The sequence below is a fragment of the Candidatus Hydrogenedens sp. genome (assembly GCA_035378955.1).
In the GTDB taxonomy this organism is placed as follows: domain Bacteria; phylum Hydrogenedentota; class Hydrogenedentia; order Hydrogenedentales; family Hydrogenedentaceae; genus Hydrogenedens.
In genome coordinates, this window is record DAOSUS010000006.1 from 1 (window position 1) to 57,671 (window position 57,671).

At 37.8% G+C, this 57,671-nt stretch carries 42 protein-coding genes and 1 tRNA gene (1 of these 43 running past the window's edge); 27 read left to right on the forward strand and 16 right to left on the reverse strand.

Features of this window, described 5'->3' with window-relative positions; genetic code table 11:
* Nucleotides 1-105 precede the first annotated feature (105 nt).
* From dnaJ to hrcA, 4 genes are all read right to left on the reverse strand, one after another.
* The gene (gene dnaJ, locus PLA12_02335; protein ID HOQ31329.1) at nucleotides 106-1,251 is read right to left on the reverse strand and encodes a molecular chaperone DnaJ; all 1,146 of its coding nucleotides are present in this window, start codon (nucleotides 1,249-1,251) and stop codon (nucleotides 106-108) included.
* A 92-nt stretch (nucleotides 1,252-1,343) separates the two neighbouring features.
* On the reverse strand, nucleotides 1,344-3,245 hold the full coding sequence (dnaK, locus tag PLA12_02340) for a molecular chaperone DnaK (protein HOQ31330.1): 1,902 nt from the start codon (nucleotides 3,243-3,245) through the stop codon (nucleotides 1,344-1,346).
* A gap of 72 nt (nucleotides 3,246-3,317) precedes the next feature.
* The gene (grpE, locus tag PLA12_02345; GenBank protein ID HOQ31331.1) at nucleotides 3,318-3,965 is read right to left on the reverse strand and encodes a nucleotide exchange factor GrpE; all 648 of its coding nucleotides are present in this window, start codon (nucleotides 3,963-3,965) and stop codon (nucleotides 3,318-3,320) included.
* 68 nt (nucleotides 3,966-4,033) lie between these two features.
* Nucleotides 4,034-5,092, reverse strand: a complete 1,059-nt coding sequence (gene hrcA / locus PLA12_02350) for a heat-inducible transcriptional repressor HrcA (protein HOQ31332.1) — start codon at nucleotides 5,090-5,092, stop codon at nucleotides 4,034-4,036.
* A gap of 212 nt (nucleotides 5,093-5,304) precedes the next feature.
* Here hrcA and PLA12_02355 point away from each other — a divergent pair, with 212 nt between their 5' ends.
* Together PLA12_02355 and PLA12_02360 are read left to right on the forward strand one after the other, a co-directional pair.
* Nucleotides 5,305-6,660 carry a Gfo/Idh/MocA family oxidoreductase gene (locus tag PLA12_02355; GenBank protein ID HOQ31333.1) on the forward strand — a complete coding sequence of 452 codons (1,356 nt, stop codon included), beginning with the start codon at nucleotides 5,305-5,307 and terminating at the stop codon, nucleotides 6,658-6,660.
* Between the two features lie 29 nt (nucleotides 6,661-6,689).
* Nucleotides 6,690-7,373, forward strand: a complete 684-nt coding sequence (locus PLA12_02360) for a DUF1080 domain-containing protein (protein ID HOQ31334.1) — start codon at nucleotides 6,690-6,692, stop codon at nucleotides 7,371-7,373.
* Between the two features lie 570 nt (nucleotides 7,374-7,943).
* Here PLA12_02360 and PLA12_02365 read toward each other — a convergent pair.
* Nucleotides 7,944-9,200: an immunoglobulin domain-containing protein gene (locus PLA12_02365; protein ID HOQ31335.1), complete on the reverse strand. Its 1,257-nt coding sequence runs from the start codon at nucleotides 9,198-9,200 to the stop codon at nucleotides 7,944-7,946.
* A 552-nt stretch (nucleotides 9,201-9,752) separates the two neighbouring features.
* On the opposite strand from PLA12_02365, the gene rny reads away from it, so the two are divergent.
* The 9 genes from rny (at nucleotide 9,753) to PLA12_02410 (ending at nucleotide 22,656) form a co-directional block, all read left to right on the forward strand.
* Nucleotides 9,753-11,318 carry a ribonuclease Y gene (gene rny / locus PLA12_02370; protein ID HOQ31336.1) on the forward strand — a complete coding sequence of 522 codons (1,566 nt, stop codon included), beginning with the start codon at nucleotides 9,753-9,755 and terminating at the stop codon, nucleotides 11,316-11,318.
* 39 nt (nucleotides 11,319-11,357) lie between these two features.
* Nucleotides 11,358-12,152 (forward strand): TIGR00282 family metallophosphoesterase, encoded by a 795-nt coding sequence (locus tag PLA12_02375; protein ID HOQ31337.1) that lies wholly within the window; start codon nucleotides 11,358-11,360, stop codon nucleotides 12,150-12,152.
* A 57-nt stretch (nucleotides 12,153-12,209) separates the two neighbouring features.
* Nucleotides 12,210-15,791, forward strand: coding sequence for a chromosome segregation protein SMC (gene smc / locus PLA12_02380; GenBank protein HOQ31338.1), 3,582 nt, complete (start codon nucleotides 12,210-12,212; stop codon nucleotides 15,789-15,791).
* Nucleotides 15,792-15,803: 12 nt separating this feature from the next.
* On the forward strand, nucleotides 15,804-16,940 hold the full coding sequence (locus PLA12_02385) for a glycosyltransferase family 4 protein (protein ID HOQ31339.1): 1,137 nt from the start codon (nucleotides 15,804-15,806) through the stop codon (nucleotides 16,938-16,940).
* A 53-nt stretch (nucleotides 16,941-16,993) separates the two neighbouring features.
* Nucleotides 16,994-18,061 (forward strand): NAD-dependent epimerase/dehydratase family protein, encoded by a 1,068-nt coding sequence (locus tag PLA12_02390; GenBank protein ID HOQ31340.1) that lies wholly within the window; start codon nucleotides 16,994-16,996, stop codon nucleotides 18,059-18,061.
* 262 nt (nucleotides 18,062-18,323) lie between these two features.
* Nucleotides 18,324-18,602 (forward strand): metal-sensitive transcriptional regulator, encoded by a 279-nt coding sequence (locus tag PLA12_02395; GenBank protein HOQ31341.1) that lies wholly within the window; start codon nucleotides 18,324-18,326, stop codon nucleotides 18,600-18,602.
* Nucleotides 18,603-18,635: 33 nt separating this feature from the next.
* Nucleotides 18,636-21,080 (forward strand): FAD-dependent oxidoreductase, encoded by a 2,445-nt coding sequence (locus tag PLA12_02400; protein ID HOQ31342.1) that lies wholly within the window; start codon nucleotides 18,636-18,638, stop codon nucleotides 21,078-21,080.
* A gap of 28 nt (nucleotides 21,081-21,108) precedes the next feature.
* The gene (locus PLA12_02405; protein HOQ31343.1) at nucleotides 21,109-21,876 is read left to right on the forward strand and encodes a DUF1638 domain-containing protein; all 768 of its coding nucleotides are present in this window, start codon (nucleotides 21,109-21,111) and stop codon (nucleotides 21,874-21,876) included.
* Nucleotides 21,877-21,921: 45 nt separating this feature from the next.
* On the forward strand, nucleotides 21,922-22,656 hold the full coding sequence (locus tag PLA12_02410; GenBank protein HOQ31344.1) for a DUF72 domain-containing protein: 735 nt from the start codon (nucleotides 21,922-21,924) through the stop codon (nucleotides 22,654-22,656).
* A gap of 53 nt (nucleotides 22,657-22,709) precedes the next feature.
* Here the strand turns inward: PLA12_02410 and PLA12_02415 are convergent, their stop codons facing one another.
* A complete protein-coding gene (locus PLA12_02415) occupies nucleotides 22,710-23,954 on the reverse strand; it encodes a Gfo/Idh/MocA family oxidoreductase (GenBank protein HOQ31345.1) in 1,245 nt (414 codons plus the stop codon).
* Nucleotides 23,955-23,975: 21 nt separating this feature from the next.
* On the reverse strand, nucleotides 23,976-25,220 hold the full coding sequence (locus PLA12_02420) for a Gfo/Idh/MocA family oxidoreductase (GenBank protein HOQ31346.1): 1,245 nt from the start codon (nucleotides 25,218-25,220) through the stop codon (nucleotides 23,976-23,978).
* Nucleotides 25,221-25,453: 233 nt separating this feature from the next.
* Here PLA12_02420 and PLA12_02425 point away from each other — a divergent pair, with 233 nt between their 5' ends.
* From PLA12_02425 to PLA12_02485, 13 genes are all read left to right on the forward strand, one after another.
* On the forward strand, nucleotides 25,454-26,074 hold the full coding sequence (locus PLA12_02425) for an SIS domain-containing protein (protein ID HOQ31347.1): 621 nt from the start codon (nucleotides 25,454-25,456) through the stop codon (nucleotides 26,072-26,074).
* A gap of 12 nt (nucleotides 26,075-26,086) precedes the next feature.
* Nucleotides 26,087-26,839: an inositol monophosphatase family protein gene (locus PLA12_02430; GenBank protein HOQ31348.1), complete on the forward strand. Its 753-nt coding sequence runs from the start codon at nucleotides 26,087-26,089 to the stop codon at nucleotides 26,837-26,839.
* A complete protein-coding gene (locus PLA12_02435) occupies nucleotides 26,836-27,321 on the forward strand; it encodes a YhcH/YjgK/YiaL family protein (GenBank protein HOQ31349.1) in 486 nt (161 codons plus the stop codon). The genes PLA12_02430 and PLA12_02435 overlap by 4 nt, the downstream gene beginning before the upstream one ends.
* 51 nt (nucleotides 27,322-27,372) lie before the next feature.
* A complete protein-coding gene (locus PLA12_02440; protein HOQ31350.1) occupies nucleotides 27,373-28,305 on the forward strand; it encodes an SDR family oxidoreductase in 933 nt (310 codons plus the stop codon).
* A gap of 26 nt (nucleotides 28,306-28,331) precedes the next feature.
* On the forward strand, nucleotides 28,332-31,502 hold the full coding sequence (locus tag PLA12_02445; protein ID HOQ31351.1) for a PD-(D/E)XK nuclease family protein: 3,171 nt from the start codon (nucleotides 28,332-28,334) through the stop codon (nucleotides 31,500-31,502).
* The gene (locus PLA12_02450; protein ID HOQ31352.1) at nucleotides 31,480-34,875 is read left to right on the forward strand and encodes a UvrD-helicase domain-containing protein; all 3,396 of its coding nucleotides are present in this window, start codon (nucleotides 31,480-31,482) and stop codon (nucleotides 34,873-34,875) included. The genes PLA12_02445 and PLA12_02450 overlap by 23 nt, the downstream gene beginning before the upstream one ends.
* Nucleotides 34,872-35,459: a hypothetical protein gene (locus PLA12_02455; protein ID HOQ31353.1), complete on the forward strand. Its 588-nt coding sequence runs from the start codon at nucleotides 34,872-34,874 to the stop codon at nucleotides 35,457-35,459. The genes PLA12_02450 and PLA12_02455 overlap by 4 nt, the downstream gene beginning before the upstream one ends.
* Before the next feature lie 311 nt (nucleotides 35,460-35,770).
* Entirely contained in the window at nucleotides 35,771-35,956 is a 186-nt protein-coding gene (locus PLA12_02460; protein ID HOQ31354.1) for a hypothetical protein, read from the forward strand.
* 58 nt (nucleotides 35,957-36,014) lie between these two features.
* Complete coding sequence (locus PLA12_02465) at nucleotides 36,015-36,614, forward strand: leucine-rich repeat domain-containing protein (GenBank protein HOQ31355.1); 600 nt, start codon at nucleotides 36,015-36,017, stop codon at nucleotides 36,612-36,614.
* Nucleotides 36,615-36,678: 64 nt separating this feature from the next.
* Nucleotides 36,679-40,500, forward strand: a complete 3,822-nt coding sequence (locus tag PLA12_02470; protein ID HOQ31356.1) for a hypothetical protein — start codon at nucleotides 36,679-36,681, stop codon at nucleotides 40,498-40,500.
* A 39-nt stretch (nucleotides 40,501-40,539) separates the two neighbouring features.
* Entirely contained in the window at nucleotides 40,540-41,400 is an 861-nt protein-coding gene (locus tag PLA12_02475) for a hypothetical protein (protein ID HOQ31357.1), read from the forward strand.
* 15 nt (nucleotides 41,401-41,415) lie between these two features.
* A complete protein-coding gene (locus tag PLA12_02480) occupies nucleotides 41,416-45,054 on the forward strand; it encodes a hypothetical protein (protein ID HOQ31358.1) in 3,639 nt (1,212 codons plus the stop codon).
* 76 nt (nucleotides 45,055-45,130) lie between these two features.
* Nucleotides 45,131-45,352: a hypothetical protein gene (locus tag PLA12_02485; protein HOQ31359.1), complete on the forward strand. Its 222-nt coding sequence runs from the start codon at nucleotides 45,131-45,133 to the stop codon at nucleotides 45,350-45,352.
* 241 nt (nucleotides 45,353-45,593) lie between these two features.
* On the opposite strand, the gene PLA12_02490 is transcribed toward PLA12_02485, so the two are convergent.
* The 4 genes from PLA12_02490 to PLA12_02505 are packed head-to-tail and all read right to left on the reverse strand — an operon-like array spanning nucleotide 45,594 to nucleotide 48,965.
* Complete coding sequence (locus PLA12_02490) at nucleotides 45,594-46,139, reverse strand: hypothetical protein (GenBank protein HOQ31360.1); 546 nt, start codon at nucleotides 46,137-46,139, stop codon at nucleotides 45,594-45,596.
* A 20-nt stretch (nucleotides 46,140-46,159) separates the two neighbouring features.
* On the reverse strand, nucleotides 46,160-47,896 hold the full coding sequence (locus tag PLA12_02495; GenBank protein HOQ31361.1) for a hypothetical protein: 1,737 nt from the start codon (nucleotides 47,894-47,896) through the stop codon (nucleotides 46,160-46,162).
* A gap of 15 nt (nucleotides 47,897-47,911) precedes the next feature.
* The gene (locus PLA12_02500; protein ID HOQ31362.1) at nucleotides 47,912-48,538 is read right to left on the reverse strand and encodes a hypothetical protein; all 627 of its coding nucleotides are present in this window, start codon (nucleotides 48,536-48,538) and stop codon (nucleotides 47,912-47,914) included.
* A complete protein-coding gene (locus tag PLA12_02505) occupies nucleotides 48,525-48,965 on the reverse strand; it encodes a type II secretion system protein (protein HOQ31363.1) in 441 nt (146 codons plus the stop codon). Before PLA12_02505 ends, PLA12_02500 begins: the two co-directional genes overlap by 14 nt.
* 212 nt (nucleotides 48,966-49,177) lie before the next feature.
* Between PLA12_02505 and PLA12_02510 the strand changes: the two genes are divergently transcribed.
* The 3 genes from PLA12_02510 to PLA12_02520 all read left to right on the forward strand — a co-directional run bounded on the left by PLA12_02510 (nucleotide 49,178) and on the right by PLA12_02520 (nucleotide 51,986).
* Nucleotides 49,178-49,972: an HAD-IIA family hydrolase gene (locus PLA12_02510; GenBank protein ID HOQ31364.1), complete on the forward strand. Its 795-nt coding sequence runs from the start codon at nucleotides 49,178-49,180 to the stop codon at nucleotides 49,970-49,972.
* A 347-nt stretch (nucleotides 49,973-50,319) separates the two neighbouring features.
* The gene (locus PLA12_02515; GenBank protein HOQ31365.1) at nucleotides 50,320-51,786 is read left to right on the forward strand and encodes a porin; all 1,467 of its coding nucleotides are present in this window, start codon (nucleotides 50,320-50,322) and stop codon (nucleotides 51,784-51,786) included.
* A gap of 29 nt (nucleotides 51,787-51,815) precedes the next feature.
* Complete coding sequence (locus tag PLA12_02520) at nucleotides 51,816-51,986, forward strand: hypothetical protein (GenBank protein HOQ31366.1); 171 nt, start codon at nucleotides 51,816-51,818, stop codon at nucleotides 51,984-51,986.
* A gap of 248 nt (nucleotides 51,987-52,234) precedes the next feature.
* Here PLA12_02520 and PLA12_02525 read toward each other — a convergent pair.
* The 5 genes from PLA12_02525 to PLA12_02545 form a co-directional block, all read right to left on the reverse strand.
* Nucleotides 52,235-52,313 (reverse strand) — tRNA-Pro (locus tag PLA12_02525).
* A gap of 90 nt (nucleotides 52,314-52,403) precedes the next feature.
* Nucleotides 52,404-52,613, reverse strand: a complete 210-nt coding sequence (locus PLA12_02530) for a hypothetical protein (GenBank protein ID HOQ31367.1) — start codon at nucleotides 52,611-52,613, stop codon at nucleotides 52,404-52,406.
* Between the two features lie 160 nt (nucleotides 52,614-52,773).
* Complete coding sequence (locus PLA12_02535; protein HOQ31368.1) at nucleotides 52,774-54,081, reverse strand: Gfo/Idh/MocA family oxidoreductase; 1,308 nt, start codon at nucleotides 54,079-54,081, stop codon at nucleotides 52,774-52,776.
* Nucleotides 54,082-54,175: 94 nt separating this feature from the next.
* Nucleotides 54,176-56,539, reverse strand: coding sequence for a hypothetical protein (locus PLA12_02540; GenBank protein ID HOQ31369.1), 2,364 nt, complete (start codon nucleotides 56,537-56,539; stop codon nucleotides 54,176-54,178).
* Between the two features lie 50 nt (nucleotides 56,540-56,589).
* Nucleotides 56,590-57,671 carry the 3' portion of a glycosyltransferase family 2 protein gene (locus PLA12_02545; GenBank protein ID HOQ31370.1) on the reverse strand. Its footprint extends 262 nt past the window's final position, so the window shows 1,082 of its 1,344 coding nt (coding positions 263-1,344); the start codon falls outside the window, past its right edge — the gene reads right to left on this strand; its stop codon occupies nucleotides 56,590-56,592.

Here is a 57,671-nt window from a genome sequence, read left to right on the forward strand (position 1 = left end):
TTTGCATTTAATACAAGGTTCACATACAACAAACGCCATTCGCTCCTCCTTCCAAATTTAATAATATAATATGACTTAACTTATAGGATAACGAAACCTGCAGGATTAATCAAATTTTTGTTCTTTTAATTCGCGGAACTTCCAATATTTGGGATAATTTTTAGAATTGGCTAAATCGTCCAATTCTCGAAGCAGGTCTTGCTGGTGTTTGGATAAGCGAACAGGTATCTCAACTACGATTTTATAGTATAGGTCACCCCTACCGCGATTATTCAAATGAGGCATTCCCAATCCTTTTTTTCTTAAAAGGTCACCGGATTGTGTGCCTTCAGGAATAGTAAGGTCAATCATACCATCAATAAGAGTAGGTGCTTTAATCACGGTTCCGGAGATAGCCTGGGATAAGGTTACAGGAACTTCACAATACAAATCACTGCCTTTGCGTTCAAACAAAGGATGTTCTTTTATCTGTAAATGGACATATAAATCACCTGGTGGACCTCCTCCTATTCCTGCTTCACCATCACCTACGGAACGCAAAGTTGTTCCAACATCTACACCCGGTGGAATATTAATTTCCGTTTCCCGTGTGGAAGAAATTCTTCCCTGACCTCCACAATGAATACAGGGGCGTGATATGTATTTCCCCTCTCCCCGACATTGAGGACAGGTTCGTGTAATGCTGAAAAATCCATGGGAAGCCCGTATTTGTCCCGTGCCTCCACATTGGGGACAAACTTCCATTTTTGAACCGGGTTCTGCACCGGTTCCATGGCATTCGCTACATGGTTCTTTGCATGAATAGCGAACTTTTTTCCTGGCTCCTGTGGCGGCTTCTTTTAATGTTATTGTTAATGTAGTTTGAACATCATTACCGCGCTGAGCATTGCTCCGTCGCCCTGTTCGACGGGTGCCGGAGCCAAAAATCATATCAAATAAATCATCAAAGGGCGACTCAAAACCTTCTCCGAAGCCTTCTGTAAACCCACGGAAACCGCCCGTGAAGTTTCCCATATCAAAAGGTTGTCCATCTACTGTGCCGTAACGGTCATATTGTGCCCTTTTCTCGGGATTTTTCAGAATATCATACGCTGCATTGATTTCTTTTAATTTTTCTTCTGCCTCTTTGTCGCCCCCGGTTTTGTCCGGGTGGTATTTATGTGCTAATTTTAAGTAGGCACGACGAATTTCGTCCTGCGAAGCATTCTTCGGGACACCTAATATTTCATATAAATCTTTACCACGAACCATATTATTACTTATCACCTACTACAATTGATAGTGTATTATACAAAATTATACAAAGAGGCAGAAGTCTTGTTTGATAACTGAAAGTCTTCAGGTTATACATCTACAACGCGTTGACCACCTTCCTCATTGGATGAAGTGTTTCCACTGTCAGAGGAAGTCTGTGTTGTTTGTTCTGCAGAAGGACCTTTTGCCTGAGTTGCGGCACGATACATGGCTTCTGACAATTTATGAGTAGTGGAAGTTACCTTATTCATTGCAGATTCAATATCTTCAATACGGTCTCCCGCTAATGCTTTACGCAATTCTTCTAGAGCAGATTCTACATCGGATTTTTCACTGGCAGAAACTTTATCACCGTATTCTTTCAAGAGTTTCTCAGTGCTATACAACAGCGAGTCCGCATTGTTTCGTACTTCTATTTCTTTACGCCGTCTTTTATCCTCTTCTGCATGCTGTTCTGCATCTTTTACCATCTTTTGAATTTCTTCTTCCGTTAGTCCACTGGAACTTTCAATACGAATTTTTTGTTCTTTACCGGTAGCGAGGTCTTTGGCGGAAACATGTAAAATGCCATTGGCATCAATATCAAATGTTACTTCGATTTGTGGGATACCTCGTGGTGCTGGCGGAATACCCACAAGGTCAAAACGACCTAATGTGCGGTTATCCCTTGCCATTTCACGCTCTCCCTGCAGTACATGAATAGTTACAGAAGTTTGGTTATCTGAAGCAGTAGTGAATATTTGCCGTTTGTTTACAGGGATTGTTGTGTTTCGTTCTATTAACTTGGTGCAAACGCCACCTAAAGTTTCGATACCTAATGACAAGGGAGTAACATCCAGCAATAAGATATCTTTTACTTCTCCTGCGAGGACGCCTCCTTGAATGGCGGCACCTACAGCGACTACTTCATCCGGGTTTACACCTCGGTGAGGTTCTTTTCCAAAGAGGTCTTGAACAATGCGTATTACAGCGGGCATGCGTGTCATACCACCGACAAGAATAACCTCGTCAATATCACTTGCTTTTAATCCAGCGTCTTGTAATGCTTGCAAGCAGGGTCCTTTTGTTCTTTGGAGCAAATCATCACAAAGTTGCTCTAATTTTGCCCGTGTCAGGGTATAGTTTAAGTGTTTCGGACCTGAGGCGTCTGCTGAAATAAAGGGCAGGTTAATATCTGTGGTCATTGTAGTGGATAATTCACACTTTGCTTTTTCTGCTGCTTCTTTTAATCTCTGCAACGCCATCGGGTCTTTTCGCAAATCTATACCCTGGTCTTTCAAAAATTCGTTGGCTAACCAGTCTATTATACGCTGGTCAAAATCATCACCACCTAAATGTGTATCTCCGTTTGTACTCAATACTTCGAAACTGTCATCACCGATAGCCAGGATTGAGATATCAAAAGTTCCACCACCTAAATCGTAAACGGCTATTTTCTCATTCTTTTTCTTATTCAATCCGTAAGCCAGAGCTGCTGCTGTGGGCTCGTTAATTATCCTCAATACTTCCAGGCCTGCAATTTTACCAGCATCTTTGGTTGCCTGTCTTTGGGAGTCATTAAAATAGGCGGGGACAGTGATAACAGCCTGGGTAACTTTTGTACCTAAATAGGTTTCTGCTGTTTCCTTCATTTTTTGAAGTATCATCGCAGAAATCTCAGGGGGTTTGTAGGTCTTGCCGTGAATTTCTACCTGACAGTCTCCATTTGGGGCTTCAGTTACCTTATATGGGACACGCTTAATTTCTTCTGTTGCTTCATGATAGCGACGACCCATAAAGCGTTTAATTGAAAATACTGTATTTTGGGGATTGGTAATTGCTTGCCGTTTTGCAATTGCACCTACCAATCGTTCTCCATCCTTTGTGAAGCCGACTACTGAAGGAGTAGTACGGTTTCCTTCTGCATTGGCAATGACTACAGGCTCGCCACCTTCCATCACCGCAACACAGGAATTTGTTGTTCCTAAATCAATTCCTATAACTTTTCTCATAGGTCTTTCAACCTCCTTTTGTAAAATTTTAGTAAAAAATGTTTTATTTTAGAACATTTTTTTTATTTTTTGTCATTGTTGTTTATTTTCTTCATTATTATTGGCTGTTTGTTCTGGCAATTTGCTTACCACAACTTTTGCAGGTCGTAGCACGCGTTTGCCTAACAAATAGCCTTTCTGATATTCCTGGACCACCGTTCCCTCCGATTGTTCGGATTCTATTTGGGCTAATGCCTCATGAACATTCGGGTCGAACGGTTGTCCTATCGTTTCTATAGGTAGCAAACCTCGTGCCATGAGTGTATCTTTCAATTGAGAAAAGACCATACGAATGCCCGAAGCAAAGGCATCCTCTGGGTCTGGTATATGTTGTAAAGCCCTTTCAAAGTTATCTAAAACAGGGAGTAAGTCTTTAATAAGGTGTTCTGTGGCTGTTTCGCGGATTTCTTTGATTTCCCGTGTAGTCCGTTTTCGATAATTGTCATATTCTGCACAAATACGGAGATAACGGTCTTTTAATTCTTCTAATTCTTTTGTTTTTTCTTCGAATAGTTTAGAAATTTCGTCCAAAGAGTTCGATTTTGAAACAGTTTCTTCTTCAACAGGTTCCTCCGATGATGGAGGAACGATAGATGCCCGTCTGATGATTTCAGAATCGGACGCAGTGCTTTCTTTGTCTTGTTCAAATTTTTTCTCTAATTCTGATTTCCCGTTTTCCATATATAAAATCACCACTCCTTTGCTTATAATTATTATTTCAATCTAAATATTTTTTAATTAATAATTACTTAACGCCACAGTCGGGATAACATTTTGCCTACCATTCCCGCTGTGTAATCTACAATGGAAGAGAGCCTTTCATAAGGCATTCGTTTGGGTCCCAGAATGCCAATGAAACCTGCAGGCTCCTCCTGTTCCTCTAACCGATAAGGAGATGCAATAATTCCAAATTCATTAATATTATTCATCATCGTTTCTGAACCGATTAGTACGGTTCTTTTTTGGTTTTCTGAACGAGCTAACGATTCTCTTAACGCTTTTACTAAGGGAGAGGGGTCTTCCATGATACCGATAATACTTCTTACCTTTGTTGACTCCTGAAATTCAGGCTGGTCAAACAAATTATTAGTTCCATCTAAAAACATCTGATTGGCTGGAGGTTCCACCTGTGTCAGAATTTTCAATGCTAATTCAACTAATTTTCTTCGTTCATCGAAGAATTTTCTTAAACTTTCACGAACAACAGGATAAATATTATCTATTGAAACATTCAATAAGGATTCGTTTAAGAATTTATTCAGCGATTCTAAAAGTTGTGTAGACACTGTACTGTCCAGAATAACAGAAGAAGTGTGAACACATCCAAAACTATCTACTATCAAGATAGCCACTTGTCGTTCTAATAGAGGTACTAATTCTACATGACGGATGACTGCGGTACTTTCAGCTGGAAGTTCTGCCAAACCCGCCTGATGACTTGCCAAAGCCAATAAATGGCTTGTCTGGCGAAGAATCTGGTCTGCAGAGTCCATTTTTTTTGTTAATTCCTGTTTGATGTGTTCACGCTCTGCTAATGTTAACTCCTGAACCTTCATCAAGTGTGTAACGTAGTATTTATAACCCATATCTGTAGGAACTCTACCGGAACTTGTATGAACCTGTGTAAGATAACCCATCTCCTCCAAGTCTGCCATTACATTGCGAATTGTTGCCGGGCTCAAATTTAAGCCTAATTTCTTTACAACAGTTCTGGAGCCTACCGGTTCCGCTGTTGTAATGTATATATGCACAACGGCTTCTAAAACAGTTCGTTCTCGTTCATTTAATGGAGGAAATTTTGTATTCATAACAATACACCTTTTAGCACTCACTAAGGTAGAATGCTAATAATAGTTTATCATATATCTTAACGACTGTCAAAATAATTTCGTTGGCAACGCCTAATTTTGACCAGATATAAATATATAAATTGATTTGTTTCTTATAGATTAAAAGTAGTAATTTATTATCATATCTTCTGAAAGATAAACTAATAAAAGGATACGAAAGGATATATATAATGAAAAGGCGTAGTTTTTTAAAATTAGCGGTCGGGGCCCCATTAATTGTTAAATCCTCTGTGATAAGAGCCCAGGGTATTCCTCCTTCAGAACAGGTAATTATTGGTGTTATAGGTATTGGTGGCCGTTCCCATGAACTCATACATACTCTGTTTAATATTCCTGCTGCACGCATTGTTGCTGCATGCGATTGTTTCAAACCAAGAATTGATTCTGCAATGAGCTCAGTAGGAGAGAAGAATGGCTGGCATGCTTATACAAATCCATTAGAGATGTTAGATAAAGAAAAATTGGACGGTGTTGTGGTCTCTACGACTACACATTCGCGTGCTTGGATTTCTGCTCATGCTATGGTGCGAGGTATGGATGTGTATATGGAAAAACCTATGGCGTTGACTGTAGAGGAAGGGCGGACACTTGTAAAAATGGCACGAAAATATAAACGCGTTACACAAGTGGGGACCCAGCAACGGTCTATCCCTTTGAATAACTGGGCAAGTGACCTTGTGAAAAAGGGTGCTATTGGTAAATTAAAGAAAGTCATATCTGCCAATTTTGTAAGTCCGTTACGCTGGAATGAGAATACACAATATCCGGAGTCCCCCTATACAAATGAGCCATGGTGGGATTTATGGACGAATCAGGCTGTCTTTCGGCCCTATCATGAAGATTTACATCGTGGCTGGGCGAAATGGTGGGATTATGATGGAGGAGGGACCTCTTTTGGCGTTACAGGTTGGGGTGCTCATGCGTATGACCAGATTCAAAGAGGATTAGGAACGGATACAACAGGACCTATGGAGATAATACTTGAAGAACCTGTTAAAGAACTTCCTGCGGGCTTGTTTGAAGAGCGTGAAATTAAACCGGAAGAGACAGGGGCTTCTTATTATCCTATGACCAAAGGGATAGTAGGTCCCCGTGCTAAGGTTCGTATGCGGTATGAAAATGGTGTGGAATTGGAATTGTATTATGATTCGGACAGAGGTCCCGGGTTAGGATGCATTTTTATGGGTGAAAATGGAAGTATTGAAATCAATCGTGATGCTGTTTCATCAAATCCACCTGAAATATTACAACGCTCCGATAGGCCGCAAAAATTATCTGTGCCAGAAACACAGCCACATCTTGAAGATTGGATTCAGGCTATTAAAACACGGAAGCAATGTCATGCAGATATTGAGATTGGACATCGCAGCAATACGCTGTGTATTCTTGTGAACATTGCTCGGGATTTGGGCAAAGTAGGCGAGATATTAAAATGGAACCCAAAGAAAGAGCAGTTCGAAAATTGTGATGAAGGAAATGCTATGCTCTCTCGTCCCCGTCGCAAGGGCTATGAGTTACCTGTATAAAAGAACATCTTTTGAAAAGGAGTTTATCAATGTATATATTACTTATGATGGCATTACTTTTTCAGAATTTTATATCTGCTCCCGATACCCCTAAGGAAGGAGGTTTTGTTTCTATCTTTGATGGGAAAACATTGAAAGGATGGGAGGGACTTGAAGGTTGGTGGTGGGTTGAGGATGGAGCCATAACAAGTAAGAGTACAACGCAAAAGCCCTGTGAAAAAGCGCATTATCTTTACTGGATGGGAGGGCAGCCTGAAGATTTTATCTTGAAATTAGAATTTCGTCTTGAAAATAATAATTCAGGTATCCAATTTCGCAGTGAAAAACGACCGGACTATGACATTTGGGGTTATCAAGCGGATATAGATGAAAGTGGCGAATGGACAGGTTGCTTATTCCAGCATGACCGTTGGGCTGTTGTTAAACGCGGTTATAAAGCATGGATTGATAAAGATGGAACCCGAAAAGAGGAGCCCATTGGTGACCCGAAAGAATTATTATCGGCTGTAAAATTCAAAGATTGGAATGAATATGAAATAAGAGCGATAGGAAATCATATAGAACTTTTTATTAATGGAACAAAGATGTGCGAAGTTTTTGATGATGATAAACAATATTCCCGTCGAAAAGGATATATTGCTTTGCAAATGCATCCGGGACCTTCTATGAAAGTTCAATTTCGTAATATCCGTATCAAAATCGTCAAGGAATAATTTGAATATCTATAGTACATAGGCAACACATATCTTTTAGCATTTTCACAATACGACGAAGACTATCAAAAATATGCATGAGGAAGAAGAGAGAATATCTACGAATTTAACATACACTACTTCTCTTCTTTGTAGACGGTAAATTAGTGAATAATTATAACCACGAATTCCCACGAATAGACACGAATAAAAAAGAATGGTAAAAATCTATCATGCATTATTTTATTCGATGTAGATAAACTGTCCCCGCTGCTGGTATTTTTTTTGCCCTCTATCCTTCCATTTTTGACATACAAACCCTGCAGAGATGAAAAATCTTTCTATTCTACCCCTTTGTGTTCTCTGTGATTAATTATTTTTACAACGAAATAGGGGCATGGCATGCCGTACCCCTACGATTGAAAAAGAATATATAAATCTGTTGTTTATGTCTATTTATGCTCTATAGAAAATCATTAAATTAGATTACAAAATCAATTTGATTTGCATTAATAATAAAAATAAGAGGAAATCTCTTTCGAAATTTCCTCTTATTTAACAAATTATAAATATTTTCGCTGTCTTAAATAATTACTTTCTTCTGCGACGAAGAACCAAAACACCGCCTGCGGAGCAAAGTGTTGTAATAACTGCAAGGCCAATGCCACCTGCTACAGGAATTGTTCCTTCGGGAAGTATCTGAACAGTTACTGTTGCCGATGCATAGATACCTTTCGAACTATCTGTTACTACACACTGATATGCACCTGCATCTGCAGTGGTTACATCACGAATAACTAACTGGTTCCCTGTAGCGCCATCAATATCTTCACCATTTTTTGTCCATTGGATTGAATATGGGGCTACTAAATCTTTTAGTTCAACACGCAAATCAATTGTTCCACCTTCTTCTACTTTGATTGTTCCACTCGGATAAATTGTTACTTTATCACTCGAAGGAGGCACATAGCCCGGATAAATCGACGGGTCTAATACTGCTGCGATAAAAGTATCACCAGGACCTTTCACACCAGCAAATTCTTGGTATTCTTCAAAATTGGTATAGCCATCACCGTCTGCATCACCATCTTTGGCTAAGAATTCAGGTAATCTTTCATAGTTATTTGGGTCACGCTCAATATCATTTACAAGGCAAGAACCCTGACTTATCACATCACAAAGAGCCAATAAACCTGCTACTGTTGCAACTGTGTTTGCACTTGGGTCATCTCCCACGGTTGCATACCCAGCTAATACCATAAGTAAATTACGGAATAAAGTTACGATATCCTGAGGGTTTACACATCCCGGTGGATTATCAGGAGTGGTACATAATGGCGGAACTTGAGGATAATAACCTCGGAGAACATTCCATAAGGAGGGTAACAAAACCGTCAAGAAATTATGCATCCCATCTGTATAAAGTTTCTGATAGTTTGCATTGTATGCAGCAATTACATCTGTCGGGTTAACACCAGGTTGTACCTGTCCTGGCAGTGTACCTGAAGCCAAATTAGCATATTTAGTTGGATTTTGAACCAATTCTTTGATGATACGAAGTTCGTAGTTTCCATCTAACATGCCATTAGGTGTGGGCATGTCATCTACGATACCGCCGTTAAGGTCCGCTATATCACACTGGATCATGGTTAACAACGCGGCATCCTCGCCCAGTAATTCTACTAACCAAGCAAATTTTGTCGTGACTAAATTATACGCACCATCCATTAAAGTACAGAAGTTAACTTCACTTGGGTTAGGGGGCGGTTGAACCGCATAACTTTGAGCACTCAGCCCAACAACTAAACCTACGAGCAACAGCATTGATAAAGATTTTTGTTTTAACATAGTTTACTCCTCCCTAAAGGTTAGGGGTTTATAGTTATATTTAATTTTGTAAAACACCTCAAGACTACCTACAGCCTTGACACATATAAACTATATCATAAAAAAAATAAAAAGTCAAGTCAAAAAGTATATTTTTTTAAAATTTTTTATTCCCTGATACAAAGTTCAATTTTTAAAGATTTTTATTTGATTTCGATTTTATTTTTGAGTTTCAAAAAAGGTATAATATTTTCAGATATATGGTTCATGACCATACAAAAATTTTGTGTTTACTAAATGAAAATAAAATTAAACCCTGTGAAAAGGTAGTGGAAAGGAAAAGATATTTTTCGAGGGGTTCTGAAATATATGTATAAGGATAAGAAAGCACACCTGAAAAAGAGGTTGTGTTCTTTATATTTTTTGCAATTCAATGCATATTTTATGTCATTGTGTTCATTGCGTTTAATAGCAGAAACTCCATAATCCTATGCAGGGTATAAGTTTCTGTAATCCTTAACCCCTCCGAAAATTCCTTGTCCATCCTTTTCAAAGAAAGAAGGAGGATTTTACATGCTTATGGTATATTACGCAATTGGAGGCGGGATTGCAGGTATTCTCCTTGGTGTTTTGTTAACCCTTTTGGGTGTCCGAATTCGAGCCAATAGTATATTAAGTCGTGCTCATCGTGAGTTTGCCCAAAAAGTTACCGACGCCGAAAGAGAATCTGCAGCAATTATCCGCGATGCAAAAACAAGAGCCCGTGAAATTGAAGTAGAAATGCGCCAAAAAATGGAAGCAGAAGGGCGTGAAATGAGGCGTGAAATTGCCAATCTCGAAAAGAGAATCCAGTCCAAGGAAGAAGCCGTCGAAAAGCGAGCAGAAGCATTAGATAAAACTGCTATTCAATTAAGTACGCAGGAACGGGAACTGGTTTCACGAGAAAAGCAATTGGATAAAGAGCGAGAACGCATTATTGCCCTTCAACAGGAGCAAGTTAAACGACTTGAAACTATTGCAGGTATGACATCCGAACAGGCCCGCAAAGAATTGTTTACCATGCTCGAAACAGAAGTGAAACGGGATTGTGCCTTACAATTAAAACGGATTGAAGAAGAATTGAAAGAAGAGGCGGATAAACGCGCCAAATGGATTATTGGCGAAGCCATTCAGCGTTGTGCAGTTGACCATGTCGCCGAGACTACTGTAACGGTTGTTTCTCTGCCGAATGAAGAAATGAAAGGTAGAATTATCGGGCGTGAAGGTCGGAATATACGCACATTGGAGAATGCTACTGGTGTGAACATTATTATTGATGATACGCCCGAAGCCGTTATAATCTCGGGTTTTGACCCGGTTCGCCGTCAAATTGCTAAACTAACTTTAGAACGAATGATACAAGATGGAAGAATTCATCCTGCCCGTATCGAAGAATTGGTTGAAAAAATTACTGAAGAACTGAATCAAACTATCCGCGAACGAGGTGAAGAAGCCTGTTTAGAAGCCGATGTGCATGGACTTCACCCTGAAATTGTTAAACTGTTAGGGAAATTAAGTTTCCGCACTTCCTACGGTCAAAATGTTTTACGGCATTCGATTGAAGTTTCACATTTGACAGGAATTATGGCAGCCGAATTAGGATTAAATATTCAGGAAGCTAAACGAGCTGGGCTTATCCATGATATAGGAAAAGCCTTAACTCACGAGGTTGAAGGTGCACATGCTGTTCTGGGACATGATTTAGCCAAACGATATGGTGAGTCTGAGGCTATAGCCAATGCTATTGGAGCCCATCATGGTGATATGCCATCTAGTTCTATATTGGCGGTGCTTATACAAGCGGCTGATGCCATGTCGGCATCACGACCTGGAGCAAGAAGTGAAAGTTTACAAATCTATCTAAAACGGCTGGAACAATTAGAAACTATCTGCAATTCATTTTCGGGTGTGGAGAAAGCCTTTGCCATACAAGCAGGTCGTGAAGTCCGTGTTATGGTGCAGCCTAACCAGATTAGTGATGCAGAAGCGGCAGTTTTAGCCCGTGATTTAGCCCGAAAGATTGAAACGGAACTTACCTATCCCGGACAAATTAAAGTTACAGTTGTCCGCGAAACACGCGCTATTGAAACGGCAAAGTAGTCATAAATTTTAATTTTATCTTTTATGTAAGGAAATTAGATGGTTAAGGTTCTTTTTTTAGGTGATATTATTGGTAAACCCGGTCGAAATATTGTCAACGAAATTCTTCCGCAAATAACAAGAGAACATGATATTGACCTTGTTCTTGGTAATGCGGAAAATAGTGCCGGGGGACTGGGCGTTACACCGGAGACCCTTCAATCCCTTCGGAAAACAGGTATTAACGGTTTTACATTAGGAAACCATATCTGGCGCTATGATTCCATTGTTTCTTCGCTGGAAAACGATACAGATGTGGTAAAACCTGCGAATCTTCCCCCCGCGACACCTGGAAAAAATTTTATGATTCTGACTGCTCGTAATGGAGTGAAGGTAGGAATTGTTTCTCTCTTAGGTAGAGTTTTTATGGAACCTGTAGATTGTCCCTTTCGACGGGGTGAAGAAGTAATCAATGAAATTTCCAAAGAAACCCATGTTATCATTGTAGATATTCATGCAGAAGCCACAGCGGAAAAAATCGCTCTTGCGTGGTATCTGGATGGGAAATGTAGTGCCATCCTCGGGACCCATACTCATGTGCAAACAGCCGATGAATGGATTTTGCCGAGTGGAACGGCATATATCTCGGATGTGGGCATGTGCGGACCGTATCACTCGGTTATTGGAATGGAAGTAAGTCGAGTGCTTACTCGATTTCTTACGGGTATTCCTAAAAAGTGGGAAGTGGCTAATGGTCCCGCTGTCTTTAATGCGGTATTGCTGGAAATTGATGAGAAAAACGGGAAAGCACACAAAATCGAACGGGTAATGATTAAAAAGCCGGGTTCTATGTAAATCCTTTTTATATTTTTATATAATGATAAAAACTTCGGAGATAAACAGGAATTAATTATGTATCTAAAACAGATAGAACTCATTGGATTTAAATCATTTGCGGAACGAACAGTTCTATCTTTCAATCCGGGGATTACGGCTATTGTAGGTCCTAATGGCTCTGGAAAGAGTAATATTCTGGATGCCATTCGCTGGGTTCTGGGAGAGCAAAGCACCCGAGAATTACGGACAACACAAATGGCAGAGATTATATTCAATGGGAGCGAAAATCGTTCTGCACTGGGTATGGCTGAGACTACTATATCCTTTGATAATCATGATGGAAAATTACCTTTAGAATTCACTGATGTGCAGGTAACACGAAAGGTATATCGTTCGGGTGAAGGGGAATACTTCTTAAATAAGTCGCCTTGTCGCCTCAAAGATATTACTGAATTATTTATGGATACCGGTATTGGAACGGATTCGTATTCTATCATTGGGCAGGGTAAAATAGACTTGATTATCAGTACTCATCCTGAAGACCGACGGTATCTTTTTGAAGAAGTTGCGGGGATTGTTCGATACAAATCACGGAGAAAGATTGCCTTGCGTAAATTGGAATCTGCGGAACAAAATCTACTTCGTCTTCATGATGTTATAGCAGAAGTAGAAAGGCAACTCCGAAGTCTCAAAAGGCAGGCTCAATTAGCCCAGCGGTACAGAAACCTGATTCAAAAATTAAAAGAACTGGAGGTGCGTAATGCGTGGTTTTTATATAACACGTTACAGGAAAAAATTCATGATTTCAAACAGGAACTTAATGAAAAGAAACATAACTATATTACCGAATTAGATAAACTTACCCAATTAGAAGCACAGGAAGAACAGAATTATTTACAACGGTCAGAGATTGAAAAAAACTTATCGAGTAAACGCGAACAACTCCACGAAATAGAATCAAAATTAGAACATCTCGAATCTCAGTTGGGGCTTCATCAAAAAGAAATTGAATTTTTGAATATGCGGAAAAAATCGTCTGAAGATGAAAAAGAGGCATTGCTCCTGCGTATACAGGAAGTCGAGTCAGAAACCCTCCAATTAGAACAAAAAAAAGAGGCATTAGCCCAACAAATACAGGAATTAGAAACGATTATACAGGGATTAAAGCAGGAAGAAGAAGAACAATTACGATACATTCAACTCTCCGAATTAGAACTTCAGCAAAAACAACAATTCCTACTGGAACAAATCCATTCAAAAAATCAAATTCAGTCGCGTATTCAGGTGTTACAATCTCAACAACAAACCTTCCAAAAACAAATTACAGAAATTCAAGAGACCATTCGCAATAATCAGGAAACCCATCAAAAATTAGAGCAAGAAAAACAAAAATTGTTATCTGAAATGAAAAGCAAACAAGATGAAATTAAACAACTTTCCGAAGAGATGGAAAAAATTCAACAAAATTTACGGAAAATAGAGCAGACAATATATCAAGAGGAGGAAAAACATCAGGAACTTCGCGAAACATTAAGCCGATTGGAAGCACGACTTAATTCCTTGAATGAACTTCGTGAGAAATATGAAGGGTTCGCCGGTGGTGTTCGTGCGGTTATGAATGCAAAGAATGAAGGTATTTTAGGAGGGGAACAAATTTTAGGACCGATAGGAGATTTAATTCGCACCGAACGCGGATATGAAGTAGCCATTGAATCTGCATTAGGCGGAAATATCAATAATATTGTTGTGCAAACAGCAGAATCGGCCAAGATAGCCATTGCGTTCTTAAAAGAACATTGGGCAGGAAGAGTTACCTTCTTACCTCTCGATACATTACGCCCGGGAACTATGGATAACTATCCAGAATTGCAACAGTATTCGGGGTTGATTGGTCCTGCCATTAATTTTGTGCATTCCGATGAAGAGATACTTCCTGCGCTTCAATATCTGTTATATAACACTTATTTAGTTCAGACCATTGAGGATGCTATAAAAATAGCAAAAAATCATCATCGCTACCCGAAACTGGTAACAATAGACGGTGAGATTATTAACCAATCGGGCGCTGTTACAGGTGGGCGGACAAAACATGAATCTCGAGGGTTGCTTTCTCGTGTATCTGAAATAGAAGAATTACAGGAACAGCAGAAAAAATGTCAACAAGAAATACAAAAAAATCGAGCAAATTTAAATCAACTTAAAGAACAGATTTCTTCTTTACAGCAACAAATTCAGGGGCTTCATGATAAAAAAAGTTCGTTATTAAATCAGGTTCAGCAGATACAAATAGAACATGCCCGTGTTATCGCCCAACAAGAACAAGTGTTTCAATTATTGCAACAACTTCAGATGTCTCAAACAGATTTTGAAAAAGAAGTTGAGAAGTTAAAAAAGGAAATGACGAAAACAGATGAAGAAGCATCGCTTATATTACAGGATGATACTCAACTAAAAAATGAAATACAGCAGAAACAGCAACAATTACAAGAACTACGGGAATGGTTGGAACAAAAACGGCAAAATTCAACAGAACTAAGGGTTCAATTTACAAGTATTTTGTCCCAGATTCACGAGGTTGATAATAATATTGTTCGTTTAAAAAATGAATATAATCGAATTATATCCTCGTCGGATGAATCGAAACAACAGATACAAGACTTTTTAAATGAAATCCAATCCTTGCATGAAAAAATATCCGAATCAAGAATACAATTAGCCCAGTTCAATGAATTGCGACAAAAAGCCCAACAAGAATTGGTTCAGGTTCAAGAACAATATCAGCAACACATCCAATCTTTTGAAGAAAACTCACGAACGATAAAAGAACTTCGTCAACAACTCCAGCAAGAGCAAGAACAACTCCATCAATTGGAATTGGAGTTTTCCCAGATTCGGCAACAATCAGATTTTCTTCGACAGCGTATTTCTGAGGAATATCAAATTGATTTAGATACAATATCGTCAGGTGAGGTAGGGTCTGATGAATGGGATGAAAACGAACGGAACGAACAAATTGAGCAAATTCGCCAACAAATACAAAGAATGGGTACTGTAAATCCTATGGCGGTGGAAGAATATGAAGAGATGTTAAAACGATATGATTTCCTTTCCGCTCAACAGAAAGACCTAAATCAAGCGAAAGAAAAATTACAAGGAATAATTCATAAAATTGATGAAACTGTTCTTTCTATGTTTACACAAACTTTTAAACAGGTTGGAGAATATTTCAAGGAATTTTTCCGCCGACTCTTCAATGGAGGGCATGCTCGTATATACCTTATTGATGAAAATGACCCTCTGGAATCAGGTATTGAAATTGAAGCACGACCTCCGGGCAAAAAACCTCAGTCTATACATCAACTTTCGGGGGGCGAACAGGCTCTAACTGCTATTGCCCTGCTTTTTGCTATATTCCAGACAAAACCCAGTCCTTTCTGCATACTTGATGAAGTGGACGCACCTCTGGATGATACCAATATTGGTCGTTTTCTTGAAATCGTAAAGGAATTTTCAAAAAATTCTCAATTTATCATTATTACCCATAATAAACAAACAATGGCATGTGCTGATGCGATTATTGGTATTACGCAGCAAGAACGCGGTGTCTCTGAAATAGTTTCTATAAAATTGAACGAACTTGCAGAATCAACAGCTTAATTCTTTTCTTGTATGATATCAAAACCTAAAATTTTACACCTTTTTAGTAATCATCGTTGGACAGGTCCCGCGGAACCGGTTTTAACACTTATCAAACATTTAAGGGATTTGGGCTGGGATATCCATTTGGGATGTAGCGTAAAAGGGGTCCCTGAAAGCAAATATAATCAGGTTTATGAAACAGCGATTCATTGGGGTATTCCTGTATATGAAAACCTTTACCTTTCCAAACATAGGAATATCCTTAAAGATTATCACGACCAGAAACAGTTGAGAAGAATTATCCAGAACAAACCACCACAAATTATTCATTGCCATCTGGATAACGACCATAGACTTGGAGTAAGAATAAAAAATAATACACAAGTTTTGCTCCGCTCCAATCATTATGGGGAAGGATTCCCTGATAGAATAAAACCCCTTGTCCCTAAAACGGATGTTATCCTTGAACCTTCGTATATTGCACAGAAACAGGACATAGAACAATACAACCTGACCCCCGAAAAATGTCCTGTGGTTCCATTAGCGATAGACCTAAAGCGATTTAATCCCAATCGTCCTTTACCCGAAGTAAAATTAACAATTCCTGAGGACTCTATAACTTTAGGAATTGTTGCAAGGTTACAAACCCATCGTAAATACGGACTCCTTTTTTCCGCACTTCATATACTTATTCAGGAAGGCTGGAAGTTGAATCTTGTTATTGTTGGTAGAGGAACAAAGCAAGAAGAGGTTGCTTACCGTCCCGTTCAAGAACTTGGGTTGGAGGAACATGTTATTTTTACGGGCTACCTGAAAGAGGATAATTATGTGGCTATGCTTAACAAATTTGATATAGGTGTTTATCTCGTTCCTGGAACCGATGGAACCTGTCGCACTGTTCGCGAATATATGGCTATGGGAAAACCGATTATTGCTACCCGAACGGGAATACTGCCCGAACTTGTCCAAAATGAAAAAGAAGGAATTATCATTGAAGATACGGTAGAATCTTTATATCATGCCATACGAAATTTGTGTGCTCATACCGAATATCGTAAGAAATTAGGGGATAATGCTCGCGAGAAAGCACTCAAGAATTTTTCACCAGAATATCAGGCAAAAATCGTTTCAGAAATTTACGAAAAGTGCCTCCAAAAAATGAAATAGTATATTGTTTTCAAATATGATATGAATAACATAAAACAATATGGACGCAACAGATGAAACGAATTTTAATTACAGGTGGAGCAGGTTTTGTCGGTGCCAATCTATCCATATTTTTAAAAGAACATCTGTCGGATTGCCATATAATTGCTTTTGACAACCTACATCGGCGAGGGTCTGAACTTAATTTGAGACGATTACAACAATATGGCATTGAGTTTGTTCATGGAGACATTCGCAATATATCCGATATACAAAATATTTCTGCTTGTGATTGGCTTATTGAATGTAGTGCGGAACCCTCTGTGCTTGCGGGTTATTCTTCTTCATCCGAGTATCTTCTTCATTCTAACCTTACAGGAGCATTAAACTGTTTGCAATGGGCCAAGGAACACAAAGCCGGATTTCTATTTCTATCTACCAGCCGTGTTTATCCTTATTCCCTTATAAATTCCTTGCCTTTTGTCGAAAATGAGACACGATACCAGATAAATACGAAGGAAACCCTTCCTTTAGGTATTTCAGAAAAAGGTATTTCCGAAAAATTTCCGATAGATGGAAATCGCACCCTTTACGGTGCCACAAAACTGGCTGTGGAATTGATACTGGAAGAATATAAGGAGATGTATAATCTACCGATTATTATAAACCGATGTGGAATTATTGCTGGACCCTGGCAGATGGGGAAAATTGACCAGGGGGTTGTAGCACTGTGGTTGGCACATCATATTGTAGAAAAACCTATCGCTTATATTGGATTTAACGGCACAGGGAAACAGGTTCGTGACCTGCTCGATATTCAGGACTTATGTCATCTCCTACTCTGGCAAATACAAAATTATGAAAAACTAAATCACTGGAAATTTAATATTGGTGGAGGACAGAAACGGAGTTTTTCTCTGGTTGAATTAACAACTTTATGCCAGCAAATAACAAAGAACACAATCCCCATTACTCGTGAATTTCAAACTCGTCCCGGAGATATCCCATACTACATAACAGATACCACACTCATAGAAACGGTATCTCCATGGGAACCCATTCAAACCTTAGAACAGACCCTTGTAAATATCGCTGAATGGATTTGCGAATATAAAAATCTTTTAAGCGGTATCCTCTTTTGAGGTAATGTAATACATTTATAATCTTGCTCGAATATTAAGTTAATTGATTACATCCATCTTCATTTTCGTCCTCTTTCCGTGTTTTATGAGGTTGAAAATATTTGTTTGCAAAAATTTATTAAATTCATAATTTTAAGCATATAGGGAAAAAAATCTCTTTGTGTATAACAAATAGGAAATTTAATTTGACAAGGGGTTGTTTTTTATAATATACTTATACAGGGTATATGTATATTGCTTAAATAAAATAAGGAAAATCTGTATGAAAGAAAAAGAGAAGAAAACAAAGGTTATTGAACGACTAAATCGAATTGAAGGACAAATTCGAGGGCTTCGATTGATGATAGAGAAGGAAAGGCCTTGTTTTGATATCTTAAAGCAAGTGTCCGCTGTTCGGGGAGCCCTTCGTTCTTTAGGTCAGGTCATTTTACAGGAACACCTGAACGAATGTCTTATCTCTTTTGATAAAGATGAAGTAAAAATAAAAGAATTTAAGGATAACCTCGTTCAATTATTTTCGAAAATTTGTTCCAGCGAATAAAAATTAAAATATAACCCATAAGGAGATATAACCATGACAAAGAAACGCGTTATTATTGTGGGCGGAGTAGCCGGTGGAATGAGTTGTGCTACCCGACTAAAAAGATTAAATGACAATCTGGAAGTAATTGTATTTGAAAAAGGGGGAGATGTTTCCTATGCTAATTGCGGTATGCCCTATCATATAGGAGGTATTATCCCTGACCGTGATTCTCTTTTAGTGCAAACTGTTAAAGGTTTGCAGGGCAGGTATGGATTGGATGTCCGCACATATCATGAAGTTATTGCGGTTAACCGAGAAAAGAAAGAAATTAGTGTTCGAAATTTAACAAATAATACCGTTTTAACTTTTCCTTATGATGTGCTTGTATTAGCGACAGGTTCAATTCCCTTAGTTCCTCCTATACCGGGAGTAGATAGCCCAAAGGTTTTTGTGTTAAATCATCTAAGTGATATGGATAAAATAATCAATCAATTACCTGAAAGTAAACATGTTTGTGTTATTGGTGCCGGGTTTATTGGTTTGGAGTTGGCGGAGAATTTAAGACATCGCGGTTTAGAAGTATCCCTTGTTGAAATGCAGGACCATGTAATGCCTCGTATGGATACAGAAATGACAGTTCCTATTCTTCAGGAACTCGTATTAAATAAAGTTAATGTATATTTGCAAGAGACAGCCCAGAAGATTGAAGAGGGTCGGGTTGTTCTTAAAAGTGGCAAGACTGTAAATAGCGATTTTGTGTGTTTGTGTGCTGGGGTTCGACCGAACACGCAATTAGCAAAAGAGGCAGGGCTGGAACTATCCCAAAGGGGATATGTTCGTGTAAATGAATATATGCAGACAAGTGACCCGGATATTTATGCTGTTGGTGATATTGTGGAGGTGGCAGATATTGTAACCGGAGGTAGGACTGCAGTGCCTTTAGCGGGACCTGCAAACCGACAGGGGCGAGTTTGTGCAGACCATATTTGTGGTAGAGAGACGGTATTTGGTGGTCTTCAGGGAACAGGGATTGTGAAAGTATTCAATGTGGCTGCCGCTCAAACGGGTATTACGGAGACACAGGCAAAGGCACTGTCCCTTCCTTATCGAAGAGCATATATACATCCCATGCAACATCCGCGTTATTATCCGGGGGCGCAACCGGTCAGTGTAAAAATCATATTTACTGAAGACGGCAATATATTAGGAGCGCAGGTAGTAGGTTCAGAAGGGGTGGAAAGCATGATAAACACTTTAGCCATGGCGATACGCCACCACAAAACCGTTTATGATTTGGAAGATGAAGAACTTGCCTATTCTCCACAATGGGGCGGAGCTAAACATGGTATTAATATGGTAGGATATGTAGCATCGAATATACTTCGAGGGGATGTAGAGATTGCAGAGCCGGATAATATCCCTTCCGATGCGTATATTTTAGATGTGCGGGAACCTGCAGAAGCGGAGACGGGCGCCGTTCCTAATGCTACTCTTATACCCGTTGACCAATTACGAAGCCGTGTAAATGAACTTCCAAAAAACAAAGTTATCGTTACCTATTGTGCAGTAGGTTTAAGAGGATATATAGCATACCGATTTTTGAAACAACAGGGATTTCAAGTATTAAATTTAAATGGAGGTTTTCGCACCTGGTCGTGGTTTCATAAAAAACCTACTTTGATTACTCCACCTCCTACAACAGGTATGCCTAAATCCGAAACAGCCCCCGCCGATGACTCTGTTGTTGTTCCTGAAAAACACCGTCTTGATGTTTCAGGAATGCAATGTCCCGGTCCTATTTTGAAAGTAAAACAGGTGATGGAAAAACTTCAACCGGGTGATTTGTTAGAAGTATATGCAACGGATGTCGGTTTTACCTGTGATGTTCCTGCATGGTGTGCTAAAACAGGGAATCGTGTATTACAGGTTCGTCCGGAAGGGAAAGGCTATCTTGTAGAGATAGTGAAAGGGCAAATGCTGCCAGATGTATCATCAGAATCGATCCCTTCCTGTAAATCTCCAGAAAAGAAAGCAGTAACGATTATTTGCTTTTCCAACGATTTAGACCGCGTTATGGCGGGATTTGTAATTGCTAACGGAGCTGTGGCTATGGGATATAAAACAACTATTTTCTTTACCTTCTGGGGATTAAATGTCCTTCGCAAAGAAATGGCAGTGAAGGTGAATAAGGGATTTTTAGAGAAAATGTTCGGTTTTATGATGCCCCGCGGAGTAAATAAATTGAAATTATCGAAAATGAACATGGGTGGAATGGGGACACAAATGATGAAGTATGTGATGAAAACCAAAAATGTAATGTCCTTACCTGAATTGATGAAAACCGCTGTAAATTCGGGTGTTCAATTGGTTGCTTGTTCTATGTCTATGGATGTAATGGGAATAAAAAAAGAGGAATTAATAGATAATGTTGAAATTGGTGGTGTTGGTTATTATTTAGGTGAGGCTGGAAATGCAACTATAAATTTGTTTGTTTAGTAGGAATATTATTAAAATACATTCTACTATGGATGCCTTTGAACTTAAAAGAAAGTTGTTAGAAAAAATACATTATGCGAAACCCAAGCGATACGCTGTTGTTGCATGTCATGTTCTTTGGCGAGAAATAGCCTATTATTCTTCTCTTTCGCCTCATGTTTACGATTATTTCTTTTTAGAACAGGGTTTGCATGATGCGCCTCAGTGTCTTCATGAGCGACTACAACGGAAAATAGATGAGATAGATACATTGAAATACGATGCCATTCTGATAGGCTATGGTTTATGTAGTAATGGAACATTAAATATCATATCGAAATATACACCATTGGTTTTTGTAAAAGCCCACGATTGTATAACTTTTTTCTTAGGAAGTCGTGAGCGATATCGCGAATATTTTAATAAATATCCAGGTATCTATTGGTTTACACCGGGCTGGATTGAAGATAGCGTTATGCCCGGTCCAGATAGAGAAAAAGTAATTCGTGAATTATTGAGTGAAATATATGGTAATGAAAATCTGGATTATCTAATTGAATCGTTAGAAACATGGAAAAATAAATATCGTTGTGCCGGTTATATAGATTTGGGTTTAGGAAATCGTGAATATGCAAAAAAATATACTCAAATTTCAGCCCAACATTTAGGTTGGGAATATTATGAATTTAAGGGAGACCCTATATTAATAATTCGCTGGTTATTGGGAGAATGGGAATATTCGGATGATTTTATTGTTCTGCCTCCAGGGAAAAAGTTAAAACCCACCTATGATGATGAAATTGCTACTATAGAATAACCCGATATTTATTCTATGTCGTCAAAATCTAATACAAAAAAGGGTATGGTTTATATAGGAACCAGTGGTTGGAGTTATCCTCATTGGGCTAAAGGTGTTTTTTATCCAAAGTCTGTGCCTACACAAAATTGGTTAAAATACTACGCCTCTATTTTCAATGCGGTTGAAGTGAATTCTACCTTTTATAGATTACCCAATCCATCGCTATTGCAAAGATGGAGTAGTATTACACCACCTGATTTTATTTTTTCTATAAAAATTTGGCGTCGCATATCCCACGATTTGCGATTGAAAAATGTTCAGAAGGAAATACAGGATTTTTACCCATCTGTTCTACCTTTACAAGAAAAAACGAAGGTATTTTTATTACAAACACCTCCTTCTTTTATACCTGATATAAATTTATTAAACGAATTTTTCTTTGCATGGATGGAAGTATTCAAGAATACCTTGTTAGCAGTAGAATTGCGAAACAAGAAATGTTTTAAGGAAGAAGTCTTTGATGTAATGAGAAAGCACAATATATCCCTATGTTTGGAGGATTATAAAGGTTGTGGGATTGATGATGTAATGACGGCAGATTGGCTATATATTCGCAGGCATGGGCCTACAGGTAGGTATCAAGGGGAATATACACATCAACAATTAAAAATAGAAGCAGAGAAAATAAAGCAATACCTAAAATTAGGAAAAGATGTCTTTATCTTTTTTAATAATGATTTTGATGGTTATGCTCCCAAAAACGCGAAGCAATTGATGGATTTAGTAGATAGTAAATAAAAAGAGAGTATGAAGATTTCATACGCTCTTTTTTATAGTGTTAAAGTTTTAATTTATCCTTCACGAATTTCGCGTTTTTCGGGGTCATAAATCTGGCGTTTACCGGTATCGTAAGCAATCATTGCCATGATACAGGCTACCGCGTGTTGATAGCCCGCATCTATACTTGCATTGGGTTCATTTCCGCTGCGCATACATTGTAACCAATCCAGAATATGGTCAGGTCGATTTATGGGTTCAATTTCTATTTTTTCCTTCAGAGCATCTGTTTTCGTATAAGCACCATCTGGCAGCAAAATAGGATTATTCCAATCCTGTAAGTCCATCAGACCTTGATTGCCAAAAATCTTAAATGTATTACCTGCACCGTTGCCAAAGTTTGTGGAATAAGACACCATAAAACCTTCGGGATATGTCCATAACACCTGGATATGGTCAGGGCAGGTAAAATTATATTTATCCTTCCATGTGTAAATACCACCGGAACAAACAGCCGTCTTAGGAAATTTTGCCCCTGTGATATAGTGAACAAGGTCAATAAAATGACTGCCCCATCCGGGTATCGCACCATCAGAAAATTCACGATACCCATACCAACCCGAACAAAATACCGGGTCAAAAGGTTTATCAGTAACTCCTGCCGTGAATTCCTTCCAGTTAACATCTTCCGCTTTCAGGTCTTCTCGAATCCGCGGATACCAATAAGGGCGGGAATCATTTCGACACTGTTCTATCCGTGCTACATTACCAAGAATACCTGATTTGTAAACTTCTTTTGCACCGGTGAAACTGGGATAACTCCGTAATTGCGTTCCTATCTGCACAACGACCTGGTTTTCCTTTACCGCATCATAGGCAGAAATAAGTTCCTTCATGTTCTTTGCCAGCGGTTTTTCGCAATAGGCGTGTTTCTTTGCTTTCGCCGATGCTTCTAAATGCAGGCAATGCACATGGTCTGCGGAGGCAATTAATACCGCATCCACTTTCGCCTTTGACAAAAGGTCCTGATACGATTCGAACTGTTGTGGGTCTTTACCGTATACATCCTTTACCATCTGGGCTACTTGTTCGCGTTTCTCTTTCCATGGGTCACAAACAGCGATAATTTCCACATTCTCTTTATCTTTGTAGGCACTGATTTGTTTGAAGTGGTCGCGAGACCTACCGCCACAACCTATCATACCGATAGCGATGCGGTCATTGGCTCCTGCAATGCGAGAGTAACTCAATGCGGAAAGAGTTACTGCTGTTCCAATCCCTGCTGTTTTAAGAAAATCACGACGCGTTTTTTGTTCCATAATAGTTCTCCTTATGTTCGTTTATCCTTCTCGGATTTCCCGTCGAGTATGGTCATAAATTTGTCGTTTACCCGTGTCATAGGCAATCATGGCCATGATACATGCTACTGCATGTTGATAGCCTGCTTCAATATTTGCATTGGGTTCATTCCCGCTACGCATACATTGTAACCAATCTAAAATATGGTCAGGACGTTCTATCGGTTCAATTTCCTTTTTTTCTTTCAAGGCATCTGTTTTTGTAAGAGCACCATCTGGAAGCAAAACAGGATTATTCCAATCTTGTAGGTCCATCAATCCTTGATTGCCAAAAATCTTAAATGAATTACCCGCACCATTCCCGAAGTTAGTGGAATAAGACACCATAAAGCCTTCAGGATATTTCCATAATACCTGAATATGGTCAGGGCAGGAGAAATTATATTCATCTTTCCATGTATAAGTATCACCTGAGCATACCGCACTTTCCGGGAATTGAGCTCCGGTGATGTAATGCACCAAGTCTATAAAATGGCTTCCCCATTGCGGAATGGGTCCATCTGAAAAATCGCGGTAGCCATACCATGCAGAGCATAGAACCGGGTTAAACGGCTTATCGGTAACACCTGCTGTAAATTCTTTCCAGTTAACATCTGCGGGATTTAAGTTTTTGACAATTTTTGAATACCAATAAGGTTTGTTTCCATTTCTACATTGTTCTACTCGACCTACTTTTCCAAGAATGCCCGATTTATAAACTTCTCTTGCTCCGGTAAAACTGGGATAACTCCTCAATTGTGTCCCGACCTGCACTATGACTTTATTTTCCTTAACAGCATCATAAGCGGAGATAAGTTCTTTCATGTTGTTGGCTAATGGTTTCTCACAATAAGCGTGTTTTTTCATTTTTGCCGCTGCTTCTAATTGACGAGCATGCACATGGTCTGCAGAGGCAATTAATACCGCATCTACTTTGGCTTTTGATAAAAGGTCCTGATACGATTCGAACTGTTGGGGGTCTTTACCAAATACATCTTTTACCATGGTCGCTGTTTTTTCTCGTTTCTCTTTCCATGGGTCACAAACGGCGATAATTTCCACATTCTCTTTATCTTTGTAGGCACTGATTTGTTTGAAGTGGTCTTGAGACCTACCGCCACAACCTATCATGCCGATAGCAATGCGGTCATTGGCTCCTGCTATTCGAGAATAACTCAATGCGGATAATGTTACGGCTGTGCCGATAGATGCTGTTTTTAAAAATTCTCTTCGTGTTTTCTTATTCATGGAAAATTCCTCCAGTCATAATATTTTTTGTTGGTTGTAATATCTCAAAAAAACTGTTTAATACATTACTATATTATTTCCGATTGTTTCAAAACCCAAAATAAAAAAATATTCTATATTTGTACCTATAAAAGATTATCCCTTTAACCATAAACATTTATAGTTATTGCCCATGTTAGGTTTAACATGTTAAAATTAAATGTCCCTTTACAATAACTTATGGAGTAATAAGCATGTATTTCATGAAAGATTTATTTCAATCATCCCCTGATTTTAAATTGTATTATGAAGGATATTGTGAGCGTTTGTGTCAACTTCTTCATCGTTTGAATAAGGATACATTAACAAAAATAGCCGATGAAATATGGAATAAAATTAGTGAGGGGAAGACCCTGTTCCTTGCGGGGAATGGAGGTAGTTCTGCTGTGCTTTCTCACTGGGTTAATGATTTGGTGGTGGGGAATTATATAAAGAATTGTTCGCCCATTCGTGCAATAAATTTATCAGATAATCAAGCGGTAATTACGGCATTAGGAAATGATGAAGGTTATGAAAATATCTTTATCGGGCAATTGCGTGCCCTTGCTAAGGAAGGCGATTTGTTGATAGCAATGTCTGTTAGTGGAAATAGCCCTAATGTTATAAAAGCAGTGGGATGGGCGAAGGAGCATGGAATTCGAACAATAGGAATAGCCGGCTGTGATGGTGGCAGGTTAATTTCTTTAAGTGATTATGGGCTTCTTGCTGAAAGCACAAAAGATGAATACGGTCCTGTAGAAGATGTCTTTTGTATTATCACCCATATTATCAGCACTTATATAGCCCAGAAACGGGGTAAAAATTTATATCATTAAGGGGGTGTTATAATGGATGTTCAAGAATATTTAGAATTAGCCGTTACTGCGGCACATCGAGCAGGGATTATTTTATCAGACTTTTTTCGGGAACCCTGTAAGGTTATTTATGAAGATGAACGAGATATAAAATTACAGGCAGACCGTGATTCCGAATCTGCTATTATAGATGTTCTGGAATCAACGCCATTTGCCATTTTATCTGAGGAGCGAGGTTGGATTCGTGAATATGTTATGAATGAACCTTTCTGGGTTATTGACCCATTGGATGGGACATTAAACTTCAGCAGAAAAATACCGTTATGTGCTGTTTCCATCGCTTTAATGAAAGGTGACGAATTTTTATTGGATGTTGTTTATGATTTTATGAGACGGGAGTTATTTTCAGGGACCAAGGAAAGCGGGGCATTATTGAATGATGTTCCTATTAAAGTTTCTAATATAAAACAATCGAATTATGGAATTGTAGCTACAGGACTTCCTGTGTTTCGTCCCTATACAGAAAATGAATTTCAGCAATATGTTCAGGAATTGCGAAGGTATCGAAGAGTTCGTTTTTTAGGGTCATCGGCTTTATCTCTGGCTTATGTTGCCTGTGGGCGGATAGATGCTTTTATACAAGATGAAATTATGTTATGGGATATTGCGGGAGGGTCCGCTTTGATAAAATTTGCCGGTGGAACTGTGAAAATTTATGATATTTTAGGGGTGCCTTTTGCAAAAAAAATACGAACGGCTTGTAGCGAGGAGGTATTGAAATTATGATAGTTGACCGATTTGAGAATTGGGAACGGTATTTCCATGGGAAGATAGGGAAGTTAGTGCTGAACTACATCAAAGGACTAAAAGAGGATAGCCTGGATACGGATATGGAATCTATCTATGGGGAGGATATAAAAGCACGGGTTATGTCCTATACTACGAAAGACATTTCAGAAGCAATCTTTGAGGCACATAAAAAATATATGGATATACAATTTACACTTTCAGGAGAAGAAGGTATTGGATGGATACCCGAATCTATGGCGCAAGTAAAGACTGAGTATGACCTTGAAAAAGATGTAGGTTTTTACAATGTAGATACATCAAAAATAAATATCATTCAAAATGTGCCAGGGCAATTTATGCTTTTATTTCCTGGTGAGGTGCATGGAGCCGGAATTTGTCTACATAAAAAACCGATGACGGTTAAAAAAGGTGTTGTAAAAATAAATTGGGAAGCGTTTGTCAATTCAGAATTAGGATAATCGAGAAATAAATCGTATAATAGTAAAGAACAGACTTATTTGGAGGAAGATATGAGCCCAGTAAATTTGGTTACAGGTGGGGCAGGTTTTATTGGTTCCCATTTGTGTGAAGCATTATTACAACGCGGGGAAGAAGTTATTTGTCTGGATAATTTTTTTACAGGCAGAAAAAGGAATATTCAACATCTGATAGGTAATCCAAAATTTGAAGTTATCCGCCATGATATTACAGAGCCTATCCTCCTTGAAGTAGACCGAATATTTAATCTGGCGTGTCCCGCTTCACCGGTTCATTATCAATTTAACGCAGTAAAGACGATAAAAACGAATGTTATGGGTGCATTAAATGTGTTGGGTATGGCAAAACGGGTAAAGGCACGAGTTTTGCAGGCAAGCACATCGGAAGTTTATGGGGACCCTGCTGTGCATCCTCAACCCGAGACCTATTGGGGCAATGTAAATCCAATTGGGAGGCGTAGCTGTTACGATGAGGGCAAACGCGTGGCAGAAGCCTTATTTTTCGATTATCATCGTCAAAATGGGGTGGATATTCGTGTGATACGAATTTTTAATACCTATGGTCCCCGTATGTTGATTAATGATGGAAGAGTAGTAAGCAATTTCATTGTGCAGGCATTGCGAAACGAACCCATAACTGTTTTTGGAGATGGCTCTCAAACACGGTCTTTTTGTTATATAAGCGATTTGATAGAAGGTATTCTTCGGATGATGGATTGTGAAGGTTTCACCGGTCCTGTGAATTTAGGAAATCCCGGAGAATTTACCATTCTGGAATTGGCAAAATTAGTCTGCGAAATGACAGGTTCGTCTTCAGAAATTATTTTTAAGCCTTTACCTGAAAATGACCCTTGTCGAAGAAAACCCGATATTTCTCTTGCAAAGGAAAAATTGAATTGGGAACCCCAAATACCGCTCCGTGAAGGTTTGAAACATACCATTGAATATTTTAAGAACATTATATAAACAGAATTAATCGGAAACGGGGGATTATGGCACAAAACCTGATTTTTTGTGGTAGTCAACGCTCCGACCGTAGGAATAAAATCCAGGGAATTTTAGAAGAGAATTATACATCTGCCTTACTTATTGTGCCTACCCAACAATATGCCCAAAAAAGGCGCCTAGAACTTTTAAATAGTATTAACATACCTGCTATTGGAAAAAATATTGTTACTGACTTTACCCAGTTTGCCTATAATTTGCTCAAAGAACAATATATTCCTCTGCATTTACTGGAAGAATGGGAACAGAAACTATTAATACGGTCTATTCTTTTATCGGAAGAGGGACGGAAAAAGTTTGAATCCTATAAAGGTTTACTGGCTCCAGACAACTTGGCAGATTCTTTCCATCGGATTATACGAAACTTAAAACAGGCCGGAATTACACCGGAAACATTTCAAGAGCAAATAAAAAGACTATCGGTAGAACCCTGGGACGAAGTAGTGTCATGGGTGTATACCACCTATCAGGAACAATTGAAGCAAAACAATGGGTATGATATTCCGGGCTTGTTCTGGCAGGCAGAATTAGAATGCCAAAAAGGCAAACCTCAATATATTACTGATAAAAAATATCTCCTATTCGATGGTTTTGACGATTTTACCCAATCGGAACTTCGCCTTATCCATGCGTTATCATCTCACTTTGAACATATCGTAATGGGTATTAATTTTGATACAGTGCCAAGCCGACAGGATATATATGAACTGGCAAAAGATACCCTAAAACGAATTCTATCCGTATTAGAGGCAGAGACGATTTCCCTGGATACGCCTTCTCCTCAAACCTCTATTGAATTTGTTGCGGATACTCTTTTTGGACGAGATGAACCGAAAACATTTGTCCCTTCTACTGCTTCCATTATTCGAGTAGAACAATTTATTAATCGGGAAGAGGAAATAAAAAATATCGCATGTAAGATAAAACATTTGCTAATTCAAGAAAATGTCCCACTACAAAAAATAGCCGTTAGTTATCGGCAGTTACATCAAGTGCGACCTCTTATTGAAAAAATATTTACTGATTACGGTATTCCTTACCGAATACTATCACCTCAAAGTTTAAAAGAAACATGGGTCAGTCAATTTTGGGAACGATGGTTTGCACAACTCAATGAAAATTCTCTTTCCGCTATAACCTTATTATTGCACGACCCCCTCTGGAATATTCCTATATCCCTTCGTGAAAAATTCTTTTTGATATTATCCATTTCAGGACTTTCTACCAACGCATCCCTTGATTGTATTGATAAAAAAATAGAGGAAAAGGAAAAAAGCCTGGAAGATTTTAATGAAGAGGAAAATAAAAATATTTCAAAAATAGAAATTCAACAATTTTTTGATGAACTAAAACGATGGCTTTTCTGGCGAAATAAATTTAAGAAACAAGACAATGTATCAAATTATATTTTCATCGTTTTGGACCTTTTTCATTTGTTGGAAAATACGCTAAAAGATTGTTTGTTAAAGGAAGAAAATAAAGGGAAGGCTGAAAAAGAAAAAAGGGCTTATTTGCAATTCCTTTCAGTAGTAAAAAAACTCTCTACTTATTTTAAGAATCAAGAACTTTCTTTAGAGGAATTTCAAAGAGTTATCTTTTCTTTACTATCAGATGTTGCTCTTTTTGATACAGAACATTATTGGGGTGTGATGTGTTTAGACCTGCCTATGATACGAAATATGGAATATGATTATCTTTTTGTAGGTGGAGTTGAAGAAGGAATAATTCCTTTATCTCCGAGACAGAATGCTTTATATTCTGATAAAGATATAACGATACTGCGACAATCTGGACTACCCATAGATGATGTTGCAAAACAGATACGGCGGGAATGGTTGTTTTTCCAGCAAATTTTTGAAACTGCTCAAAAAGGTGTTTTCCTGTCCCATGCTTTATATTCCGAAAAACAAGAGGAACGCTCTTCTAGCTTATTATTAAGGCAATGTCAGGAAGTATGTCAGTATATTCAGGATAATGACCTACAAAATCCGAAAGAAATAAAAACAAAACTTTTTATTCCTTGTTCTCCCTCTGAATTAAGGAACTTGCTTTTCTACCATCAGGAAAATGAAGAAATATTGAAGCAACAATATACGGATATTTTTAACTGCTGCTTTGCCTTACAAAAACGAGAAGAAGGGAACGGAAATATATACACGGGAGATTTGCAGGCAGAGGATATAAAAAAATGGCTTGAAAATAGGTTCGGACCCAATCATGTTTATAGTGTTGACCAGATTGAAGAATATGTAAATTGCCCATTCCGTTTCTGGACGCATAGAGTATTAAATTTAAAGGATTGGGAGGAAGAACTTATTTATCCTTCTCCTTTGATGATTGGCTCCTGGGCCCACGATACCCTTTTTATATTATTGAAAGAACATTATGAAGAATTATTAACGAATAAAAATCAAGTCATTAAGGAGAAATTAAAACAGATAATAAAAGATATTGTTATCAAAGACCGAAAAACTTTTGTATTACAAAAAAAATGGGTTGATTTAACAATAGAATGGCTAACGCAGGTGCTAACTGAATTTCTCAACTCCGATAATGCTTTGATTGAGCCTGATTGGAAACCTTCCTATTTTGAGCTGGCTTTTGGAAGAACGATGTATCAGATGGAAGATGAAAGAAGTCAACACAAACCTTATTGTATACAAATACAGGATAAATCTGTTTTATTTTCAGGTCGAATTGACCGTATTGATAGACATGTAGACAATCCATCGTTACGAATTATTGATTACAAATGGGGGAGTACTCCCACAAAAACGGATATGGGAATTAAGAATAATCGAGTGCAAGAAAAACTTTGCTCTTTTCAACTTTTTATTTACGAACTTGCTGTTGAGCATCACTTGTTTCAAGAAGAGGGTCTATCCGTTGCAGAATCCTGTTTTCTATCCATAACCGAACAGCGAAAAACATCGGCTCCATGGGGAGTAAATCAGAATTTACGAGATGAAATAAAGCATAGAGTAAAAAAGATTATTAGCGAGACAATCGAAAATATTCATCACGGAAAATTTACCTCGGTACCTTACAAAAAACAATCCTGTGAGTATTGTTCCTGCAAAAATGCATGCCGATACATAAAAATAGAACCAAGTGCAACATTGGGAGAAGAGGAAAGTGGAGAAGTTGAAGCAACATAGTTATTTTACCGGCTTGACCAATGAGCAGGAAAAGGTTATCTATTCCGATGCACTTAAAATAGGTGTGGATGCTTCTGCAGGTTCTGGGAAAACTCGTGTTTTGATAGCAAGGATATTAAGACTATTAAAAGAAAAAAAGGCCGATTTGAATGAAATTGTAGCGATTACATTTACAGAAAAATCTGCTGCTGAAATGAGACAGCGTTTATTAGATGCTTTTCATGAATATGCCCTCAAAGCAAAACCCGATGAACTCAATCAATGGCGGTTGCGAGAACAGCAGTTAGAATCTGCACGAATATGCACCATACATGCCTTCTGTGCCGGGATACTCCGTCAATATGCACTGAAATTAGATTTTGACCCGGAATTTCGTATTCTGGACGAACTTCAAAGCCCATTATTTCTCGATAGGTTTATTCAAAGTCAGATAAAATTATGGATAGAAGATGACCCGAATGTTTCTGAACTGGTTGTAGAACTTTCACCACAAAACTTCCAAAAAATTCTGGAAGCACTTTTCCAGTATGCCTTGCATATCCTTCCGTGGCTCGATGAAGCAACTCAATGTTCTAATGAAGAATATATCCATAGGAATATTCAACGGGTAAACGAAAGATACGAACAATATTTGTTAAATTTTGTGAAATCCAAAACTATAAATATATGGATAGAAAAGTTAGATAAATTACTCAAAGAAATTCCTGAAGAGGAACAAGCAATAAAGGGAGTATGTGTTTTTTACATTTCAAAATTGAAATGCTTACAGAGTGCTAAAAAACGAGAGGATATTATTCAAATTAAAGATGAAATAACAGAAAATAAATTAAGATTAAACATAAGAAATAAAGATGTAAACGGTGGGTTACAGGGACAAGTAAAGAAACTTCGTGATGATATAAAAAGGACTTTAGAAAAAGAAATCATCGAGTTAAAATTGGATGATGAAACTACGCCCCAATCGCTAAATCTTACCTATCGAATGCTCCGTTTATTTGACCCGTTTTACCATCAGTGGGTTCAATATAAACGACAGCAAGGAGTTGTTGATTTTGATGATTTGATACATTTAACTTATGACTTATTGAACAAACATCCAGAGGTATGTAAAGAGATTGCTGACGGGATAAAATATATTTTCATTGACGAATTTCAAGACACAGACCATTCGCAAGTGCGATTCATTCAATTACTACTATCTGCCAATCCCCATCTTTCGTTTTTCTTTGTAGGCGATGCGAAACAATCCATTTATGCGTTTCGAAATGCCGAAGTAAGGGTTTTTCAGGAACAAAGAAAATCTATTGATAGTGATAATTTGTTTTCTCTGAATTACAATTTTCGGTCTGCACCGGAAATATTAAATTTTGTTAATACCTTTTTCCAGAAAACGAATTTGCTATCTGCTGTTGAAGAAGAATATCGTCCTATGCAAGCCCATCGGAGGCCTTATAATAAACCTCGTGTTGAATTTTTGCTTTCAATGCCCCGAGAGGAAGAGAAGAGAACATTAAAAGAAGACAATGTTGACATTGAGGCTAAGGTTATAGCGGAGCGTATCCAGTCGTTAGTTCAGGGTGAAAATCCTCTAATGATTGCTGATGAAAAGGACCAGAAACTACGCCCTGTATGTTATGGTGATTTTGTCTTATTATTTTGCACGAAAAATTATATCTACAAATATGAAAAAGCACTAAAGGATAAAGGAATACCTTGTTTTGTTGTTAGCAGTAGAGGATTTTTTGAGATTACAGAGGTGAAAGATATATTAAATTTTCTTCAGGTGTTGGTAAATCCATACCATGACATTGCTTTGCTTTCATTTTTACGAGGACCTTTTTGTGGTCTTTCCGATGAACAGATTACCCGCTGGCAGATGAATTTACCCCTTCGCAATATGTTGTTGGATACGGATAAGATTCCTGATGCTCTGACAAAGGAAAGTGCTTATTTAAGGGTCAGGTCTTTATATTGTTATTTCCGAGAAAAAACGCATCTTCCTATCCATGAACTTATTCAAGAAGTTATTGATAAAACAGGCTATGAATCCATTTTATTAGGTCATTGGTTTGGAGAGCAGCGAATTGCTAATCTACAAAAATTTTTAGCTTTAGCCCGTGCCTATCAGGAAGGTAACCCGATAAGTTTATATCAATTTCTTCGGTTTGTAGAACGCTCTCGCGATAAAATAATGGAAGGCGAAGCAGACCTTGCCGTAGAAGCCGGGAATGCAGTTATTCTTACTACCATACATCAGGCAAAAGGATTGGAGTATCCTATCGTTGTTTTACCTTTACTTTATGAAGAACGACAATACAAAAAATCTGCCGGTGTAAATTATCACAAAGAAATGGGGGTAATTATTAGAACAAAGAAAAAAGAGGATGAAAAAGATAATAGTATAGAAACGATAATAAAATTACAGAATGCCCATGATGAATATCAGGAGTATGTCCGTTTATTTTATGTAGCATTAACTCGGGCTCGCGATTATTTAATCCTATCTTCTAATAAGAAATATCTTGAAGAGTTTTATATAAAAAGAAAAATAAATTCTCGACTTTCATTATTAGCGGATTGTTTTCTTCTTGATGACGGAAAGAATACAGATTTATATCATATTGTAGAGAGACAAGAAAGGGATGTTTCTCCGAAGAAAAAAGACTTAACGAAAGAAACAAAGCCTATGCAATATGATTTGATTTCACCTATATCTATTACCCAACAATATTTTGAAACGGAGCCTATCCCGGCAACTCAAATACTGAATTTCCTTTTTGATGATAATTATGGCGAAGATGTTGATGAAATATATGAAGATATTTTGACTATGTTCCATGCCGAACGAGGTATCTTTTACCACCAATTATTGCAGGTATGGGATTTTCAAGAGGATAATAAGGAAACTTTATCAAAACGCCTCCTGAATATCATTACACCGGAGATTTCAGAAGATATAATCAAAAAAGAAAAAGATGTATGTGTCGGTAAAATTATAGATAACCCTATATATCCTGTATTAAAAACCAATCCTCCTATCTGGCGAGAGGTTCCCTTTATCTGGAAAGTAGGAAACCATTTTATTCAAGGTACTGTGGATGCCATCCTTGCTGATGGGACGATTGTTGACTATAAAACAGGAGTTAATGCAGATAATCATGCTCAACGATACTGGAAACAATTAGAAATTTATTATTATGCTATGAAAGATTTAGGAATAAAAGTCAACAATAAATTAATTTTAGTATACATTGACCAGTTAAAATATGATATAAAAGATATAGAGGTTTCTGGGCGTGATATTTTGGAGACAGAAATAAATCATGCCATTAAAAGATATATAAAAGAAATAAATCAGGGATATTCGAGATGAAATTTAGCGTTACCTGTCCCTACTGTTCGAAAGAAGTATTATTGCCAACATCTGAAATAGGTAAAAAAGTTTTATGTCCTTTATGTCATCACTTTTTTATAGTCGAAATTATTGAACCTGTAGAGAAAAAAGAAGATATTCTTGCAAACAAAAATAAATTGCCTTATCGGCCTGATTTGGAGCAATCGGATAAATTAATTAAAAAAGTAAAAAAAGACCTCGAAGAAATGGAAGTAGAAAATGTTCTGGACTGTTTCTATGCCTTAGAAGAATTGATTTCAGAATATATTGAAGAAGATATAAATGATAATGATACGAAGACTGCCTTGTTAGTAATTGCTTCAAAAAAACAAATAGATTTATCAAAAGAGGTAAAAGAACATCTACAACAAACAATGCCAGGCATACCTCTTCCTGCACATTTAGGATATGATACCTTGTCGGATATTCGAGAAAGACAGGGACAGTATGAAGAATGTATTATTTTGTGCCAACAAGCCATAGAGGAAGGCTGGTCTGGTGATTGGCAAAATCGTATGAATCGTTGTAGAAAAACATCAATGATAAAAAGAAAAGAAAAATAAAGGATAATTTTTTAATTTCTTTTTTTCTCTGCATTGTTTCTATTAAGCGTCTTCAAAATAATTTGTAGTAGTGTTTTTTGAACTTCCATTATAATAAGTAGATAAATTATATCTTCTAAATTATTTAAAAAATTCTTGACATTATCAGGGGAAATTGATGTAAAATTATAAAAAGTTTGTTTTTTGTAAAAATTTTAAAGAAATTGTTGACAATCGGTGTGATTTGTGATAAACTGTAATGTATAATTGTATATTAATTGAGTAAAATTTTATATTAATAAAGGAACAATTTAATTAAAGGAGAAACTACGGTGAAACATGTGCGAATGATTTCAAACAAGCGTCCAGTTTATGCAAGTTGGTCTGATGATTTGTGCTTTATTGCTTTTTTAATTAACAAACTTCTATCATTTATGGGCGGAAACAGTCCCTTTTTCCTATTCATTGAAGATAAGTGCCATATAGATACAAACACAAACACAGGTACTAACACTTAAATGTAAATACAAATATTTTTACATTTACAAAAACCCTTTATATTGAGAGGTTCAAACTATGAGAGTGAAAATGATTTTCAACTTGATAGGTATTTGTATCCTGATAAGTTCAATTTCGGGTTGTTGTTTCTTACAGGGTTCAACGATTATGTTTCCTGATAGGGCATTGGAAACTGCTATTCGTAGTGCACTCGGTAAACCCTTCTTTATTCTCTGTACGGGAGAATTAGATTCCATCACAGAATTAACAGCCCGTGGTATGGGAATTGTAAATTTGAGAGGACTTGAATATTGCACTTCAATGGTTAAATTGGATTTGCGGGACAACAAAATCATCACCATTTCCCCATTGCGTGATTTAAAAAATTTGGTGTGGTTGGATTTGGGAAATAATTATATTACAGATATAACACCTATCGCAGGGATGCGATATTTAGAATATCTGGATATATCCGGTCCGGATAATGATATTCGAAATTGGACACCCTTAATAGCCAATGTAAATGCGGGTGGTTTAGGTCCCGGTGATACAGTAACATTAAGTCCTGAATGGACTGTGAAAGACGATGGAAGTTTTTATGAAGATTTTGAGCCTGTATATCAAACTTTGGTAAATGCAGGGGTTAATGTGATTTTTGCTGAAAAGACAAAACAATAAAATTGTTGGTTTTATATATGTGTAAAATCGAATACAGAAGGGCAATAATTTGGAAGGAGCCCCAATGAATAAACGGAAATACCCATCTATTAGTTTTTTGTTTCATTTTGGATTGCTAACATTAATTCTCGTTTTCGCAAGTGGTTGTCCATTTAAAACGGGATTTGAAGTATCTCCACAGGCGTTGTCCTTCGGAGATAAAGCAATCGAAAAATCTTTGTATATAAAATCATTAAGCAGTTTAGGTATAAAATGGACTCTAACGGAAGTGGTCTGGAATGCAAGCCAAAACCAATGGGTAGAGCAAGATGTCCCGTGGTTAAGTGCGGAACCTACATCCGGACAAACATCTACATCGCAGTTAATTCATGCAAGAGTCTCAAGAAGTGGCTTAGATTCCGGTGAATATAAAGATGTGGGGCTTCAATTTCGTGTTTCAGGAAAAGTTCAAGTAGTAACTGTTTCGATGCAAGTTAGTAGTGCATTATCTGTGACTCCTCAGGTATTTACTATCCGTCCGGGTGTAACCGAAACAACCGTAACTGTTCAGAATGGGGGCACCGAGAGTTTTAACTGGGCTGTTAATTATGTTCCCGATTTAAATAATCCTTCCGTGCGAACTAATATTCCTGCAGATATTTCTGTATCTCCTGCCTTAGGGTCTTTACCAGCAGGAGGTAGCACATCTGTTACGGTTCGTTGGTCAGAATCTTTATCTACAGATTTTGGTTTATTTTTTGAGTCCTCATTGGGAAATCAATTAGTTGAATTCCGTTTTGCTAAAATATGTCCGGAAACAAGCTTTACAGCAGAACCTGCTGAAATAGTTTTATCCGTAACTAAAGAATCGTTAACTTCGGATAGCACTACAACAAATTTACCTGCATCCAAATTAACATTAACGAATCGTAGTAATGCTCAGGCTCAATGGAATTTACAAATTGTTGGACCTACAGGTGTTGCTATTGATAGTATTTCTACTACTCCTTCCGCAGGCACAGTTAATCCCAATGATAAAGTTGAAATATCTATTACTGTTACCAAACCCAAAGAAATTACTTTAGGGGCAGGTCAATATTCCATCATAATAGATACCCGTAGTTGTTTGTTAATAGTACCTATTAAAATCGAGCAGATAAGCCTCCCAAAAATAGCCATTTCTGAACCTCTTCAGGAGACGAACACACGACCGGAGATAATTCCACTGGATGTGCTGGATTTTGGACAGGAAGATGTTCAGAAGGAATTTTGGATTGCTAATGTCGGTCCTCGAGATTCAAAACTATATTTCCGTATTACGCATGAGGATGAGGGAAAAGCCAATCCCGTAATCGCAGATGTTCGACCCGTTGCTGGAGGAGCCAACGGTGAAGATGGCAATCCAGAGGATTTTTATCATCCCGATGAATTAAATCTATTGATTGATGGTGTACAGATTTTAGTTACTATTAATCGAGATAATCTTCAGGAAGATATAGAATACCGCACAATAACCATAACAGCAGTAGACCGCAATCCAATCCTATTCCCCAATGAAGCAACTCCATTAAATGGTGTTGAACCCAAAACAATTAAAGTGCGTGTTGAAAAGCAACCCTTGCGAATTGAAGGGGCATTAAATCGCAGCAGACCTCCTTATGTAATGCGATATGTCTTCTTATTGCGGGATTCATCATCACGGGCTATACCGACAATCACAGCAGCAGACCGTTCTAAAATTAGCCTAACCATATCCGAAGATAGTGTTCCCTTAGATTTAAGAGAAACATCTTACTTCCTTACCGGACCTGAGAATATCAAAGGGAATATGATTATATTGTTAGATTATACAGGCAGTATGTATTATGCGGGCGTGGACAATAAAGAAAATCCGCTATTACCCGGAGAGGCAATAGAAAAAGTAAAGAAGGCGGTTATAGATTTTATTTATGACTTACCTTCCTCCTATCAAATTGCTTTAATGTTTCACAATGACCGTCAGCAAACAAACCGATTAATCCGCTCTTTTACTACGGATAAAGAATTACTGAAAAAGTCCTTAGAAACCTTCTATGTTCCACCTAATTTAATGGGTGCTTCAAATATTTATGATGCTCTTTCAGAGGCTGTAGATAGACTTCTCGCCGAAGACCTTAAAAACCCGTTACCTTTTGATGATGCTGATGTGAAATCTATTGTGTTTATTTCGGATGGATGGGACAATGCCTCTACCATTGATGCAAGTGAGATTAAAGAAAAAGCACACGATAATTTAATCCGTTTATATCCTTTAGGATTTGCTTCTGGAGGTTCTATAAATACAGCCGATTTGATACCCATTGCTAAAGAAACCGGTGGACATTTATATATTGCTAACGATGTGGATAATTTGCTAGGACTTTTAGGTGGGCAAAAATCCTTCGTGCTACGGCCTGACCCGTCCAGTCAACCTAACGATTTAACCTTCTATATTTATAATGAAGGAAAAGACAATTTAGGCTGGCAGGCAGATACTACTAATTTGCCAACATGGGTAACAAATATAGAACCTGTTCAGGGGACAATACCTGCAAGTGGCTATACAAAAGTTACGGTAAGAACAAACCCTGCACTCGCAACACCAGGTGTGGTTGTGAATAAACAAATTTCGATAAGTTCCAACGATGGAAATGGAATCGTCAAACTACAAGGAGTTGCTACCGCAGGAGTATGGGAAAGTATAACATTAGCATTAGAAGATTCAACAGGTCGTATCTGGGAAGAATTAAAAAATCAAGTTGTTTTAACCTACATTACACCCAAACAGCAAGATTTTAAATATACGATTCGATTTGAATATAAACCCGGCGGTGGATTACCTTCCCTGACAGGTATTTTTGAAGAAGATGCCTTTGCCTATATTGGTGATGTGCGTGCAGGTCAGTTATCATTAGTTACTTCGGGCTTGTTTTATGGGAATGACCCGGATAATTCAAGTCAAAGAACCTGGCAGGCGGAAGTATTTGTCCGTGCAGACTACATACCAAGAGATGTCTATTTCTTAAGAACGCGATACTTCTTACAAAAGCCGTCCAATATAACAGATGACCAATGGAACTTGCTACTCGCTAATGTAAATATGAAGGTTGAATTAGCCGAAGATGGGCTTATCAATTCTGAGGGTGGTTGGCGATTTATTAATGAAGGTGATGGAGTGTATCTACTGCTAAATTCTGAAGATAAAGCTTTCCAATATGGTGCCTTTGGTAATCTATTTAAAATTACAATCAAGGGTTTAGATGCGTATGTCCAATCCTTTGGCGATGCAGAGCCCGTCTTAAATCTTGCTATGCGAGTTGACAACGAATCTTTGGTGAATCCTGGAAGTGTAGGACAAACTTCGCGGACCAAATATTTCCTCTATCCCGGTGGTCCTACCTACATAGATGGTTTCCTCCCTATTACTGTATCAGCAAAAGTTGCTGGACCCTCTACAACAGTTGCAGGACTTGCGGGATTGCCTTTTGACCCCGAAAGTGCGGGTGTCTGGGATAATGATAAAGATGGTATTTCTGATTTTCAAGACCCTGTTCCTAACAACAAAAACATTCCAGGAAAACTTGTAATTCCCACACGATTAGATGTCCCTGTAAACAACAGTTCTATTTCATTTACCATTCGCAATAACCGATTGGACACATTTAATTGGCAAATAACATCTCATCCGACATGGATTACAGATATTAAATATGGATTGCTTGGAAATTCCGATACTCCTGATTCCGAATTAGCACCGGGTGAATCTGAGAAGGTTACTTTATTTATTGACCGTACAGGTTTTACCCCAGGTACCCTTGTTACAGGGAATTTGCTTATCGGAACAGATATCTTCGATACAGAAAAGGTAGAAATTACAGTAGCAAATTAAATAATAAATTTATAAGATATGAAAGACAGGAGCCTTCGCATGAGGCAAAAGATGTTAATAGTTAAAATTATCGCTTCCATTTTAATCGTTCTAACTATAACAGGGTGCCCATGGGTCAGTTTCTATGTGGAACCGGAAACGGTGACCTTTGGGGAAACTTCTGTGCGAGAAACTATCCGTATTGTATTTAGTAAAAGTGGAAACTGGTCATGGGAAGCAGAGACATCAAACACCTGGTTAAAATTATCAAAGGATGGTGGTATAACCAGTGCCAGTAAAATAGAAGGTTCCTTATCTGGAGGAAAAGTCCAGCAATTAGATTTAATTGCAGACCGCACAAGTATTCCAAATGGTACCAGCATAGGAGAGGTGATAATTAAAGGTGTAGGAGATACAAAGAAGGTTACTGTAAGCATTACCAAACCCGGAACAGTTAATATATCAATTAGTCCTCTTTCTCTGGATTTCGGTACAATTACAACAGAATTAGAAGCAAACATAGCTAACCAGAGTACAATAAAAACAAATTGGGGTGTAACCATTCCATCCAATGCAGGATGGCTATCTGTCACGCCCGCAAGTGGAGAAGTTCCTGCTGGTCAGAGCGTAACTTTAAGATTCCGTGTAAATCGAAGCGGTTTAGCAGTCGGTGTCTATCAAACCACAGTAAAAATAACCGCCGGTTCTCAGGAAATCTCTCTACCTGTAACTATGGAAGTTTCTGCGTTGAAGGTAACGCCCAACGAAATGCAATTCGGTCTGATAGAACAGCAAGCACAGCAGACATTAAAAGTTTCCAATTTAGGAACACAGCAGGTATCCATACAGATAGAAGTAGCATCAGAAGCCCAATCGTGGCTATCTGTTCAAAATGCGCAGTTTAATATTCCTCCTTCCTAGTCGGTAGATGTCCCTGTGATTGTAAATCCTGCAAACTTATCTTCCAATGATTATACAGGCACACTTCAGGTTCGGGATACGGCTACCAATTATGCCATTTCAGTAATCGTTCGGATGCGGACGCGAGCATTAACTGTAAACCCTAATTTAATAAACTTCGGAAAGATTCGCGAAATACAAACGCAGACCTTTACCATCAATAATTCCGCACCGGTAGCATGGCGTTGGACCTCAGATATCCCAAATGCCTCAAATTGGTTGAGAATTACCCCTACCAGTGGGAACATTGATGCAGGTGGAAGTCAAACGGTTACGGTTGAAGCAAACCCGACAATATTACGACCCGGTGAATATCAGGGAAGTATTACTATAAATTCCAGTTGGGGTTCCTCTGTACTTAATGTTCAAATGGAGGCATCACGAGCCCCGAAACTGATAGTCCTTCCTACGGAGATTAACTTTGGTGAAACTCGTTCTGAGGAAACACTGGCTATCTGGAACGATGGTGAAGAAACTATTGCCTGGGAGATTGATACAACACAATTCCCTGCATGGTTAAGTATTACACCGATAAACAATCAAGGTATTGCTTCTGGTCAGGTAAGTGGTTCTCAAACGGCAACTTTAAAGGTAAAAGTAAATAGAGCCTTAGCCAATGAATCTGAAGGACCCACTTATCAGTATTCATTTGAAGTAAAAGGGATTGCTGTAGAATCGGCGACAAATCTATCTCCTGTTCCTGTTCAGACCAGTATGTCTGTTCCTCAAATACCTGAAGTTACCGTAATAGGAGAAGGAACGGATAATAATGGTATACCTTTCCTTAACTTCGCATTTGAAGAAATCGAACAGGAGTTTGTTATTCAAAATACCGGTAAAGGAACTTTAGAATGGCAGATATTAACGACAGGTATTCCTGGCTGGATAACTGGTATCAATCCCACTCAAGGTTCTTTAGAGAAAGGGAAAGAACAGAGGATAAAGGTATCTGTTAGTAGAGATACTTTGACTTATTTAGGCGCATCCTACGAGTTAATTATCCAAACGAATGACCCTGAAAATCCTGTTGTAAAAATTATTATAGAAATTCAGGTTCCGAAGAAAATAATTATTGGGGCACAACCTTCTTCCTTGAATTTTGGAGCCGGTGAAATACTAAAAACCTTTGATGTCGCAAATCTGGGTGACCCGGGAACGGCACTGGATTTCCTATTGATACCTAACAAAGATTGGATTTCTGTATTTCCGGAATCCGGCTTGAGTTATGGTACAGCAGGACCTCTTAAAGAATGGAAGGAAATTTCTGTTTCTATTGACCGTGAAGGTTTAGATGGAGCAAATGCTTCAGGACAAATAAAAATTATAGGTAGAAAAACTGTAAACGGTGTTAAAGTAATTGATGAAACAATTGCTCCTGTTTATGTTACCATAACTGCTTCGGCTCCTACACTAACAGTAGAGACAGCACCGCCAAATCTACGAATACCCTCGTTAATACGATATGTTATGACACTTCGCGATGTTCAACAACGCGCTATATCTTTACCCGAAGCATTTCTTCCCACACTTGCAGACAAATTCGTAATTACAGAAGATGACCTGCCCTTAGATATTCAAGAATCCAGTCGTTTTCTTATACCTATGGTGAAATCAGAACGATTGGTTCAGCATAAGGGCACCATCCTAATCTTGTTGGATGCTTCCGGAAGTATGTTTGAATCTGCCAAATCTTTGGAAGAGGAAGAAATTTCGGGAGCCAATGACCCTATTCGTGAGTTGTATGTGCGTACATTGCCCGCATTTATTGATGATATTCCTGATAATTATCAAATAGGGATTGGTGTATTCAATGAACGAGAATGGTCTGGTAGTTCTGTGCGTATGTTAGTAAATAACGATGGCGAGCCTACCTTTACCTTTAATAAAGATATTGCAAAAAATAGATTATTAAGTATGCAAGTCATTGACCATGGTGCTACCACATTACTCCCTGCGATAGAGAGTGGTGGCTTGGAAATGGTATATGCCGATGGGGACCATATCCCCTTTGATATATCTGATGACCGTATTATGTTAGTAATCACCGATGGAAAGTTAACCACTCCACCGGGACAAATATCCCCTGTAGTAGATTTTCTGAAAGGTGCTCGTGCAAGACCCTTCTTTCTCTGCTGGGGTGAAGATGTAAATAAGAATATATTAATTCAATTGATTGAGGAAACCGGGGGACATTTGTATTCTACCCGAAATAAAAACACACAAGAAGTAGATAGTGTGGGAAGACCTATTTCGAAACCCTTACTTTCCACATTACAAGATTGGCTTGAAATGGATGTAAACGACCCGTGCGACCGTTCGATTGCGAAGGATATTCAAAGCCAATTACTCTTCGAATTCGTCGCCCTGAACCAGATGTCTGGTGCTACTGTGCGTATAGACCTTGCCTTTAATTCCCCGGCGGATGATGGAACGCCATGCCTACCCGACCAGGGAGATATATCTACTGCCTTTGGTCATACACAAATTGATTTGCTGAAATATGCCAATGATGTGCGTTTGGGACAAATTAAATTGCTAACTGATGGGATAGATACCAATTCACAAACTGTTGATGTAGTCGTTTATGCAGATTATATTCAACGGAATATAAATTCCCTTCAATTTTCTGTAAATCCTGTAGGTGGAAACCCTGCCATGACCATGTCAGTGCGTCAACCTACATTAGCAGAAGGAGGATTGATTCCTGATTGGAATTTTAATCAGGTGGGCAATGTGCTACAATTTTCGTCCCCCGATAATCAACCGCTGGACTATGGTGCTTTTGGTTCTCTATGTGTTTTACATTTCGAAAACGCAACACAACCGTTCCAATTACAATTTGATGTAGTCTTCCCGCAAATAACAGCAAATCCAGAGTCAAAGTATTTTACACACCCAAATTTATTTGAAGTAAAAGAGCAACCCAATCTAGCACCATCCAATCCCTATCCTCGATTAGAAACGCAACCTGCGATGAGTGATGAATATGTTATTAATCTTCCCGATGATACCTACGATTTGGTTGTAAACATCTATAATGATGGTGGTAGTCATCGTCCTACATCTGTTGGCTTATACTGGGATGTTGAAGCCTTGACAGGTGATTTCTTTGGGAACATTGTAAAACCGGATGAAGAACTTCGTATCATCTATGAAAATGGAACTCCTTATGAATTACATATTCCTATTGAGCGTGGAGAACTGCTCCCAGGTACATATTTGGGAATACTGCAATTCTCATTTGATTCCATATTCAATAACCCCATAACACGGTTTGTTTTTGTCTATTGTACGATACAACCACCTGAAATAACGGTTATCCCCACTGAATTGAACTTCAATTCTCCTAATACAATAGAAGCGCAATCCTTTATCATCAGGAATACAGGACAATCTACGCTTTCATGGAGTTTTGACCGATTAGCCTTGCCGACAGAGGGCTATACTTTCTCTAAGTTAGCCGGTTCTGTTGGTCCTTATGCTGAAACAGGAGCAGAAGAGATTGTTACTATCACAGTTAACAAAACTCAAATTTTTGATTTTAACCCTGTTATCCCGATTGTAAGTAATGCGGTTAACGGAACTGTCAATTTAGTTATCAATGTAAGCAAATAGGGTTTATAATATTTAAGTGTTTTGGAATGAAAAGGGATGATGCTTTTGTTTACTTATATACAGGTTAAGTTCTGAAATGAAAACTATACTTATTACTATATCGTTAGCCATTTTGTTTGCTTTAATTTTGGGCTTTATCTGGGTATGTATCCATTTATTAGCCCGTTATCGTTTAGGTGAACGAAGCGGGAAAGCCTGTGAAATTGCTGGAAATACTTCGGAACATTGTTGTCAATATATCGAACAATGTCCTGAAGAAATTCGTAGAAAATGCAAACATGCGGTGATAAAGTCTTAATCCTGTTCTAATAGATTTGTTCTTTATGAAACTGGGACTATCAAAAAAAGAAAAATGGGTTCTTTTTATAATTGCCCTTATGATGATAGGTTCTTTAATACTCCGTCGTGTTTTCCATCTTTTCCTTGTTTATTTCTTTTGATGGAATCCTTTTCATTCTGCTAAAAAATCCAATGTGAATCCAATTTTGCTGCGAAGTAATAGTTAGGGATTTTTAAGAGTTTTTATTCTGGATAGGGAATTATAATCCGAGGGCTTTTTTTGCGAAAAGGTATTCTTGAGAATCTTCTGGAAATCTTTTCATCATTTCTTCATGTATCCAGATTTTACCTTTATAGTCATTTACTTCCTCATAACAAGAAGCCAATTCTGGATATATAGATTTAATACCTTCCCAATCAGGATAATCAATAATAATTCGTTCATAATAAGGAATAGCATTAGCACAATCCATTTTTTTCATTTTATAAAGATTTCCTATTGCAGACAGATATGCTGGTGTATTTGGGTCCTGAGGATTTTGTTCCAATTGAGAACGATAATGTTCAATTAATTGGTCGGGATTATTTAAATCTTTTGGAGGTTCATTGATAGAAGGTTTTTCAATATCCGCTGTTAGTGTCGGTGTCGTATTTAGGTTTTTTAATGTAGTCTTCTGTGCTTCTAATGCTTCTACATTGCTTGTTTTGCCCCAAATAGCACCAATAATTCCCAGGGTAATTAATATAGCAGCACCTATGAACAACAAATACGATGAAAATGATATGTTTTTCATATATGTACTCATTTTTTAAGTTCCTTTTAAAGTTACAATCCTAATTCACGCCAACCAACTTGCTGTAAAGCTGTAATTGGATAATTAGCAATCATTCCGTAAGGAAGATTGGTCGCCAGAGCCGGGACTTGATAAATATTGGGAACCTGTGAACCCATATCGAAATAACTTGAAACTATCGTTCCCATTACATCTGTTTGCTTTGAAATTTTTATCATATTTTGAGCATAGAAAGCGCCCATGATATCACACTGTGCTGTGTTGCCAATATACATGTTATTAGAACTCATAAGTCCTATAATATTGTTGACAGGAAAGCTATTCAGAATATTGTTGGGATTTCCATTATTGCATGTAACAAGGTCTGTATCTATAGTAATATCACCATAGACAAGTATGGCGGCTTTCCCGCTATAATTAATAGTACGGTCGTTTCCACCACCGGTAAAGGTTAGATTGCCGTTTATGCGTATTTGTCCATTAATTCTTAAAACATTGGTTGACGGGTCGAACCAGATATAATCATGGTCATTCGGCGGCAAAGAAGCAGGTAATGAGCCATTTAAATAAGTTCCTGTTGTTGCATCCCAGAAGATTTTGCTACCCTTTGCGTTTAATATTAAATTCCCATTAAATACTCCATCATTAGTAATAGCAGGGTCTGCCAATAGCACTTGGGAAAAGTAATCCTGAAAGCTATATGGGTTTCCTGTATTAGGATTAATAACCTTTGAGCCATTAGGTTCCCGCCAATCGTCTGTAAGTAGTGGGAAAGCAACCCGATTCCCTAAATCATAAAGTTCATCCCAACCGTTATCGCTAAATACATTCTTAGGAATACCTCTACCACCGTTCGGAATGGTTTGATTTCCTGTCCAGCCATCATTAACAAATGTTCCATCCATCGTTTCTTTCCATCCATTCCCCGGAACATGAGGTTCTCCAATTTCTGAATTGCCTGATAAACCGACCAACCCGCGTTTTACACGGAGTTTGGCATTTAAAGTTTCTACAGTTTCACCATCAAACACCGTTGTAGGCAAGGGAGGAACTCGTTGTTGCAATATACCGGGAACTCCCTGATAATTATTATGGATTAAAGCTGTTCCGCTTAGGTCTAAAGCAGTTATTGCAGGATTTCCCGGTAGGAGGTTGTTTCCCAGAACATGAACAGAACCATGAATACTTACATTTCCATTTATTACATTTCCAATTTGACCATCACCTGCAAATATAGCATTATTCCAAACATTTACATCAGTACTGTCCGTTATAACCTCCAATCGGCGGACGGTTCCATTTTTTCGGGCAAGTGCATATATAGTAACCATATCTACTTCGGATATATCGTCAACAAGGCCATCGCCGTTATTGTCGAAATTGTCACTTTCCCAGGGGATTGCTATTGCGAAATATTGAACCGTTGGGTCGGAGGCTAATGTGCGAGGTGTAACAGAAGGACTATCAAAGGAAGGGAGGATAGGCTCGTTATTCGCATTATATGAAGGTGTCCAGTTTTCAACACCTACCAAACCATCACCTCCTATTTCCATAGAACTTTTGCTTTCCTGAACAGCAGAAACAGCCCCCCAAAATGCATCTCTAAAGTCGGAATATCTATTTTGTTGCAGATTTTGGTTAATGATTTGAACGGAGAGGGTACTTAGCAATGCAATGGCTACCATTACAAAAACCAGGGCTATAATCATTGCCATACCCTCTTCTTTATGGGGAGGATTGGTTAAATATATATTTCGTTTTTTAAACATAGCGAATTTCCTCTTTTATGGATTTCTTGGAGCTACACGCTCTTCTACATTTATTACAAACTGATGTCCACGACGCGATTGACCAAAGGTATCAATATGAACCTGAATGGTATTGTTATCTATCGTGACAAAGAAGCCACGGTCTAATCTCCCGTTCCCATTGGTATCATTAAAAGAACCATCCGTATTTTCTACTTCAGGAGGATTAAATAAATGATTTGCCAGAACAGTAACATTATTTCCCTGAATCATAACCAGTTGATTATCTGTCAATCCGTCATTATTTGCATCCTGTGTATCGCGTTGTATGGTTACAACATTTCCTAATTCAAGGTTTCCGCCTGCATCAACACAGGTACCATTTCCATCCAAATCTGTTGGCATGCGAAATCGCAATATATTTCCCGGCAGTTCATTCCAATTTACACTTTGACGAGAAGCATGGGATAAACGAGGAATTAAAATTTGCAAGGCACGACGGGCTTCGTCTGTGGCTGTTATGGTTGCATTATAATTCTGCACTGTGTCGTTGAGGCTCAGCGAAAGAGTAAATAATGCTCCCATAACAATCGTCATCAGACCTACAGTCATGGTCAATTCAATTAATGTCATACCTAATATATTTCGTTTAGTTGGATACATAAGTCGAACCCCTCTTCGTTATTGTATATCCACGGTCTGTTGTTTGCCATGTTAATGTAACACGCACTTCCAGAGGATTGGGTAAGTTTATGTTGCTAGAAGCAGGCAAAGTAATAGGTGTTCCATCTGCTGTTACGGCTTCTATTTGTAATATAGCATTTGTTCCCGGCAATTTTGGTACATTAGGAAGAAAATTTAATATCTGAGAACTATCTGAACGACTAATTTGGTCTAATATCTCATTGACAACACTCTCTGCCTGCAACCGTTGAGTATGTATTTCACGATTCATGCCCACAGTTACAACAGAGGTAAATATCATACTTAGCACGAACGCTAATATACCCGCAGCAAACATCAGTTCTATAAGTGTCATGCCTTGTTGTTTTTTCTTGCTCTTTTTTAATATCATTAATTGTCGAAACATTTATAAACTCCAAATTACAATAGATTGGTAGCAATTATTATGCCATAATTAAATATAATAGTTATAAAATGTTGATAATTAGTAAGTTATAAATAATAAATGGAAAATTTTGTATAAGACTTGATTAAAAAAGTGTGGAATATTCCACAGTTAAAATTGTGTAAATATTTGAAATTTCGCAATAGATTTAGAATTAAATTGGAGATAAAAAAGTGAAGAAAATAGAAGAAATACAATGTTTCCTTTTAGACATGGATGGGACAATATATCTTGGGAATCGAATTATTCCTGGTGCAACAGAATTTATTAACTATTTAAAATCATCTAATAAAAAATTTTTGTTTTTCACAAACAATCCCACAAAAGATGCGGAGCAATATCAAAAAAAATTAGAACTATTAGGGATTCAAGTTTCTAAGGAACATATTTTAACCTCAGGAATGGCTACCCTCGAATTCTTAAAAAGGAATACGAATTATAAAAATCTTTTTACGGTTGCTCCCCCTTCTTTTGAAAAGGAACTTATTCGTGCTGGATTTAATCTGGTTCAAGAGAATCCTGATGCAGTTCTAATTTCTTTTGATATTACCTTGACCTATGAAAAATTAAAAAAGGCAACCCATTACCTCTTACAGGGATTGCCTTATATTGCTACCAATCCTGACCTTGTTTGTCCAACAGAAAATGGCCCTATTCCTGATTGTGGTTCTATTGCGAGATTACTCCATGCGAGTACAGGTAGAGAACCCCGATATATCGGAAAACCTAATCCCGAAATGATAGAAATGGCTTTGAAAATATTAAATATGCAACCCCAATACACAGCTATGGTTGGTGACCGATTATATACAGATATGGAAATGGCATATCGTGCAGGTGTAACATCTATTCTTGTTTTGTCCGGTGAAACAACGCCAGAACAATTAAACAAAGTAGAAAGAAAACCCGATTTTATTTTCCCCTCCGTAAAAGAATTACACTTTGCTATAAACACCAACCGAATATAGTATAGTATCTACTTTTATATTTATTCCTATCTTTCCACTCTCTTTGAGGTGTTGTGAAGTCCTTTATCTAAAGGATAGATAAAACTTATGTTGTATGTTTTTAATTAATTTAGGTTTTTACTCTGAAATTTTATTGATAATATTGATAAAGGTATATTGAAATATTTAACAATTTTATACGATTTTTTACCAAATATACTGATTGTTTTATCGTTAAAAATAATTCAAAAAAACTATTCTTTTAACATTGTAATTATATACAGAACAATGATTTATGCTTTTATTAAATATAGGTTTCCTTTTTGGCATAGTTTATGATAATATAAATTTAAAAAAGGAGTTTGACCATGGGATATAGCAAAAAGATATTAGTTGTAATGATGTCTGTTATTTTTTCTTTCTCTGTAAATCTTGCTTTTACTGATGATTCTAAAGAAAATCCAACGCAAAGAGAAGCAGAATTAATGCAAAGGATTGAAACACTTGAAAAGAAAGTTCAAGAGTTAGAAACTTTATTAAAAGGAAAAGAACAAACAGTATCCCCTACGAACTCCACTGAAAATATACCTACAAAAGAAAGTTCCCCTGCAGAAAAAACGGAAGTTAAAAAAGAAGAAAAAAATTCTAATGAATTAATATCGCAATGGAAAGACCGATTATCTTTTAAAAATCAAGATGGTTCCTTTGAATTACAAGTAGGTGGTAGACTCCAATTAGATTGGGCTTTTTTTGATAACAATGGAGATTTAGTTTCTGTGTTTGGTGAAGAGGATGATGGTACTCAGTTTCGCCGTGCACGGATTGATTTTTCAGGAAAGATATATGAATCTGTTTTTTATCGGATGGAGTTTGATTTTGCAGGGGATAAAGATATGGAAGGTCGAGCCAAATTTACAGATGCATATATAGGTATTTCGGATATTCCATATATAGGCAATGTTCAAGTAGGTCATTTTCGAGAACCTTTCGGAATGGAACGATTGACAAATTCGAATTACAATACCTTTATGGAACGAGGATTTAATGATGTTTTTAATCCAAAGCGGAATGTTGGAATAATGTTATTTAATTCTCACTTGCAAAACAGACTTATTTGGCAAGCAGGTATATTCAAAGAAACGGATGATTTTCCATCAGATAATGATAGCGATGATGACCAGGGATATGCAGTTACGGGTCGTGTAGTAGGGCTTCCGTGGTATGAAGATAATGGAAGAAAACTTCTGCATTTAGGTTTAGCCTACAGTCATCGCAATCCCGATGGTGCTCCATTCCGCTATCGCACGAACCCTGAATGTGCCCTTGCCTTTTCATATCTGGATACTGACCGATATGCAGGGTTCCGAATAGCAGATGCCGTTGCGGACGATGTTGATTTGATAGGAACGGAATTTTTGTGGATATATGGGCCATTCTCTGTCCAGGCAGAGCATGCCTTATCTTATGTGGATACAAATTTTGGTGGAACAAGAGAATTTCAAGGAGGATATGTCTATACCAGTTATTTCCTTACAGGTGAAAATCGGACATATAACAATAAAATGGGAACTTTGAGTAGGATTAAGCCCAATAAAAACTTTTCTCCTAAAAAAGGTTCCTGGGGAGCATGGGAATTGGGTTTACGATATTCCTGGATAGATTTAGATAGCGGGATGATTCGTGGTGGAAATGAACAAGATTGGACTTTAGGATTAAATTGGTATCTCAATCCCAATACCCGAATCTTCTTAAATTATACCCTTGCCAATATAGACCATGACTTATATGATGGTAATTTAGGTATTCTTCAAACACGTTTCCAAATAGACTTTTAATTTTATATAGAACTAAAAAGGAGTAAAATATGAAACATATCCAAACAACCACCTATTCAAAAATTGTTCCCCAACAAGCAGATTCCACACTTGAAAAGCAACAACAAATAGAGGTATGGAATAACGGTATTAAAATGTTAGGAGCACTATTTGACTTAATTGTAAAAATTCTGGATAAAGTAAAAAATACATCAGAGTAAAACTCAAAATTTTTGAATTAACAAATTACCTTTAATTAGTATATCGTTATTTTGCTATCGAGTATTTGTAGATAAAAAATGGACATAATATAATTGCTCTTACAGATAATCTATAAAAACAAATGTAGAAGTAGAAAATGGATAGTGATAACGAATATATTTAGAATGGTGAAATTAAAGTGTAAAAAAGGTGAGGAAAGGTTTATAAAGACTTATTTATATTTGGTTTAATTTTGCCTTGAATCCAATGGTCGGGGTGAGTGGATTTGAACCACCGGCCTCTTGGTCCCGAACCAAGTGCTCTAAACCGGGCTGAGCTACACCCCGATGATTACTACTTGTTAATAAATAAAAAAACACCTCACCCTGCCCTTATATAAAAATATAAATTTGAGCTCTGAAGTTTTTGTATGGTGATTAATAACGAGCAACGGTTATATCGGCTCCACCTGCAGCAGAACCACCACCGCTAAGTCCTGCGATACCACCTGTACCACCAGCACCGCCAGCAAGACCTCTTACCTGCCTCACTTGTGTCTGCTGTGTGGAGGATGTTCCGTCAGCAAATGCAACCATGGTGCAAAGGGCTAACAGAACCACGAGTGTTAATGCGACTAATCTTTTCACTGCTTATCTCCTTATTGTTAGAGATGTTTTTGTTATTTAATTATACCTGCATATTCAACTATTTTATTATATATTACCATATTTAAAACCTAATGTCAAGTTATTTTTTAAAAATTTTGGGGATATGGATTTTAGCCATATCCCCAAAAAAAATCAATAATTATGCAGTAGGTTCAAAGCCTTCTCTGTATTTTTCGCGTTTAACCAATTTATTCGCCTCTTCATCTTTGAAAGACAGTGTTTTCGGGTCAAATTCTAATGAGCGTCCCACGCGATATGCAATGTTACCTAAATGACAATGCACGCATGATATATGAGCATCATACGGAGTAACCGGTAAATCTTCTTCCTTACGAGAGCGAATGGCACGGAAGAAACGGTCCCATTTATCTAAATCTTCAGGTAATGGGTCGTTTACAGGAATGGGTTTATTTTTATAGTCAAAGAAACCTTTTCTACGGACATAGTAACCATCTGTCCCGAAGAAACTATTGCCACAATCGCCGCCATCGGCTTCCTGGAAGGAGCCTAAATTGCGAACTTCAAATGTAACCATAGAACCGTCTTCATAAGTGAATGATGTTGCCTGAGTGTTCGGTGTTTGTCCATCATCATCCCAACCATATCTTCCACCGGTGCTATATACCTTGATAGGCAATCCACGATTATGACCCCAGCAGGCTATATCCATTTCATGTACACCTTGATTACCAATTTCTCCGTTTCCATATTCCCAGAACCAGTGCCAATCATAATGCACATATAAACCGGGTTTATCTTTGCGGTCTTTATTTTTCATAAAGGGATGGTCGGGTGATGTTCCCTGCCATAATGTCCAATTTAAATAATCGGGCGGTGTTCCTGGTTCACCATGACCTATGGCAAAACGATTTCCGTTTTTATATACATAACCTCGGGAATGCATAATTTTACCAATAAAACCTTTATGGATTAATCCCATATCGCGAATTAAAGTATTATCGGAGCGACTTTGTGTTCCGTGTTGGACAATACGGTTATATTTTTTTGCTGCTTCTACCAATTGGGTGCCTTCCCAGATGTTATGGGATAACGGTTTTTCTACATATACATCTTTACCTGCTTTGCATGCGACTACGGTTATCAGGGTATGAGTGTGATTCGGCGTTGCAATAGTAATAGCGTGCACATTGGGGTCTTGCACAGCTTCACGAAAATCTTCATAAGCCTTTGGGGCTTTTCCCTGTTTCGAGCCTACTGCTGAGACTATACGTTCCAGAACTCGTTTGTCTACATCGCATAGAGCAACGATTTCCGCTTCATTGGTTTTTCCTAAAATGTCTTTAATATGACTTCCTCCTTGTCCATTAAATCCTATGGTGCAAATTCCAATACGGTCATTAGCACCAAAAACTTTACCCGCAGCCATTGTTCCGGCGACTAATACAGCCGTGCTTTTTAAAAAACTTCTTCTTGATAAAGGTTGCATTGTAAAATCTCCTTGTTATTTAGGTTCAAAAAGAAATATGTTTATCTATTATACTAAATAAAAAAGACTATTTTCATTAAATTTGGTTTCGTTTTTATTGGGGTTGGAAAAATAGGAACACAGTTTCTCCACTACCTAATGAGAGAAGGAGCGTTTCCCGTTCGAACCATTTTTGCTCAGGTTGAAACAAATTTTCAATGTTTAAAAATTGATTGAATTGCAAAATACGGTCTCCGATTCCTTTTGTATGAAGAACCAGCATGTTTGTTCCTACCAATAGTGTGTCTTGTGTTTCAACACTTCCTTCGGCAATAGCCGTAGGCACTTCAAGGATAGAAAGAATTTCACGCATAGCAAGGTAATTTACCGTAGGTTCTGCATAAAAAACGGAGACCCACTTATCATTTATGGTTTTAACTGCAATGCTGGGTTTGCTATTCGATTGATAGCGAGCAATTACATCAGCATTTTCATCCTCAATATAAAATAATGGCGAAATAGATATAGGTTCCCCAAAAACCTCCCCTTTGTTTAACCATCTTCCTTCCAAACCCAGAACGGAACCTGCTATTGTATCTGCCTCAAACAATTTTACATCCATTTGGGTTAATTGATGAACCAATTCTGCATTATCCGAATCTTTCCCCCATGTAGGCAGGTAATACCATATAACTATAGACTTATCTGTTTCAAATATACGGTGTAAAATTTGGATTTCTTTTTCTGTTGGTGGGTAAAGATTAAAAATAAAATATATTAATTTTTTTGGGATTCGTTCATCCAGTAAATCTTGCATGAGATAAAATTCTATAGGTAGCCCTACTTTCAAAAGTTGGTCTCGAACATTTGCAATACTTGATGAATAAAATTCAATTCCTTTAGGTGTCAGCAGGTGCATAGCTCGCTCATCTATAATCATAGCCAGAGGTTCCCACAGGATATTTTCTAATGGAACTATAGCAGGATATTCTGTTTGCACCTCTTCTGTGTTAAATTTTCCAACCTGTAAACGGGGCAGTGTGTTATCTTCCGATGTTAAATTATCATTAGATACGCCATGTATCCTTCGTGGTTGAAGTCTCAATTTTTGCAAACCACCCCCTTGAGTAAAGATTCGAGTAGAAATTTGTATCATTTTTTTAAACAAATCCCACTGCTCTATATCTAAAAGCCATCCTTTTCCTTCCGGGTCTGTCCATATCAAACCTGCATTATGAACAATCGCCAACCCCATATTTCTCTTTTGAACGGCAAAAATATTTTCTGCCCGAATTCCTTTTACACGCACAATTTGTTGGGTTGAAGCATCATAAGAAATACCGGTTCGCGTATCATCGAAAAGGAGGACATTTTTCCCATGAAGGGAAAGAGTTTCTATTGTACCTGCGGGTCCTCCGGATTCCCCCAATCCACGGTTTATGTAGGATATAGGAAGAATAAAACCATCTACATCACTTTCTAATATTGAATCTAACGAAAATTGCCCTGTGGCTGTGTCTACTGTTTCCATATTTAATCCAAACGGGATATAAATCTTTGCCTTTGTATCTTTGAGTAACTGCCTTAATGTCATGGCACAGAAACCTACGCTATTTGCCAGACTTTCGTTAAAGAAACGACGGTAGTTTATTAGAATACGATGTTCCACAGGATTTAAATAATTGGATGAAGTTGCGGTTTCCTTGTGCAACCCATCAAGGATAAAAGAAGGTTCCAGTGTATCTGTCCCGAATAGTTGAATACGCTCTTCGGAAGAGGGATAGTGATTTTGTATCCACTTGTTAAAACTCGTTAGTGAATACTCTGATTCATCCAGTCCCGGGGAAATCCACCAGCGATTTTTTAAAAATCCTAAGATAAATCCGCCTACCTGTCCACCAATTTTGGAGGAATGAAGGCTGGATACCAGCAAATTGAAAGACTCTTCAATTGTTTTTTTCCATGATGGTGCATTAAAGCATGCGTAAGGTTGAACCTCTCTGTTAACTATCATATTGGCAGATTTCTTTCCCGAAAACCAGGATTCAGGTGGATTAAGGTCCAGATAAATCCAATACTTCCCATGTGGGTCAATCTCATTCATACATTGGAGAATGCGAAACAATTCTGGCAAATCATCAGAGCCACGCCATGGAAATGGAACATCTATAATATAATTAACAACCCCTGCTTCCTTTGCATGCATGAACTCTTTTTGAGCAATCTCACTGCAAGGTTCTCCACCTACATATATAAAAAAAGGAAGCGAACCTTCTTTATCCTGCTGTTTCCCGTTAATTTCTCCTTCCGGAGGGACAGGCGGTAATGGTTTTGTCATCAAATCCTGAAGTGAATATTTTCCTGCGATAGAACCGAACCACCATGAAATACCGATTACAATGATAAGAATAAGGAAAAGAAAAAAATTCCGCCAGAAAAGATTTTTCAAAGTTTGTGTCTCTTTATTTTTTTTCAACATTACCTTATGTCCTTGTTCTTTTTCAGATATTTTGAAATCTTATAAAAATTCTACAAAGGAAGTAAACTTTCAAACTGAAACCAAGCTCCTACATCGTAATTTTTCCCTATTTGTTCTGCTTCCAATATTTTTTTTGCTTCAAATACTATTACGCCTGCAGGCAAATCAAAAGTGTATTTTTTTAATCCTTCCGTTCTAATATTTCCTACAACTTCTCCATTCCATTTTATATCAATATGAATTTCCGTTTTTTCTGAAGAAATATTTCCACATAGAAAAGAAAAGTCTCCTCCTTTATGTTCTATTTCTGCATATTTACTCATGGGAAAGAATTTTTTCCCGTCGATATAAATGGGTTTATACCAACCCTTAACGGGAAGTTCGATATCCGGACAAAATAAAGTTTTTTTCTGTATTAAATGCCAGTAAGGAGGCAAATTTTTATGTTTTTGATTTCTTGTTGCCATTTCTTTTTTCCATCTTCGTGCTTCCGGTATATATCGGATTGCTTCAATCCAAGACTGAATGTGTTTCTGTATCCGCCAGAATTCTGCTTTTCGAATAGCATTACCTAAAGCCTTCATTTCTCCCCATTTCGTCCAGAACAATATGTTAAAAATCTTACTCACAGGAAAATTTCGTTCCATAAGATAAAAACGATTTCGTGTATTCAAAAAATACTTATGTTGAACCTTTTCTGTAGAACCTTCCCAGGTAGCACTGAATTTATGATGAACGACAGCATTCGGGCAGGTTAATATACGATAGCCTGTGTCCCAAATACGCAAACATAAATCCAGGTCGTCAAGGTAAATCGAAAATTCCTCCGGCAAATACCCCGTTTTAGTTAAAACCTCTGACTTTAACCACATAGCACCGCCGCAAATTCCAACAATTTCGACTACTTTATTCCACCGCTCTGTATCTACGCGACCCAGTCCACGGTCCCACGCAGCACCTATGATGGAACATTCCAATCCTACGGAATTTAGGAGCCATGGCTGATTATAAAGGAGCATTTTCGGAGCCAATCCACCAATATCAGGATTGGCTTCAGACATTTCAAGCAAGTTATCAATGCAATTACGCTCTACTTGGGTATCATTATTTAATAAAAAGATATATTTTGCAC

Excerpts from the sequence above, each read along its gene's own strand:
- dnaJ (HOQ31329.1), bottom strand. The coding sequence starts at position 1,251 with ATGGTTCGTGGTAAAGATTTATATGAAATATTAGGTGTCCCGAAGAAT.
- dnaK (HOQ31330.1), bottom strand. The coding sequence starts at position 3,245 with ATGAGAAAAGTTATAGGAATTGATTTAGGAACAACAAATTCCTGTGTT.
- grpE (HOQ31331.1), bottom strand. The coding sequence starts at position 3,965 with ATGGAAAACGGGAAATCAGAATTAGAGAAAAAATTTGAACAAGACAAA.
- hrcA (HOQ31332.1), bottom strand. The coding sequence starts at position 5,092 with ATGAATACAAAATTTCCTCCATTAAATGAACGAGAACGAACTGTTTTA.
- PLA12_02355 (HOQ31333.1), top strand. The coding sequence starts at position 5,305 with ATGAAAAGGCGTAGTTTTTTAAAATTAGCGGTCGGGGCCCCATTAATT.
- PLA12_02360 (HOQ31334.1), top strand. The coding sequence starts at position 6,690 with ATGTATATATTACTTATGATGGCATTACTTTTTCAGAATTTTATATCT.
- PLA12_02365 (HOQ31335.1), bottom strand. The coding sequence starts at position 9,200 with ATGTTAAAACAAAAATCTTTATCAATGCTGTTGCTCGTAGGTTTAGTT.
- rny (HOQ31336.1), top strand. The coding sequence starts at position 9,753 with ATGCTTATGGTATATTACGCAATTGGAGGCGGGATTGCAGGTATTCTC.
- PLA12_02375 (HOQ31337.1), top strand. The coding sequence starts at position 11,358 with ATGGTTAAGGTTCTTTTTTTAGGTGATATTATTGGTAAACCCGGTCGA.
- smc (HOQ31338.1), top strand. The coding sequence starts at position 12,210 with ATGTATCTAAAACAGATAGAACTCATTGGATTTAAATCATTTGCGGAA.
- PLA12_02385 (HOQ31339.1), top strand. The coding sequence starts at position 15,804 with ATGATATCAAAACCTAAAATTTTACACCTTTTTAGTAATCATCGTTGG.
- PLA12_02390 (HOQ31340.1), top strand. The coding sequence starts at position 16,994 with ATGAAACGAATTTTAATTACAGGTGGAGCAGGTTTTGTCGGTGCCAAT.
- PLA12_02395 (HOQ31341.1), top strand. The coding sequence starts at position 18,324 with ATGAAAGAAAAAGAGAAGAAAACAAAGGTTATTGAACGACTAAATCGA.
- PLA12_02400 (HOQ31342.1), top strand. The coding sequence starts at position 18,636 with ATGACAAAGAAACGCGTTATTATTGTGGGCGGAGTAGCCGGTGGAATG.
- PLA12_02405 (HOQ31343.1), top strand. The coding sequence starts at position 21,109 with ATGGATGCCTTTGAACTTAAAAGAAAGTTGTTAGAAAAAATACATTAT.
- PLA12_02410 (HOQ31344.1), top strand. The coding sequence starts at position 21,922 with ATGGTTTATATAGGAACCAGTGGTTGGAGTTATCCTCATTGGGCTAAA.
- PLA12_02415 (HOQ31345.1), bottom strand. The coding sequence starts at position 23,954 with ATGGAACAAAAAACGCGTCGTGATTTTCTTAAAACAGCAGGGATTGGA.
- PLA12_02420 (HOQ31346.1), bottom strand. The coding sequence starts at position 25,220 with ATGAATAAGAAAACACGAAGAGAATTTTTAAAAACAGCATCTATCGGC.
- PLA12_02425 (HOQ31347.1), top strand. The coding sequence starts at position 25,454 with ATGTATTTCATGAAAGATTTATTTCAATCATCCCCTGATTTTAAATTG.
- PLA12_02430 (HOQ31348.1), top strand. The coding sequence starts at position 26,087 with ATGGATGTTCAAGAATATTTAGAATTAGCCGTTACTGCGGCACATCGA.
- PLA12_02435 (HOQ31349.1), top strand. The coding sequence starts at position 26,836 with ATGATAGTTGACCGATTTGAGAATTGGGAACGGTATTTCCATGGGAAG.
- PLA12_02440 (HOQ31350.1), top strand. The coding sequence starts at position 27,373 with ATGAGCCCAGTAAATTTGGTTACAGGTGGGGCAGGTTTTATTGGTTCC.
- PLA12_02445 (HOQ31351.1), top strand. The coding sequence starts at position 28,332 with ATGGCACAAAACCTGATTTTTTGTGGTAGTCAACGCTCCGACCGTAGG.
- PLA12_02455 (HOQ31353.1), top strand. The coding sequence starts at position 34,872 with ATGAAATTTAGCGTTACCTGTCCCTACTGTTCGAAAGAAGTATTATTG.
- PLA12_02465 (HOQ31355.1), top strand. The coding sequence starts at position 36,015 with ATGAGAGTGAAAATGATTTTCAACTTGATAGGTATTTGTATCCTGATA.
- PLA12_02470 (HOQ31356.1), top strand. The coding sequence starts at position 36,679 with ATGAATAAACGGAAATACCCATCTATTAGTTTTTTGTTTCATTTTGGA.
- PLA12_02475 (HOQ31357.1), top strand. The coding sequence starts at position 40,540 with ATGAGGCAAAAGATGTTAATAGTTAAAATTATCGCTTCCATTTTAATC.
- PLA12_02485 (HOQ31359.1), top strand. The coding sequence starts at position 45,131 with ATGAAAACTATACTTATTACTATATCGTTAGCCATTTTGTTTGCTTTA.
- PLA12_02490 (HOQ31360.1), bottom strand. The coding sequence starts at position 46,139 with ATGAGTACATATATGAAAAACATATCATTTTCATCGTATTTGTTGTTC.
- PLA12_02495 (HOQ31361.1), bottom strand. The coding sequence starts at position 47,896 with ATGTTTAAAAAACGAAATATATATTTAACCAATCCTCCCCATAAAGAA.
- PLA12_02500 (HOQ31362.1), bottom strand. The coding sequence starts at position 48,538 with ATGTATCCAACTAAACGAAATATATTAGGTATGACATTAATTGAATTG.
- PLA12_02505 (HOQ31363.1), bottom strand. The coding sequence starts at position 48,965 with ATGTTTCGACAATTAATGATATTAAAAAAGAGCAAGAAAAAACAACAA.
- PLA12_02515 (HOQ31365.1), top strand. The coding sequence starts at position 50,320 with ATGGGATATAGCAAAAAGATATTAGTTGTAATGATGTCTGTTATTTTT.
- PLA12_02520 (HOQ31366.1), top strand. The coding sequence starts at position 51,816 with ATGAAACATATCCAAACAACCACCTATTCAAAAATTGTTCCCCAACAA.
- PLA12_02535 (HOQ31368.1), bottom strand. The coding sequence starts at position 54,081 with ATGCAACCTTTATCAAGAAGAAGTTTTTTAAAAAGCACGGCTGTATTA.
- PLA12_02540 (HOQ31369.1), bottom strand. The coding sequence starts at position 56,539 with ATGTTGAAAAAAAATAAAGAGACACAAACTTTGAAAAATCTTTTCTGG.